At 64.6% G+C, this 56,403-nt stretch carries 51 protein-coding genes (1 of these 51 only partly in view); 25 read left to right on the forward strand and 26 right to left on the reverse strand.

The genetic code is table 11. The features are described 5' to 3' along the window. Window positions 1-984, reverse strand: partial view of a bifunctional diguanylate cyclase/phosphodiesterase gene (locus tag AB7Z56_RS38515; protein ID WP_441256771.1) — the beginning only. 3,132 nt of this gene lie to the left of the window's left edge; only the first 984 of its 4,116 coding nucleotides appear in the window; its start codon is at window positions 982-984; its stop codon lies beyond the left edge, outside the window. Between the two features lie 294 nt (window positions 985-1,278). On the opposite strand from AB7Z56_RS38515, the gene AB7Z56_RS38520 reads away from it, so the two are divergent. From AB7Z56_RS38520 to AB7Z56_RS38530, 3 genes are read left to right on the forward strand one after another with little or no spacing between them, the layout of a single operon-like run. Continuing rightward, complete coding sequence (locus tag AB7Z56_RS38520; protein ID WP_063985658.1) at window positions 1,279-2,331, forward strand: Ldh family oxidoreductase; 1,053 nt, start codon at window positions 1,279-1,281, stop codon at window positions 2,329-2,331. Window positions 2,332-2,350: 19 nt separating this feature from the next. After that, window positions 2,351-3,718 carry an LLM class flavin-dependent oxidoreductase gene (locus AB7Z56_RS38525; protein ID WP_028147946.1) on the forward strand — a complete coding sequence of 456 codons (1,368 nt, stop codon included), beginning with the start codon at window positions 2,351-2,353 and terminating at the stop codon, window positions 3,716-3,718. Between the two features lie 15 nt (window positions 3,719-3,733). After that, window positions 3,734-4,519, forward strand: coding sequence for a fumarylacetoacetate hydrolase family protein (locus tag AB7Z56_RS38530; RefSeq protein WP_231143644.1), 786 nt, complete (start codon window positions 3,734-3,736; stop codon window positions 4,517-4,519). Between the two features lie 252 nt (window positions 4,520-4,771). Here AB7Z56_RS38530 and AB7Z56_RS38535 read toward each other — a convergent pair whose 3' ends face one another. Next, window positions 4,772-5,227, reverse strand: a complete 456-nt coding sequence (locus AB7Z56_RS38535) for an Lrp/AsnC family transcriptional regulator (protein ID WP_014491864.1) — start codon at window positions 5,225-5,227, stop codon at window positions 4,772-4,774. 152 nt (window positions 5,228-5,379) lie between these two features. On the opposite strand from AB7Z56_RS38535, the gene AB7Z56_RS38540 reads away from it, so the two are divergent. Both AB7Z56_RS38540 and iaaH read left to right on the forward strand, forming a co-directional pair. Beyond that, window positions 5,380-8,829: an indolepyruvate ferredoxin oxidoreductase family protein gene (locus AB7Z56_RS38540; protein ID WP_283017737.1), complete on the forward strand. Its 3,450-nt coding sequence runs from the start codon at window positions 5,380-5,382 to the stop codon at window positions 8,827-8,829. 76 nt (window positions 8,830-8,905) lie between these two features. Further along, window positions 8,906-10,324, forward strand: a complete 1,419-nt coding sequence (gene iaaH, locus AB7Z56_RS38545; RefSeq protein WP_063985661.1) for an indoleacetamide hydrolase — start codon at window positions 8,906-8,908, stop codon at window positions 10,322-10,324. A 237-nt stretch (window positions 10,325-10,561) separates the two neighbouring features. Here iaaH and AB7Z56_RS38550 read toward each other — a convergent pair whose 3' ends face one another. Beyond that, complete coding sequence (locus AB7Z56_RS38550) at window positions 10,562-11,470, reverse strand: LysR family transcriptional regulator (RefSeq protein ID WP_063985662.1); 909 nt, start codon at window positions 11,468-11,470, stop codon at window positions 10,562-10,564. Between the two features lie 141 nt (window positions 11,471-11,611). Here AB7Z56_RS38550 and AB7Z56_RS38555 point away from each other — a divergent pair, with 141 nt between their 5' ends. The 3 genes from AB7Z56_RS38555 (at window position 11,612) to AB7Z56_RS38565 (ending at window position 14,998) form a co-directional block, all read left to right on the forward strand. Next, on the forward strand, window positions 11,612-12,763 hold the full coding sequence (locus AB7Z56_RS38555; protein WP_063985663.1) for an HlyD family secretion protein: 1,152 nt from the start codon (window positions 11,612-11,614) through the stop codon (window positions 12,761-12,763). Window positions 12,764-12,879: 116 nt separating this feature from the next. Then, window positions 12,880-14,496, forward strand: coding sequence for an MDR family MFS transporter (locus AB7Z56_RS38560; RefSeq protein WP_063985664.1), 1,617 nt, complete (start codon window positions 12,880-12,882; stop codon window positions 14,494-14,496). Between the two features lie 40 nt (window positions 14,497-14,536). After that, window positions 14,537-14,998 (forward strand): carboxymuconolactone decarboxylase family protein, encoded by a 462-nt coding sequence (locus AB7Z56_RS38565; RefSeq protein WP_007615070.1) that lies wholly within the window; start codon window positions 14,537-14,539, stop codon window positions 14,996-14,998. A gap of 140 nt (window positions 14,999-15,138) precedes the next feature. Here AB7Z56_RS38565 and AB7Z56_RS38570 read toward each other — a convergent pair whose 3' ends face one another. The 6 genes from AB7Z56_RS38570 to AB7Z56_RS38595 form a co-directional block, all read right to left on the reverse strand. Beyond that, a complete protein-coding gene (locus tag AB7Z56_RS38570; RefSeq protein ID WP_063985665.1) occupies window positions 15,139-15,999 on the reverse strand; it encodes a D-amino-acid transaminase in 861 nt (286 codons plus the stop codon). Window positions 16,000-16,204: 205 nt separating this feature from the next. Beyond that, window positions 16,205-16,936: an amino acid ABC transporter ATP-binding protein gene (locus AB7Z56_RS38575; protein WP_014491857.1), complete on the reverse strand. Its 732-nt coding sequence runs from the start codon at window positions 16,934-16,936 to the stop codon at window positions 16,205-16,207. 12 nt (window positions 16,937-16,948) lie between these two features. Then, window positions 16,949-17,641 carry an amino acid ABC transporter permease gene (locus AB7Z56_RS38580; protein WP_063985666.1) on the reverse strand — a complete coding sequence of 231 codons (693 nt, stop codon included), beginning with the start codon at window positions 17,639-17,641 and terminating at the stop codon, window positions 16,949-16,951. Between the two features lie 4 nt (window positions 17,642-17,645). Beyond that, the gene (locus AB7Z56_RS38585) at window positions 17,646-18,377 is read right to left on the reverse strand and encodes an amino acid ABC transporter permease (RefSeq protein WP_063985667.1); all 732 of its coding nucleotides are present in this window, start codon (window positions 18,375-18,377) and stop codon (window positions 17,646-17,648) included. Window positions 18,378-18,622: 245 nt separating this feature from the next. Continuing rightward, window positions 18,623-19,534 carry an amino acid ABC transporter substrate-binding protein gene (locus tag AB7Z56_RS38590; RefSeq protein ID WP_063985668.1) on the reverse strand — a complete coding sequence of 304 codons (912 nt, stop codon included), beginning with the start codon at window positions 19,532-19,534 and terminating at the stop codon, window positions 18,623-18,625. 100 nt (window positions 19,535-19,634) lie between these two features. Next, a complete protein-coding gene (locus AB7Z56_RS38595; RefSeq protein ID WP_063985669.1) occupies window positions 19,635-21,020 on the reverse strand; it encodes a M20 family metallopeptidase in 1,386 nt (461 codons plus the stop codon). Between the two features lie 296 nt (window positions 21,021-21,316). On the opposite strand from AB7Z56_RS38595, the gene AB7Z56_RS38600 reads away from it, so the two are divergent. Then, window positions 21,317-22,696: an LLM class flavin-dependent oxidoreductase gene (locus tag AB7Z56_RS38600; RefSeq protein ID WP_063985670.1), complete on the forward strand. Its 1,380-nt coding sequence runs from the start codon at window positions 21,317-21,319 to the stop codon at window positions 22,694-22,696. Between the two features lie 226 nt (window positions 22,697-22,922). Here the strand turns inward: AB7Z56_RS38600 and AB7Z56_RS38605 are convergent, their stop codons facing one another. Further along, a complete protein-coding gene (locus tag AB7Z56_RS38605) occupies window positions 22,923-24,584 on the reverse strand; it encodes a thiamine pyrophosphate-binding protein (protein WP_441256772.1) in 1,662 nt (553 codons plus the stop codon). 151 nt (window positions 24,585-24,735) lie between these two features. Between AB7Z56_RS38605 and AB7Z56_RS38610 the strand changes: the two genes are divergently transcribed. Then, a complete protein-coding gene (locus tag AB7Z56_RS38610; RefSeq protein WP_063985672.1) occupies window positions 24,736-25,167 on the forward strand; it encodes a TfoX/Sxy family protein in 432 nt (143 codons plus the stop codon). Here the strand turns inward: AB7Z56_RS38610 and AB7Z56_RS38615 are convergent. The 3 genes from AB7Z56_RS38615 to AB7Z56_RS38625 form a co-directional block, all read right to left on the reverse strand. Further along, on the reverse strand, window positions 25,121-25,627 hold the full coding sequence (locus AB7Z56_RS38615; RefSeq protein WP_231143646.1) for a GFA family protein: 507 nt from the start codon (window positions 25,625-25,627) through the stop codon (window positions 25,121-25,123). The two genes, AB7Z56_RS38610 and AB7Z56_RS38615, sit on opposite strands and share 47 nt — an antisense overlap. A 226-nt stretch (window positions 25,628-25,853) precedes the next feature. Continuing rightward, window positions 25,854-26,981, reverse strand: a complete 1,128-nt coding sequence (locus AB7Z56_RS38620; protein ID WP_063985673.1) for an alkene reductase — start codon at window positions 26,979-26,981, stop codon at window positions 25,854-25,856. 119 nt (window positions 26,982-27,100) lie between these two features. Then, window positions 27,101-28,597: an aldehyde dehydrogenase family protein gene (locus tag AB7Z56_RS38625; protein ID WP_063985674.1), complete on the reverse strand. Its 1,497-nt coding sequence runs from the start codon at window positions 28,595-28,597 to the stop codon at window positions 27,101-27,103. A 184-nt stretch (window positions 28,598-28,781) separates the two neighbouring features. On the opposite strand from AB7Z56_RS38625, the gene AB7Z56_RS38630 reads away from it, so the two are divergent. Next, on the forward strand, window positions 28,782-29,627 hold the full coding sequence (locus AB7Z56_RS38630; protein WP_231143649.1) for an SDR family NAD(P)-dependent oxidoreductase: 846 nt from the start codon (window positions 28,782-28,784) through the stop codon (window positions 29,625-29,627). 162 nt (window positions 29,628-29,789) lie between these two features. Here AB7Z56_RS38630 and AB7Z56_RS38635 read toward each other — a convergent pair whose 3' ends face one another. The 6 genes from AB7Z56_RS38635 to AB7Z56_RS38660 form a co-directional block, all read right to left on the reverse strand. Further along, window positions 29,790-29,996 (reverse strand): hypothetical protein, encoded by a 207-nt coding sequence (locus AB7Z56_RS38635; protein ID WP_014491844.1) that lies wholly within the window; start codon window positions 29,994-29,996, stop codon window positions 29,790-29,792. A gap of 73 nt (window positions 29,997-30,069) precedes the next feature. Continuing rightward, window positions 30,070-30,483, reverse strand: a complete 414-nt coding sequence (locus AB7Z56_RS38640; protein ID WP_014491843.1) for a Rieske (2Fe-2S) protein — start codon at window positions 30,481-30,483, stop codon at window positions 30,070-30,072. Between the two features lie 21 nt (window positions 30,484-30,504). After that, window positions 30,505-31,617: an amidohydrolase family protein gene (locus AB7Z56_RS38645; protein ID WP_063986714.1), complete on the reverse strand. Its 1,113-nt coding sequence runs from the start codon at window positions 31,615-31,617 to the stop codon at window positions 30,505-30,507. 71 nt (window positions 31,618-31,688) lie between these two features. Further along, entirely contained in the window at window positions 31,689-32,750 is a 1,062-nt protein-coding gene (locus AB7Z56_RS38650; protein WP_283017739.1) for an amidohydrolase family protein, read from the reverse strand. A 261-nt stretch (window positions 32,751-33,011) separates the two neighbouring features. Further along, window positions 33,012-33,287, reverse strand: a complete 276-nt coding sequence (locus AB7Z56_RS38655) for a YiaA/YiaB family inner membrane protein (protein WP_014491840.1) — start codon at window positions 33,285-33,287, stop codon at window positions 33,012-33,014. Between the two features lie 39 nt (window positions 33,288-33,326). Further along, window positions 33,327-34,022: a PspA/IM30 family protein gene (locus tag AB7Z56_RS38660; protein ID WP_063985677.1), complete on the reverse strand. Its 696-nt coding sequence runs from the start codon at window positions 34,020-34,022 to the stop codon at window positions 33,327-33,329. A gap of 103 nt (window positions 34,023-34,125) precedes the next feature. Between AB7Z56_RS38660 and AB7Z56_RS38665 the strand changes: the two genes are divergently transcribed. Next, on the forward strand, window positions 34,126-34,734 hold the full coding sequence (locus AB7Z56_RS38665; protein WP_084795310.1) for a TetR/AcrR family transcriptional regulator: 609 nt from the start codon (window positions 34,126-34,128) through the stop codon (window positions 34,732-34,734). A gap of 102 nt (window positions 34,735-34,836) precedes the next feature. Further along, window positions 34,837-36,291: a dihydropyrimidinase gene (hydA, locus tag AB7Z56_RS38670; RefSeq protein WP_063985678.1), complete on the forward strand. Its 1,455-nt coding sequence runs from the start codon at window positions 34,837-34,839 to the stop codon at window positions 36,289-36,291. Window positions 36,292-36,298: 7 nt separating this feature from the next. On the opposite strand, the gene AB7Z56_RS38675 is transcribed toward hydA, so the two are convergent. Beyond that, on the reverse strand, window positions 36,299-37,048 hold the full coding sequence (locus tag AB7Z56_RS38675) for an SDR family NAD(P)-dependent oxidoreductase (RefSeq protein WP_063985679.1): 750 nt from the start codon (window positions 37,046-37,048) through the stop codon (window positions 36,299-36,301). Between the two features lie 104 nt (window positions 37,049-37,152). Then, on the reverse strand, window positions 37,153-37,830 hold the full coding sequence (locus AB7Z56_RS38680; protein ID WP_063986716.1) for a peroxiredoxin-like family protein: 678 nt from the start codon (window positions 37,828-37,830) through the stop codon (window positions 37,153-37,155). A 97-nt stretch (window positions 37,831-37,927) separates the two neighbouring features. On the opposite strand from AB7Z56_RS38680, the gene AB7Z56_RS38685 reads away from it, so the two are divergent. Both AB7Z56_RS38685 and AB7Z56_RS38690 read left to right on the forward strand, forming a co-directional pair. Next, the gene (locus AB7Z56_RS38685) at window positions 37,928-38,809 is read left to right on the forward strand and encodes a LysR family transcriptional regulator (RefSeq protein ID WP_063985680.1); all 882 of its coding nucleotides are present in this window, start codon (window positions 37,928-37,930) and stop codon (window positions 38,807-38,809) included. Window positions 38,810-38,891: 82 nt separating this feature from the next. Further along, window positions 38,892-40,514 carry an ABC transporter substrate-binding protein gene (locus AB7Z56_RS38690; protein WP_441256773.1) on the forward strand — a complete coding sequence of 541 codons (1,623 nt, stop codon included), beginning with the start codon at window positions 38,892-38,894 and terminating at the stop codon, window positions 40,512-40,514. On the opposite strand, the gene AB7Z56_RS38695 is transcribed toward AB7Z56_RS38690, so the two are convergent. Then, window positions 40,511-41,854 carry a glycoside hydrolase family 3 N-terminal domain-containing protein gene (locus AB7Z56_RS38695; RefSeq protein ID WP_063985682.1) on the reverse strand — a complete coding sequence of 448 codons (1,344 nt, stop codon included), beginning with the start codon at window positions 41,852-41,854 and terminating at the stop codon, window positions 40,511-40,513. The two genes, AB7Z56_RS38690 and AB7Z56_RS38695, sit on opposite strands and share 4 nt — an antisense overlap. 189 nt (window positions 41,855-42,043) lie before the next feature. Here AB7Z56_RS38695 and AB7Z56_RS38700 point away from each other — a divergent pair, with 189 nt between their 5' ends. Genes AB7Z56_RS38700 through AB7Z56_RS38710 form a run of 3 tightly spaced genes read left to right on the forward strand, consistent with a single transcriptional unit; the run spans window position 42,044 to window position 45,844 of the window. Beyond that, window positions 42,044-43,540, forward strand: a complete 1,497-nt coding sequence (locus AB7Z56_RS38700; RefSeq protein WP_063985683.1) for a DUF4153 domain-containing protein — start codon at window positions 42,044-42,046, stop codon at window positions 43,538-43,540. A gap of 16 nt (window positions 43,541-43,556) precedes the next feature. Then, window positions 43,557-44,261: a response regulator gene (locus AB7Z56_RS38705; RefSeq protein ID WP_063985684.1), complete on the forward strand. Its 705-nt coding sequence runs from the start codon at window positions 43,557-43,559 to the stop codon at window positions 44,259-44,261. Further along, window positions 44,258-45,844 carry an ATP-binding protein gene (locus AB7Z56_RS38710; protein ID WP_231143651.1) on the forward strand — a complete coding sequence of 529 codons (1,587 nt, stop codon included), beginning with the start codon at window positions 44,258-44,260 and terminating at the stop codon, window positions 45,842-45,844. The genes AB7Z56_RS38705 and AB7Z56_RS38710 overlap by 4 nt, the downstream gene beginning before the upstream one ends. Here the strand turns inward: AB7Z56_RS38710 and AB7Z56_RS38715 are convergent. Continuing rightward, window positions 45,841-45,981: a hypothetical protein gene (locus AB7Z56_RS38715; RefSeq protein ID WP_007597071.1), complete on the reverse strand. Its 141-nt coding sequence runs from the start codon at window positions 45,979-45,981 to the stop codon at window positions 45,841-45,843. The genes AB7Z56_RS38710 and AB7Z56_RS38715 overlap by 4 nt on opposite strands. A 79-nt stretch (window positions 45,982-46,060) precedes the next feature. Between AB7Z56_RS38715 and AB7Z56_RS38720 the strand changes: the two genes are divergently transcribed. The 5 genes from AB7Z56_RS38720 (at window position 46,061) to AB7Z56_RS38740 (ending at window position 51,802) form a co-directional block, all read left to right on the forward strand. Beyond that, on the forward strand, window positions 46,061-46,630 hold the full coding sequence (locus AB7Z56_RS38720) for an alpha-ketoglutarate-dependent dioxygenase AlkB (RefSeq protein ID WP_063985686.1): 570 nt from the start codon (window positions 46,061-46,063) through the stop codon (window positions 46,628-46,630). 327 nt (window positions 46,631-46,957) lie between these two features. Beyond that, the gene (locus tag AB7Z56_RS38725) at window positions 46,958-48,580 is read left to right on the forward strand and encodes a flavin monoamine oxidase family protein (RefSeq protein WP_441256774.1); all 1,623 of its coding nucleotides are present in this window, start codon (window positions 46,958-46,960) and stop codon (window positions 48,578-48,580) included. Between the two features lie 20 nt (window positions 48,581-48,600). Then, window positions 48,601-49,116, forward strand: coding sequence for a hypothetical protein (locus AB7Z56_RS38730; protein WP_063986717.1), 516 nt, complete (start codon window positions 48,601-48,603; stop codon window positions 49,114-49,116). 143 nt (window positions 49,117-49,259) lie between these two features. Continuing rightward, a complete protein-coding gene (locus tag AB7Z56_RS38735) occupies window positions 49,260-50,192 on the forward strand; it encodes an alpha/beta hydrolase (RefSeq protein ID WP_063985688.1) in 933 nt (310 codons plus the stop codon). A gap of 386 nt (window positions 50,193-50,578) precedes the next feature. Further along, the gene (locus AB7Z56_RS38740; RefSeq protein WP_166083309.1) at window positions 50,579-51,802 is read left to right on the forward strand and encodes an ABC transporter substrate-binding protein; all 1,224 of its coding nucleotides are present in this window, start codon (window positions 50,579-50,581) and stop codon (window positions 51,800-51,802) included. 271 nt (window positions 51,803-52,073) lie between these two features. Here the strand turns inward: AB7Z56_RS38740 and AB7Z56_RS38745 are convergent, their stop codons facing one another. After that, window positions 52,074-53,636: an adenylate/guanylate cyclase domain-containing protein gene (locus AB7Z56_RS38745; RefSeq protein WP_063985689.1), complete on the reverse strand. Its 1,563-nt coding sequence runs from the start codon at window positions 53,634-53,636 to the stop codon at window positions 52,074-52,076. 195 nt (window positions 53,637-53,831) lie between these two features. Between AB7Z56_RS38745 and AB7Z56_RS38750 the strand changes: the two genes are divergently transcribed. Next, a complete protein-coding gene (locus tag AB7Z56_RS38750; protein WP_354124752.1) occupies window positions 53,832-54,920 on the forward strand; it encodes an enolase C-terminal domain-like protein in 1,089 nt (362 codons plus the stop codon). Between the two features lie 12 nt (window positions 54,921-54,932). On the opposite strand, the gene AB7Z56_RS38755 is transcribed toward AB7Z56_RS38750, so the two are convergent. Beyond that, entirely contained in the window at window positions 54,933-55,355 is a 423-nt protein-coding gene (locus tag AB7Z56_RS38755; protein WP_063985690.1) for a RidA family protein, read from the reverse strand. Between the two features lie 231 nt (window positions 55,356-55,586). Here AB7Z56_RS38755 and AB7Z56_RS38760 point away from each other — a divergent pair, with 231 nt between their 5' ends. Next, window positions 55,587-56,060, forward strand: a complete 474-nt coding sequence (locus tag AB7Z56_RS38760) for an NUDIX hydrolase (protein WP_063985691.1) — start codon at window positions 55,587-55,589, stop codon at window positions 56,058-56,060. A gap of 24 nt (window positions 56,061-56,084) precedes the next feature. On the opposite strand, the gene AB7Z56_RS38765 is transcribed toward AB7Z56_RS38760, so the two are convergent. Beyond that, window positions 56,085-56,327, reverse strand: a complete 243-nt coding sequence (locus AB7Z56_RS38765; RefSeq protein WP_063985692.1) for a hypothetical protein — start codon at window positions 56,325-56,327, stop codon at window positions 56,085-56,087. Window positions 56,328-56,403 lie beyond the last annotated feature (76 nt).

Consider the following 56,403-nt stretch of genomic DNA (forward strand, 5'->3'; position numbering starts at 1 on the left):
GGACTTGCTGAGGAAGGACAGGATGACGCCGATGCTCTCGCCGTTCCGGATCAGGGGGGCCGCGATGCAGGCGGCAACACCCGTGTTGAGATTGGCCTGCTCCCACGGCGTTCCCCTGGTGCGACGCGCGAGATCACGTTCGACATGGGGCTTCTGGGTTCGAAACACCTCGCCGGAAATGCCGCGACCATAGGGATTCTCGGGGTCGACGGAGTAGTGGGTCCGGGCCACGATCTCCAGATTCTCGCCGGTGCCGGCGACAGGCTTCAGCCAATGCGAGTCCTGCTCTTTCAGCAGAACGAAGGTCGCCAGCGACTTGCCGCCGTGCACCGAGGCGTCGCACACGAGCTGATACAATTCCCGCTCGGTCTTCGCACGCAGGATGGCTTCGTTGGTCGCGCTGAGCGCGCCGAACATGCGGTTGAGCCGCCGCGTCGCGAGCTCGCTGGTCTGCCGCGCGGTCTCGCGCGCGAAATTGTCCAGCGCATAGGAGATGTTGGCCGACATGCGCTCGAACAGCGACACCATCTGCTCGTTCAGTGAGCCGGCTTCCCTGCGGGTCACATACAGCACGCCGACGCTCTTGCCGTTGCAGAGCAGCGGCAGCGCAGCCGCCGCGCCGATGTGGGCCTTGGCTGCGCCCTCGCGCCACGCCAGCGAGCGAGGATCATTCAGGTAGTCGTTGCTGATGCTCAGCTTCTGATTGCGAAAGGCTTCGCCGCCGACACCCGCTCCCTCGGGCGTGCCGGAGTCGGTCGTGATCTCGAGCGAACGCAGCCGCGCAATGTCATCGCCGCAACCGGCCGCAAAGCACAGCCGCCGGCCATCCGGCCCCACCAGGAAAACCGCAACGGCCAAAAAGTCTCCGCTCGAAAACCCGGCGTCGCAGACCTTCTGGTACAGCTCGTCCGGCGATTTCGCGTAAAGGATCGCTTCGTTGATGGCGCTCAACGCTGCAAAGGTGCGCGCGAGGGTCGTCTGCACGGTCTCAGCTCCCGGGCATTTCTGCCTAATTCTCCCGGGTGCTTTATGAACGGCGACGGCCTAAGTGGTCGTTATTGCGCGCTGCAAACCCGCGATCAAAGTGAATGAGCTGCGAACGGCCGGCGCCAAACTGTCGGGAATGCCGCCGCACGGGAGGATTCTTCGACGAAGGCGCGCTCTCTTTACGATTTTGCAGCCCTGTATTGGTTTACGGGAGATTGATATCGCTCCCACGCTTTGAGACGATGGCTCCCAACAAGCAGCCCGTTAAGGGCAGAATGCCGAGGGAACGCCATGCCCGTCGTCAAGACCGACCGCCTCACGCTCATCAGCGCCGCGCTGCTCCGTGCCGCCGGAGCTTCCGACGAAGAGGCCGATGCGGTGGCCACAGGCTGCGTCAACGCCAACCTCGCCGGTCACGACTCCCACGGTGTGATCGCGGTTCCGACCTACATCGACCGCATCAAGGCCGGCCACATCGTGCCCGGCGCCAAATGGACCATCGTCCAGGAATCGCCGACCACGACGGTGATCGACGGCCAGTGGGGGTTCGGCTTCCACGTCAACGCCAAGGCGATGGCGCTGACGATCGAGAAGGCGAAGACGGCGAACGTTGCCGCCTGCACCGTATTCCGGCAAAGCCATGTCGGTCGCCTCGCCGCCTATCCGTTGATGGCGATGCGCGAAGGCATGATCGGGATTGCGACGGCGGATTCCGGCCGCTCGCCAAAGCACGTGGCGCCGTTCGGGGGCAAGGAGGCTAGGCTCGGCACCAACCCGATCTCGATCGCGGTGCCGTCCGATCTGGATGCGCCGTTCTATCTCGACATGGCAACCTCGGCGGTTGCGGCCGGCAAGATCCAGCTCGCGGTCGCCCGCGGCGAGGAGATTCCGACGGGGTGGATCATCGATGCCGAGGGACGGCACACCACCGACCCCACGCAATATCGCAAGGGCGGCGCGCTGCTGCCGCTCGGCGGCACCGAGGGCTACAAGGGCAGCGGCCTCGCCGCCATGGTCGAGGTGCTGTGCGGCCTGCTGACCGGTCTCGGCTTCGGCGTCGAACCGACCGGACGTCACAATGACGGATGCTTCATGGCGGTGTTCAACGTCGCCGCGTTCCGTCCGCTGAAGGAATTCAAGCGCGAGGTCGCCGAATTCGCGCACTATCTGAAATCGACGCCGCCCTCCGAAGGCAGCAAGGGCGTGTACTATCCCGGCGAGATCGAGGGGTTGCGCGAGCAGCAACGCCTGCGCGACGGCATCGAGATCGAGGATGCGACCTGGGAAAAGCTGCGCGCGCTGGCGCGCGAGTACCGGCTCGACACCGTCCTTGATCTGGCCTGACGGAATTTGGGAGAACAGCATGACGCGGCAGATGGTACTGGTCGGCTTCCTCCAGGCGCAGAACTGCACGAATTTGCCGAGCTCGTGGCGGCATCCGGACTCGCGCGACGATTCGATGTCGGCGGACTATTATCAGGAGATCGCCAAGATCCTCGAAGCCGGCAAGTTCCACATGGCGTTCTTCGACGATCGGCTGGCGATGCCGGACCGCTACGGCAACGATCATGCCCACACCGTCGAATACGGCATCCGCTGCGTGAAGATGGATCCGCTGATCGTGCTGACCACGATGGGCATGGTCACCGACAAGCTCGGCCTCGGCGCCACTTGCTCGACCACCTATTACGAGCCGTTCGACGTCGCCCGCCGCTTCGCGACCCTCGATTTGATGTCCGGCGGGCGCGCGGGCTGGAACGTCGTCACCTCGCTCAATGACGGCGAGGCGCTCAACATGGGTCGCGATTCCCATCCCGAACATGATTCGCGCTACGACCGCGCCGACGAATTCATGGAGGTCGTGCTCGGGCATTGGGACACCTGGGAAGACGGCGCGCTCATCATGGACAAGAAGAGCGGCCGTTTTGCCGATCCGGCCAAGGTGAAGCGGCTCGATCACAAGGGGGCGGCCTTCAAGTCCCGTGGTCCCTTCACGGTCCCGCGCTCGGACCAGGGCCATCCCGTCATCATCCAGGCCGGCGCATCCGGCCGCGGCCAACGCTTTGCCGGCCATTGGGGCGAGGTGATCTTCACGGCCGCGCGCAATCTCGCTGGTGCCAAGGAAGGTTATGCCGCCGTTCGAAACGAGGCAGCCAAGGCTGGCCGCGATCCCGATCAGATGCGCCTTTGCAATTTGACGACGCCGGTCTGCGCCGCGACCAGGGCCGAGGCTGAGGACAAGATGGCGCTGATCAACAAACTGCCGCTCGAGATCGACGCGCTGTCGCTACTTGCCGAAGCGCTCAATTACGACTTCGCCTCCAAGGACCTCGACGAGCCGTTGACGACGGACGATCTGAAGAGCATGCAGGGCATTCTGGGCCTCCGCGACGGCGTGCTGAAGAATTCCGGCAAGAGCAATCCGAGCGCGCGCGACTTCGTCACCTTTTCCGGCCGCGGCCAGGTCCACGACGCCATGGTCGGCGGTCCCAAGGAGATTGCGGACAGACTGGAAGAGATGTTCGTCGAGCGTGGCTGCGACGGCTTTGTCATCGCCGCGACCTATGTGCCCGGCTCCTATGCGGACTTCGTGCAACACGTCGTGCCGGAGCTGCAACGGCGCGGCTTGTTCCAGAAGGAGTATCGGGGCAAGACACTCCGCGAAAATCTCGGGCTGAAGCGGCCCGCGGCCGGCGCCTGGAAGGTGCAGCCGCGCGATGCCGCGGAATAACAACGAGGACAGAGCATGCGCTGGCTGAGATTCACTGTCTCGGACAAGACCTCCTGGGGAATTGTCGAGGGCGACCAGGTGATCGCGGTCGACGGCGATCCCTTTGGCGAATGGCAGCGCACCTCGCGCACGCATCCGCTGGCACAAGTTCGGATCGAGCTGCCGCTAATCCCGCGCACCTTCTATTGCGTCGGCTTGAACTATCTGAAGCACCTGAAGGAAGCCGCCGACAAGCGCGGCGAGGTGCCGGCCGTCCCTGATAGACCCGAGATCGGCTACCGCGCCCAGAACGCGCTGATCGCGCATGACGAGGACGTCGTGATCCCGTCCTTTGCGACGGACAAGATCCACTATGAAGGCGAGCTCGTCGTCGTGATCGGCAAGAAGGTGAAGCATCTCACCAAGCAGAATGCGATGGATTGCGTGTTCGGCTACACCATCGGCAACGACGTCAGCGAACGCAGCTGGCAGAAGGCCGACCGCAGCCTGTGGCGCTCGAAGAACGCCGACACGTTCAAGCCGATGGGCCCTTGGATCGAAACCGAGGCCAATCTGGCGAAAATGGAAACCGTCGTCCGGGTCAACGGCAAGGAGACCAACCGCTTCTACACCAACGACATGATCTTCGGCGTGGTGCCGTTCCTGGTCGAGCTGACCAAGTACTTCACGCTGTGGCCCGGCGACGTGATCTGGATGGGCACGGACGGCGCCTCGCCTGACATCGGGCACGGCGACGTGGTGGAGATCGACATCACGGGCGTAGGGACGTTGCGGAACAGGTTTGTGCGGGAGCAGCGGTAGTCCTCATCCTGAGGAGCTTGCGAAGCAAGCGTCTCGAAGGATGAAGGCCCGACTGTGGCCTCGCCCTTCGAGACGGCCGCTGCGCGGCCTCCTCAGGGTGAGGAGATAGAGTTGTATACGCCGCGAAATCAACAGTGCCGTAGGGTGGGCAAAGCGAAGCGTGCCCACCGCATTCGTAATGGAGGCGAGATGGTGGGCACGGCGCAAGCGCGCCTTTGCCCACCCTACGGCACCACGGCACTTCCCGCGCAATCAAAACGGCAGCGCCACACTCGTCTTGATCTCCTTCAGCACCACGTTGCTGCGGACGTAGCGGATGCCGGGAATGCGGAACATGAACTCGTCGAGGAATCTGTTGTAGGCCGCCATGTCCTGCACGACGACGCGCAAATGATAGTCGGCGTCGCCCGTGGTCGCGAAACACTCCAGCACTTCGCGCCGCGTGGTCACCCGCGCGACGAACTCGTCGACGAATTTGGCATCGTGCCGCTCCAGCGAGACATGCAGGATGGCCGACATCGCAAAGCCCGCCTGCTCGCGCGCGATCAGCGCGGCATAGCCCTGGATGACGCCGGCCTCCTCCAGCGCACGCACCCGGCGCCAGCACGCCGAGGTGGACATGCCGACCTCGTCGGCGAGCTGCTGGTTGGTGGCGCGGCCGTCCGTCTGGAGATGGGCGAGAATCCGCGCGTCCTGCTCTTCAATCATGGAAGCCCCCGATTCGGTAACTTCTACCGAATTATGCCATCCTCCGCAAAATTTTACCGAATTATCGATCAAGACAGGGTGAATAGGCAAGACCTACCAGCCTCCCCGGCATACCCTTCCGTCATCAGGCAGGATGCCGCACGAGGTCCGCCATGGACGCCGTTCCATCACTCGACAGCTACGAGCTCTCAGACCGCTACGACCGCGAAGAGGGGCGCGTCTTCCTCACGGGCACGCAGGCGATCGTCCGCATCGCGCTCGACCAGGCGCGGCGCGACCGCGCCGCCGGGCTGAACACCGCCGGCTTCATCTCCGGCTATCGCGGCTCGCCGCTCGGCGGCGTCGATCTCGAGCTCTGGCGCATCCAGGAGCGGCTGAAGCGGGATCGCATCGAATTTCTCCCCGCGGTGAACGAGGACCTCGCGGCAACAGCAGTGCTCGGCTCGCAGCAGGTAGAGACGCAGGCAGATCGCGAAGTCGATGGCGTGTTCGGACTTTGGTACGGCAAGGGCCCCGGCGTCGATCGCTCCGGCGACGCCCTCAAGCACGGCAACGCCTATGGCTCCTCGCCGCGTGGCGGCGTGCTGGTTGTCGCCGGCGACGACCATGGCTGCGTCTCCTCCTCGATGCCGCACCAGTCCGATGTCGCCTTCATGAGCTGGTTCATGCCGACGCTGCACCCCGCAAGCGTCAGCGAATATCTGGAGTTCGGCGAATACGGCTACGCGCTGAGCCGCTTCTCCGGCATGTGGGTCGGCTTCAAGGCGATTTCGGAAATCGTGGAGTCAGGTGCATCCGTCGCGCTGCGCCCGCCACGCGTCTTCAACACGCCCGATTTCACGCCGCCACCGGGCGGACTGCACTATCGCTGGCCCGACCTGCCGGGCCCCCAGATCGAGGAGCGGCTGGAGGCGAAGAAGCACGCGGTTTACGCCTTTGCAAAAGCCAATCCGATCGATCGCCACATCTACGATATTCCCAACGCCACTTACGGCATCGTCACGACGGGCAAGGCGCATCTCGACCTGATGGAGGCCCTGCGGCTGATGGGCCTGGATGAAGCGGCCTGCCGCAACATCGGGATCGACGTCTACAAGGTCGGCATGGTCTGGCCGCTGGCGCTGCATGACGCGATGGACTTCGTGAAGGGCAAGCGCGAGATCCTCGTCGTCGAGGAAAAGCGCGGCATCATCGAGAGCCAGTTCAAGGAATATTTTTACGACTATCCAGGCTCAAAGCCCGAGCGCATGGTCGGCAAGCACGACGAGCGAGGGGCGCGGCTGATCTCCTGGATCGGCGAATTGTCGCCGCGTGCGCTTGCTGGCGTGCTCGCACGCCGGCTCGACCCGATGTTCCCAGGCCTCAATCTCGCCGCGCGCGCGGCCGCCTTGATGCCCGAGGCCGCGCGCACGATCAACGTCAGCGGTGCGACGCGCACGCCGTATTTCTGCTCCGGATGTCCGCACAACACGTCGACGAAGGTGCCGGAAGGCTCCAAGGCGTTAGCCGGCATCGGCTGCCATTTCATGGCGAGCTGGATGGACCGCGAGACCTCCTCGCTGATCCAGATGGGCGGCGAAGGCGTCAACTGGGCGGCGTCGTCACGCTTCACCGGCCACAAGCACGTGTTCCAGAATCTCGGCGAAGGCACCTACTACCACTCCGGCTCGATGGCGATCCGGCAGGCGATCGCCGCCAGGGCCAACATCACCTACAAGATCCTGTTCAACGATGCCGTGGCGATGACCGGCGGCCAGCCGGTCGACGGTCCCATCAGCGTGCATGCCATCGCCCACAGCGTTCGCGCCGAAGGCGTGGGACGCATCGCGCTGGTGTCGGACGATCCCGCGCAGTTCTTGCCGGCAGACCTGCCGATCGGCGTGACCATCCATCCGCGCGAGGAGATGGACGCCGTGCAGCGCGAGCTGCGAGACATTTCCGGCGTCTCCGTCCTGATCTATCAGCAGACCTGCGCCACCGAGAAGCGTCGCCGGCGCAAACGCGGACAGATGGCCGACCCAAGGCGCTTTGCCTATATCAACGATCTCGTCTGCGAAGGCTGCGGCGACTGCTCGGTCGAATCCAACTGCCTCAGTGTCGAGCCAAAGGAGACGCCGTTCGGTCGCAAGCGCCAGATCAACCTCTCGTCCTGCAACAAGGATTTTTCCTGCCTCAACGGCTTTTGCCCAAGCTTCGTCACCGTCGAAGGCGCGACGCGCCGGAAAAAGACCGCGAGCGAGACCGACGCCGTCGGTCGCGCGGCTACGCTTCCCCTGCCCGCTCCCGCCACGCTCGATCGTCCCTACGATTTGCTCGTGACCGGCGTCGGCGGCACCGGCGTGATCACGGTCGGCGCGCTGATCGGCATGGCCGCGCATCTGGAGCGGCGTGGCGTCTCCGTGCTGGATTTCACCGGCTTTGCACAGAAATTTGGTCCCGTGCTGAGCTTCATCCGCCTTGCGTCAAGTCCGGACGCGTTGCACCAGGTCCGCATCGACCAGGGCGCGGCCGACGCGCTGATCGGCTGCGACCTCGTCGTCAGTTCCTCACCTAAGGCGTCCGGCACCTATCACCGCGGCACACGCGCCGCCATCAACACCGCGGAGATGCCGACCGGCGACGTCGTCCGCTTCCGCGACGCCGACCTTGCCTCGCCCGCCCGCCTGCGCGCGATCCGACAAGTCATTGGCAACGACAATCTCGACACCATCAACGTCAACGCGCTCGCCGAGCGGCTGCTCGGCGATGCCGTCTATGCCAACATCATCATGCTCGGCTTTGCCTGGCAGCACGGGCTTGTGCCGGTCGCGCTGCAAGCGCTGCTGCGCGCGATCGAGCTCAACGGCGTCGCGGTCGAACGCAACAAGCAGGCCTTTGCCTGGGGCCGGATCGCCGCGGCCGATCCGGAGTTTTTGCCGGGGAGTGACGAAGCGCTCGAAGCCGAGACGCTCGATCAGATCATCGATCGCCGCGCCGATTTCCTCGCCGCCTATCAAGACGCCGCCTATGCGATGCGCTTTCGGGCGACCGTCGCGAGGGTCCGCCGGGCCGAAGCCGCTCTGAGCAGTGAGGTGCTGACCGAGGCGGTCGCGCGCGCCCTGTTCAAGCTGATGGCCTACAAGGACGAATACGAGGTGGCGCGTCTGCACATGCAGAGCGGCTTCCTCGGCGAGCTGAAGCGCGAGTTCGAGGACGGTTTTCGCATCCAATATCATCTCGCGCCGCCGTTCCTGCCGTCAAAACCTGACGCACGCGGCCGTCCGCGCAAGCGCGCTTTCGGCCAGTGGATCCAGATGCCGCTCGCCATGCTGGCGCGGTTGAAGGGATTACGCGGAACGCCGTTCGATCCATTCGGCTACACGAATGAGCGGCGCACTGAACGGGAATTGATCGCCTGGTATGAAGGCCTGATCGAACGCATGCTCGGCCAGCTCGAGGCAGCACATCTTCCCGACCTCGTTGCCGTCGCAAAAGCGCCGATGGAGATCCGCGGCTACGGACCAGTGAAGGACACCGCGATCGCCAAGGTGAAGCCCGAGGTCGAGCGGCTGCTCACGAATTTGACGACGTCGGTAACGCAAAAGATGCACGCCCACGGTTGACGCGGCACCAGTGAGGCCTCAGCCTCCGGACTTTAGGCGGCACCCTGTTGGCGCCCCTGCAATCGGATGACGCATCATGGATTTGGACCAGTTGACCCTGAGTCAGGCCGTCGCCGACCTGCGCGCCGGGAAAGTCACGAGTACCGCACTCACGACGGAAGCACTGAGCCGCGCCAAAGCCCATGCCGAGCTCAATGCCTTCGTCACCCTGGACGAAGCGGGCGCCCTGAAAGCCGCCGCCGCATTCGACGCGACGGGCGACAGGACAAAGCCGCTCGGCGGCGTGCCCATCGTGATCAAGGACAATATCGAGGTCGCGGGACTGCCCTGCAGCGCCGGCACACCGGCACTGAAGGACTACATTCCGAATGCTGACGCACCGGTGGTTGCGAAGCTGCGGGCTGCAGGCGCCGTCATCATCGGCAAGACCAGCATGCATGAGCTCGCCTTCGGCATCTCCGGCTACAACACCGCGTTCAAGACCGGCGCGGAGTTCGGCGTGCGCAACGCTTATGACCGCACGCTGATCGCCGGCGGCTCCTCGTCCGGCACGGGCGCCGCGCTCGGCGCGCGAATCGTCACGGGCGGGCTCGGAACCGACACCGGCGGATCGGTCCGTGTCCCCGCCGCGCTGAACGGATGCGCCGCGTTGCGCCCGACGGTCGGGCGCTATCCGCAAGAGGGTATTGCGCCGATCTCGCACACCCGCGACACCGCGGGGCCCATGGCCGCGACGATGGCGGATGTCGCGCTGCTCGATCGCGTGATCGCCGGCGGCGACGAGGTTGCGCCGGCTGATCTGAAGCAGGTGCGGATCGGCATCGCGAACGCGATGCTGACCAATCTCGACGCCGATACGGAAGCCGCGTTCCACACGGCGATCGCAAAAGCGAAGGCGAAGGGCGTCACGGTCGTCGAGATCGAGATGCCTGAGCTCGCCGAACTCAACGGCCAGGTCAGCTTTCCCGTCGCGCTGTATGAGGCCTATGACGACATGGTCGCCTATCTCAAGCACACCGGGACCGGCCTCAGCATCGAGGCGCTGGCAGAGAAGATCTCCAGCGCCGACGTGAAAAGCATCTATGATGGCATGGTGATCCCGCGAAAACTGCCCGGCCCCGACAACGCGCTGTTCGACGCGAGGCCGATCTATGACGCCGCAATCAAGACCGCCCGCCCCGCGCTTCAGGCGCTCTACGGCAATACGTTTGCCAGCAACAAGCTCGACGCCGTCGCCTTCCCGACCACGCCGCGCGTTGCAATTGCCTCCAATCCGGACGCCAGCAGTCTCGAGAATTTCGGCCTGAGCATCCAGAACACCGATCCCGGCAGCAATGCCGGCATTCCCGGTGTCCAGATCCCGATCGCGCTTGGCGCGACAAGCAAATTGCCGATCGGACTTGAGTTGGATGGTCCTGCGGGAAGCGATCGCCGCTTGCTCGCGATCGGCGTGGCGCTCGACAGCGTGTTCGGACGACTGCCCGCACCGCGTTGACGCTCTCGTAGGGTGGGCAAAGCGAAGCGTGCCCACCACCTATCATTGATGGGTGGTGGGCACGGCGCTTCGCGCCTTTGCCCACCCTACGGCTCTGCCGCTTGAGGCGAACATATATCTATCTCCTCACCCTGAGGAGCTTGCGAAGCAAGCGTCTCGAAGGGCGAGGCCACCAGCAGGGCCTTCATCCTTCGAGACGCGCGCTCCGCGCTCCTCAGGATGAGGAACGACGACGTCTCACGCATACGGATTGATCAGCTTCTGCTGCTCGGCGCTGTGCTGGACGAGCATGTCGATGAAGGTCCTGACCTTCGCCGACAGATGATGCCGATGCGGATAGACCGCGTTCATCGACATCTCGACCGGCCGGTACTCCGGCAGGAGGCGCACCAGCCGGCCCGCATCAAGGTCATCCCCCACCAGAAAGCCGGCCGCAAGACTGATGCCGGCGCCCTGTAGCGCCGCCTCACGGAGCGCTTCGCCGCTGTTGGTGATCAGGTTGCCGGAGACGCGCACCGACGCCGGCGTGCCCTTACGATCGAAGAAGCGCCACTCGTCGAAGGGATAGTTGATGTGGCGCACGCAATTGTGCCCGGCAAGCTCTTCGAGCGTCTGCACGCGCCCATGCGCCTCGATATAGCCGTGCGAGCAGCACAGCACGTGCCGCCAGGTCGCCAGGCTCCGCACGATCAGGCTGGAGTCCGGCGGCGCGACCATGCGCAGCGCGAGATCAAAGCCCTCCTCGATCAGGTCGACATTGGTCTCGCCCATGCGCAGATCGACCTTCACCTCCGGATAGGTCGCGAGGAATTCGGCCATCACGGGCGCGACGAACGGCACCATGTGGGTTGCGGTGTGAATGCGCAGCGTGCCGCGCGGCGTCAATTGCAGCGCGCCGGCGATGTCATCGGCTTGTTCGAGATCGGCGAGGATCTGCGTCGAGCGGTCGTAATAGGCCTTGCCGATTTCGGTGAGGCTGACTTTTCGCGTGGTGCGGTTCAGCAGCCGAACCCCGAGCCGGTCCTCCAGCGCCTGGACGTGGTTGCTCACCATGGTCGTGGACATGTTGAGCCGGCGGGCGGCGGCGGAAAATCCGCCATTTTCGACCACCCGGACGAAGGCGGTGAGACTGGTGAAGCGGTCCATCGGTCTGGCTCCGGATTATCCGCTATGGGTGGATAATGCTTCCATTTCTTCCGGGATTATCACAAGCGGGAAGACAGCGCATCTTGCCGGCATCAACGGCGCACCGTTCGGACCGGGGCGGTTTGGAATTCCGAGGATGCCATGTCGAACGCTTCTTATGTCACTGAAACCAATCAGAAAATCAGCTTTCGCCCGTCCCGGCAGGCGATCAAGCGGGCGGCCATCGGCTTGGCACTGGCCCTCGGAATCGCCGCGGCCGGCGACTTCGGCTATAACTACCTGAGCACCGGCCGCTATCTCGAATCCACCGACGACGCCTATGTGAAGGCGGATTCCACCATCGTCGCCCCCAAGGTTTCCGGCTACATCGCGAAGGTGCTGGTTGGCGACAACGAGAAGGTCCGGGCCGGCCAGCTCCTCGCCAAGATCGACGACCGCGACTTCAAAGCCGCGCTCGACCAGGCCCGCGCCGACGTCGCCGCCGGCGAAGCCTCGGTGCGCAACATCGACGCCCAGCTCGAGCTGCAGCAGCCGATCATCGAGCAGAGCACGGCCGACGTGGCCGCGGCCGACGCCAATCTGAAATTCGCCCAGGAGGAACGCGCCCGATACGACGACCTGATGAAGTCGGGCTCCGGCACGATCCAGCGTGCGCAACAGACCGATGCGGCGCTGCGCGCCAGCAACGCCCAATTGCAGCACGCCAAGTCGGGCCTGGTGGCCGCACAGCGCAAGGTCGATGTGCTCACCACCCAGCGCGCCCAGGCCACGGCGCAGCTCGAACGGGCGCGCGCGGTCGCACAGCAGGCAGAGCTGAACCTGTCCTACACCGAGATCACCGCACCGGTGGACGGCACGGTCGGTGCACGCTCATTACGCGTCGGCCAGTATGTGCAGGCCGGCACGCAATTGATGGCGGTGGTGCCGCTCGATGCGGTCTATGTCGTCGCGAACTTCAAGGAGACGCAGCTCACGCATGTGCGTGCGGGCCAGCCGGTCGAGCTGCAGGTCGACAGTTTTCGCAACCGCACGCTGCGCGGTCACGTCGACAGCCTTTCGCCGGCCAGCGGACTTGAATTCGCGCTGCTGCCGCCCGATAACGCCACCGGAAATTTCACCAAGATCGTGCAACGCGTGCCGGTGAAGATCGTGCTCGACGACCACAGCCTGACCGGCCTGCTCAGGCCCGGCATGTCGGCGGTGCCGACCATCGACACCAAGGCGACTGTGCTGGCCGAGCGCGAGACGGCCAAGCGCCTCGCCGACAACACACCCCGCCCGAACGGCGGCTGAGGCGAGGAAGACCGGCAGGATTATCAAGTCCTGCCGGACGATCCTTCCCACGCTTCCTCGATTATCGAAACCAACCGCCTAATGCATCCTGTCTCCATGACCGAGACGAGGCTTCCATGAGCACGCTCCAACCGACCGCCGACGCCGCCTCCGCTGCCAGCATTCCCGCCCCTGCTGCGCCCGCGACGCCGGCCGTTTCCGCAAAGACCTGGATCGCGGTGATCGGCGCGACTCTCGGCGCCTTCATGGCGGTGCTGAACATCCAGATCGTCAACGCTTCGCTCGCCGACATTCAGGGCGCGATCGGCGCCGGTATCGACGATGGCGGCTGGATCTCGACCTCTTATCTGATCGCCGAGATCGTGGTGATCCCGCTCTCCGGCTGGCTCGCGCAGGTGTTCTCGATCCGCATCTATCTGCTCACCAATGCGGTCCTGTTCCTGGTTCTGTCCGCGGCCTGCGCGCTAGCGCAGGACCTGCCGCAAATGATCGTGCTGCGCGCGGTGCAGGGTTTCACCGGCGGCGTGCTGATCCCGATGGCCTTCACGCTCATCATCACGCTGTTGCCTCGGGCGAAGCAGCCCGTCGGCCTCGCGCTGTTCGCGCTGTCGGCGACGTTCGCACCGGCGATCGGCCCGACCATCGGCGGCTATCTCACCGAGAATTTCGGCTGGCAGTACATCTTCTACGTCAACCTCGTGCCCGGCGCGATCATGGTCGGCATGCTCTGGTACGCACTCGACGCCAAGCCCATGAAGCTTGCGCTGCTCCGCGAGGGCGACTGGGCCGGCATCATCACCATGGCGATCGGCCTGTCGGCGCTTCAGACCGTGCTGGAAGAGGGCAACAAGGACGACTGGTTCGGCTCGCCTTTCATCGTCAAGCTGTCGGTCATCGCGGCCGCTGCGCTGACCGCCTTCCTGATCATCGAGCTCACGGCGAAGAAGCCGCTGCTCAATTTGCGCCTGCTGGTGCGCCGCAATTTCGGCTTCGGCATGCTCGCGAACTTCCTGCTCGGTGTCGCGCTCTACGGTTCGGTGTTCATCCTCCCGCAATATCTGGCGCGCATCCAGGGCTACAATGCCGAGCAGATCGGCATGGTGCTGGCCTGGACCGGACTGCCGCAACTCGTGCTGATCCCGCTGGTGCCGCGCCTGATGCAGAAGTTCGACGCGCGGATCATCATCGGCGTCGGCTTCGTCCTGTTCGCGGCCTCGAACTTCCTGAACATTTATATGACCAACGATTACGCTGCCGACCAGCTGTTGTGGCCCAATGTCGTCCGTGCGATCGGCCAAGCGCTCGTGATGGCGCCGTTGTCGGCTGTGGCGACCGCCGGCATCGAAGCGGAGAATGCTGGCTCGGCCTCGGGCCTGTTCAACATGATGCGCAATCTCGGCGGCGCCGTCGGCATCGCGCTGCTTCAGACCTTGCTGACCAAGCGCGAGCAATATCACTCCAACGTGCTGATGCAGTCGGTCTCGGTGTTCGAGCAGGCGACGCGGACGCGGCTGGAGCAGCTCACGCAGTACTTCATCAATCACGGCGTGCTCGACCGCGCCGACGCCGCGCATCGCGCCTATGTCGCGATCGGCCACACCGTGCAGAAGCAGGCTTACATCTTCGCCTTCAGCGACACCTTCTATCTGCTCGGCATGGCGCTGATCGTGGCCCTGATCGCCGTATTCTTCCTGAAGAAACCCGGCCAGACCTCGGCTGGCGGAGCTCACTGAGATCAACCCAAGAGACTAACTCAAGCAAAGGAGAACGACCATGAAACCCCGCATGAACTTCTACCAGGCCGCCCCCGACACGATGAAGGCGCTGATGGCGCTGGAGGAGCAGATCCAGTCCACGGGACTCGAGAAATCGCTGATCGAGCTCGTCAAGATCCGGGCGTCGCAGATCAACGGCTGCGCCTTCTGCATCAACATGCACACCGAGGACGCCCGCAAGCGCGGCGAGACCGAACAGCGCATCTATCTGCTCAACGCCTGGCGGGAATCCCCGCTCTATACCGATCGCGAGCGTGCCGCGCTGGCCTGGACGGAATCAGTGACGCTGATCTCCGAGACCCACGCGCCGGACGACGTCTACGAGCAGGTCCGCGCGCAATTCTCCGATGCGGAGACGGTGAACCTGACGATGCTGATCGGGGCCATCAATGCCTGGAACCGAATCGCGATCGCGTTCCGCGCGGTCCATCCGGTGAAGGTGAAGGCGTCGGTGGCGTAGGCCGCAACGCCGCCTTGCGCGCAAATCTCGTAGGGTGGGCAAAGGCGCACTTGCGCCGTGCCCACGTCTTCTGACGCCTTCGCTGAAGGAGTGGTGGGCACGCTTCGCTTTGCCCACCCTACGATAGCGGAGTTTGCGGCCTAAACCGCCGTCGCCTTGGCGAACTCGATATAGATCTCCCGCAGACGCGTGGCCATCGGGCCGGGCTTGCCGTCGGCGACCTTCTTGCCGTCGATCGCAACCACCGGCTGGACGAACAGCGACGCCGAGGTGGCGAAGGCTTCCTTGGCGGCGAGCGCCTCGGCGACCGTGAAGGAACGTTCCTCGACGCGGAGCTGCCGCTCTTCGGCGAGCGCCACCACGGCCTTGCGGGTGCAGCCCGGCAGGATCGCGTTGGAGTTCTTGCGGGTCACGATGACGTCGTCCTTGGTCAGGATGAACGCCGAGGACGAGCCGCCCTCGGTGACGTAGCCGTCTTCCAGCATCCAGGCCTCGCCGGCGCCGGCTTCGGCCGCGGCCTGCTTCGCCAGAACCTGCGCGAGCAGTGCCACGCTCTTGATGTCGCGCCGCTCCCAGCGGATGTCAGGCACGGTGATCACGTTGATGCCGGTCTTGGCCGAGGCGGCGTTGATGATGTCCTTCTCGGAGGTGAACATCACCAGGCTCGACTTGACGTCGCCCTTGGGAAAGGCGAAGTCGCGGCCCTTGTCGGCGCCGCGCGTGACCTGCAGATAGACGAGGCCGTTCTCGACCTTGTTGCGCGCGATCAGCTCCTTCTGGAGCTCGGTGATGCGCTCGACCGTCTCCGGCAACTTCAGCTTGATCTCGCCGACCGAGCGCTCCAGGCGCGTCAGGTGCGAAGCATTGTCGACCAGCTTGCCGTCGAGCACGGCCGAGACCTCGTAGATGCCGTCGGCGAACAGGAAGCCGCGATCAAGCACCGAGATCTTGGCGTCCGAGAGCGGGACGAATGAGCCGTTGACGTAGGCGATCGAGTCCAAGGCAGGTCTCCTGGCGGGAGTGGGGAATTTGCCAGTTCGTATACGGGATTTGTTGGGGCCACGAAACCCTCAACCCGTCATTCCGGGGCGGCGCGAAGCGACGAGCTTTGATGCGCAATTGCGCATCAGAGAATCCATAACCCCGGCCGGTGGTTATGGATTCCGGACCCGCGCCACGAGGCGCGTCCCGGAACGACAGCAGAGGTTAATGCGACAAAATCTTCGACAGGAACTTCTGCGCGCGGTCGCTGCGCGGCTTGCCGAAGAAGTCCTCCTTCGCCGCGTCCTCGACGATCTCGCCGCGGTCCATGAAGATGACGCGGTTGGCGACCTTGCGGGCAAAGCCCATCTCGTGGGTGACGACCATCATGGTCATGCCTTCGCGGGCGAGATCGACCATGACGTCGAGCACCTCGCTCACCATCTCGGGGTCGAGCGCCGAGGTCGGCTCATCGAACAGCATGACGATCGGGTCCATGGCAAGCGCGCGGGCGATCGCGACGCGCTGCTGCTGGCCGCCGGAGAGCTGCGCCGGAAATTTCTGCGCCTGCTCCTTCAAGCCGACGCGGTCCAGGAGCTGCATACCCTTTGCCACAGCCGTGTCGGACGACCGTCCCAGCACCTTCTGCTGCGCGAGGCAGAGGTTGTCGATGATCTTCAGGTGCGGGAACAGCTCGAAGTGCTGGAACACCATGCCGACGCGCGAACGCAGTTTCGGCAAATTGGTCTTGGGGTCATTGACCTTGGTGCCGTCGACGCTGATGTCGCCCTCCTGGAACGGCTCCAGCGCATTGACGCATTTGATCAGCGTCGACTTGCCCGAGCCCGAGGGGCCGCAGACCACGACGACCTCGCCCTTGGTCACGCTGGTGGTGCAGTCGGTCAGCACCTGGAAGGTCGGGGTGTACCATTTGTTGACGTGGCTGATTTCGATCATGACCGATGCGCTCTATCGAATGATGGCGATGCGCGACTGGAGGCGGCGAACGCCGAAAGACGCGATGCAGGAAATGGTGAAGTAGACGACGGCGGCAAACAGATACATCTCGACCAGACGGCCATCGCGCTGCGCGACCTTGCTGGCCGCGCCGAGGAAGTCCGGGATCGACAGCACATAGACCAGCGAGGTGTCCTGGAACAGCACGATGGTCTGCGTCAGCAGCACCGGCAGCATGTTGCGGAACGCCTGCGGCAGCACGACGTAGCGCATGGTCTGCGCGTAAGTCAGGCCGAGCGCGTTGGCGGCGGCCGGCTGGCCGCGCGAGATCGACTGGATCCCGGCGCGCATGATCTCGGAGAAGTACGCCGCCTCGAACATGATGAAGGTGATGAGCGAGGATGCGAACGCGCCGACGCTGATCGGACGCGAGGCGCCGGTCACCCACTGCCCGATATAGGGCACCAGGAAATAGAACCAGAAGATCACCAGCACCAGCGGCAGCGAGCGCATGAAGTCGACATAGACACCCGCGATGCGCCCGAGTGTCTTGTAGCCGGACAGCCGCATCAGGGCGATCGCCGTGCCGAAGATCAGGCCGCCGAAGGCGGCGAGCGCCGTCAGCGTCACCGTGAAGGTCATGCCCTCGTAGAACAGATAGGGCAGCGAGCGGCGGATGACCTCGAAATCGAGATTGCTGAACATGGTGCTATTTCCCCGTAATGTAGCCGGGGATCGCGACCCAGCGCTCGAGGAAGCGCATCGCCGTCACGACAATGGCGTTGACAAGGAGATAGAGCAAGGTCGCGGCCGTGAAAGCCTCGAACACCTGGAACGAGAATTCCTGCATCGAGCGCGCCTGACCAGTCAACTCGATCAGGCCGATCGTGATGGCGACAGCGGTGTTCTTGATGGTGTTGAGGAACTCGGAGGTCAGCGGCGGCAGGATGATGCGGAACGCCATCGGCAGCAGCACGTAGCGATAGCCTTGCACGGTGGTCAGCCCGAGCGCGGTCGCCGCCATTTTTTGGCCGCGCGGCAGCGAGCCGATACCGGCCTGCAATTGTATCGCGACGCGGGCCGACATGAAGAAGCCGATGCCGATCGCGGCCGTCCAGAACGGCGCGTTCGGCAGCTGCTTCAGCCAGAGGCCGGCGGCCTTCGGCAGCAATTCCGGCAGCACGAAGAACCACAGGAACAGCTGCACCAGCAGCGGCATGTTGCGGAAGAACTCGACCCAGCAGAAGCCGAACCAGTAGGCGCCCTTGGACGGCAGCGTGCGCATGACGCCGACGAGCGAGCCGAAGATCAGCGCGATGATCCAGGCGAGCGCCGCCGTCTTGAGGGTCAACACCAGTCCCGACAGCAGCATATCGAGATAGGTGCCGGTCCCCATCGGGTTCGGCTCGAAGAAGATTCCCCAGTTCCAGTGGTAGTTCACGTGTCCCCCGCGCGAACGCGCCAGCTATGGATGTCCCGGCGCCTATGCAAATGTCCGGCCACTCTCCCTCCAGAATGGCCGGAGTATCTTCCCTCTCCCCGCTTGCGGGGAGAGGGTTCGGGTGAGGGGGGCTCTCCACCAGGGAGGTGATAGTTGGACTCGTGGAGAGTCCCCCTCACCCGGAATCCGCGCGTCCCGCGCGAATTCCGGCCTCTCCCCGCACGCGGGGAGAGGCAAACAGCATCTTACTTATAGTCGTCCGGGTTCGGCGAGTCCGAAGGTTTCGCGAACTCGTTCTTCAGCTCGGCCGAGATCGGGGTGTTGAGGTTGAGGCCCTTCGGCGGGATCTTGGCCGTGAACCACTTATCGTAGATTTTCAGGCCCTCGCCGGAGGTGTAGAGCGCAGCGGTTGCTGCATCGACCACCTTCTTGAACGGCGCGTCGTCCTTGCGCAGCATGATGCCGTAGGGCTCAGGCTTGGAGAACGCGTCCTTGGAGATGACATAGTCGTCCGGCGTCTTCGAGCCGGCAACGAGGCTCGCGAGCAGAACGTCGTCCATCACGAAGGCGACCGCGCGGTCGGTCTCGACCATCAGGAAGGCCTCGGCATGGTCTTTGGCCGGGATGATATTGGCACCCAGGCTCTTCGCGACATTGGCCTCGGTGAGCTGCTTGATGTTGGTGGTGCCGGCGGTGGAGACCACCGTCTTGCCCTTGAGATCGTCGATCGACTTCAGGCCGCTCGACTTCTTGAAGACGTAGCGGCTGGCAGTCAGATAGTGCGTGTTGGTGAAGGCCACCTGCTTTTGGCGGTCGGCATTGTTGGTGGTCGAGCCGCATTCGAGGTCGATCGTGCCGTTGGCCATCAGCGGAATACGGGTCGCCGAAGTCACCGGATTGAGCTTGACCTCGAGCTTGTCGAGCTTGAGCTCCTTCTTCACGGCGTCGACGATCTTGTAGCAGATGTCCATCGCGAACCCGACGGGCTTCTGGTTGTCGTCGAGATAGGAGAACGGGATCGAGGAATCGCGGAAGCCGAGCGTGATGGCGCCGGTGTCCTTGATGTTCTTCAGCGTGCCGGTCAGCTCCTGGGCCCCGGCCTGGCTGACGGCGAAGGTCGCGGCGAGCGCGAGGCCGATGCTACGGAAATGTCTCACTTTTTTATTCCCCTTTCAGGATGATGCGGCCCGGATGCAAGCACAGATTGGGCCGGATTAGAATGTGACTTTCGGCTGGATTGCGGCTCAGGTTAATGGCTCAGCCGAGTGGCTTGGGCAATTCCCCGAGATCCCAGAACAGCCCGGCCATCACCGTCAAGGCCTCTTCGGTCAATGGCAGCAGGATGTGCTCATTGGGCGCATGCTGGGAGCAGCCGGGATAGGAGTGCGGGACCCAGATCGTCGGCAGGCCCAGGATCTCGGAAAACACGTCGTTGGGCAGCGAGCCGCCGAAATTCGGCAAAACGGCCGGCGCCTTGCCGGTGGTCTCTTTCACCGAATCCGCCGCCCATGTGATCCAGGGGCTGTCGAAATCGGTGCGCGACGCCGCAAAGCTCTGGGCGGCCCGTACCTCGACCATCGGAAAACCCTTTTGCACCAGATGCGCGCGGACGGCATCGATCAGGCCGTCGACCTTGGTGCCGACCACGAAACGCAGTTGCAGCACGGCATTGGCGTGGCCGGGGATGGCATTCGCGGGCTTCTCGATATTACCGGACGACATCGCCAGCACTTCGAGCGTGTTCCAGGCATAGAGCCGCTCGGCGGCCGACAGCCCTTCCTCGCCCCAGTTCTCCGCGAGCGCCGGCTCGTCCTCGGTCGGCACCACCTGCACGTCGGCGAGATAGCTGCGGATCTGGTTGGTGAGCCGCGGCGGCTTCAGCGCGTCGAGCTGAAGCCGGCCATGGCCGTCGACCAGCGTCGAGATCGCGTTGACGAGAATGGTCGCGGGGTTGGCGAGCACGCCGCCCCAATTGCCGGAATGATGGCCGCCGTCGCGCAGATTGACGTCGAGATGAATGCGGATGCCGCCACGGCAGCCCAGGAACAAGGTCGGCCGGTCGGCCGACAGGCGCGGTCCGTCGGACGCCATGAACAGATCGGCCTTGAGCGCATCGCGATTGAGGTCGCAGACCTTGCCGAGATCGGGCGAGCCGATCTCCTCGCCCATTTCGACGATGAATTTTGCGTTGAAGCCGAGCTTGCCGCCGCGGGCCTCGCGCACCGCGCGGAGTGCCGCCATGTTGATGCTGTGCTGGCCCTTGTTGTCGGCGGTGCCACGGCCATAGAGCCGCGTGCCCGCAACCGTCGTGCGCCAGGGATCGCGGCCGTCGCGCCACTCCCCCTCCATGCCGTCGACGACGTCACCATGGCCGTAGATCAGCACGGTTGGCGCTGACGCGCTCTCATGATGCTCGGCGAACAGGAACGGCGCCTTGCCGCTCGGGGATTCGACGATGCGGCTGGTAAAGTCGAGCGCAGCAAAGGAGGGGATCATCTCCTGTTCCAGATAGGAACGCAGTTCGGCGCCGCGCGACGGATTCTGGCTTTCGGTCTTGAAGGCGACGCGGCGGTCGAGTTCAGCGAGGAACGCGCCGGATTTGAAATCCTCACGGGCGCGGGAGATGGCGTCGGCTCTGGTCATGGCTGGTTTTTCGAGGCGTTGGGACGAAGGACCTTACCTGAGACAGGTAGCCCTTCGAAAGTGGCGGGGACTTGGACAGTTCTTGGAGTTCTCTTGTAGTTCTCTTGCGATTTCGTTCTTGCTCTCTTGAGATTGGCTTGCCAAGAGCGGGAGCGCCGCTGATTTTGGCCTTGCCAAGCGCAAGCCTTTCTATTCTTGGCCCTTGCCAAGGGCCAAGAATATGCAAGAACTTCGCCAAGTTGAGGCGCACGTTTATCATTCGAAGAGCGCTCGGTACAGGGCGCCGGGGGATCATCATGGCCAAGCAGATCAGGCTCAACGCCTTTGCGATGAATTGCGTCGCGCATCAATCACCCGGGCTGTGGACCCACCCGCGCGATCGCACCGCCGAATATAACCGCCTGCCCTACTGGATCGATCTCGCCAGGACGCTGGAACGCGGCCGTTTCGACGGGTTGTTCCTGGCCGACGTGCTCGGCGTCTACGACGTCTATGGCAGCAGCCCTGACGCGGCCTTGCGCAATGCAGCGCAGACGCCGTCGAACGAGCCGCTGCTGCTGCTCTCGGCGATGGCGGCGGTGACGAAAAATCTCGGCTTCGGCGTTACCAGCAACCTGTCCTTCGAGCCGCCCTACCCGTTCGCGCGGCGGATGTCGACACTCGACCATCTCACCGAGGGACGGATCGGCTGGAACGTCGTCACCGGCTATCTCGACAGCGCCGCGCGCGGCGCCGGCAAGGACAAGCAGACCGGACACGACGACCGCTACGACATCGCCGACGAATATATGGAGGTGGTCTACAAGCTATGGGAAGGCAGCTGGGAGGACGACGCCGTGCTGCGCGACCGGGCGCGCGGCATCTTCACCGATCCGAGCAAGGTTCATCGCATCAATCATGAGAGCGCGAATTACCGCATCAACAACACCATCCACCTCAGCGAGCCGTCGCCGCAGCGGACGCCGGTGCTGTACCAGGCCGGCACCTCGCCGCGCGGGCGGCAGTTCGCGGCGAAGCATGCCGAATGCGTGTTCATGTCGGGACCGTCGGCCAAGATCATTGCGCCGCGCGTCTCCGCGATCCGCCAGGAAGCCGCCGCGCTCGGCCGAAACCCGGCGGAGATCCTGATGTTCAACATGATGACGATCATCCTCGGCAACACGGAAGCCGAAGCGGCGGCCAAGTATGCCGACTACCGGTCGCATATCAGTCCGGAAGGCGCGCTGGCCCTGATGTCGGGATGGACCGGCATCGACTTCTCCGGCTACGAGCTCGACCAGCAGGTGCGTCACGTCCAGAACGATGCCGGCCGCAGCGCACTCGACAACGTCACGCGCGGCGACCCCGACCGCGTCTGGACCGTCCGCGACGTCATCGAGCATGTCGGCATCGGTGGCGCCGGCCCGGTCGTGGTCGGCACGCCCGAGAGCGTCGCCGACAAGATCGAGGATTGGTTCGAGAAGACCGACGTCGACGGGCTGAATGTCGCGTTCGCGATCTCGCCCGGCGATTTCGAGGACATCGCCGACATGCTGGTGCCGGAGCTGACCAAGCGCGGCCGCTACAAGCCGGAATACGCAAAGGGCACATTGCGGGAGAAGCTGTTCGGCGACGGCCGCGCAAGGCTCGGTGCGCCGCATCCGGCTGCGGGGTATCGGGTGGGGAAGAAGGGTTAGCCGCGAGGTACGCTGTCATGCCCCGGCTTGCCGCCTTCGCCAAAAGGCTTCGGCGGCCGAGCACCCTTGTGGCCCCGGCGTAGCCTTGGCGGAGCCGGGACCGGGGCATCCAGTACGCCGCGGCCTATCGAGGAATCACAGCCGTCTCTGGAATACTGGATCGCCCGATCAAGTCGGGCGATGACAGCTGAGAACGTGGCGAGCACCGACGCGATGGCGCGCTGCGCTACAGCTTCCCGTCCACTATTACCTCGATCAGCTTCGTTCCGGGGCGGTTGAACGCCGACGACAGCGTCGCCTTCAGCTCACGGGGATCACTCACCTTGATCGCCTCGCAGCCGAGCGCCTTCGCGATCCCTGCGAAATCCACCGGCGGATCGACGAAATCCATGCCGACGTAATTGTCGTCACCATGGAAGGCGAGCAGGCGCTGCTTGATGATGCGGTAGCCGCCATTGTTGGCGATGACGACGTTGAGCGGCAGCTTGTGATGCGCCGCCGTCCACAGCGACTGGATCGAATACATCGCGCTGCCGTCGCCGGAGAAGCACACCACCGGGCGATCCGGATTGGCGATGCTGGCGCCGACGGAGGCCGGCAGGCCCCAGCCGATGCCGCCGGAGGCAAGCCCATGATAGCCGAAGCGGTCGCGATGCGGACGCAGCGCCGTGATCTGGCGGCTCGAGGTGAGCCCTTCGTCGACGAGGATCGCATGATCGGGCATGGCCTCGATCATTTGCAGCACCAGGAAATCCGGATCGATCGGGCTGCGGCCGGCGCTCTTGCCGATCTGCTCGACCAGCGCGGCACGCCGCGCGGTCCAGTTCTTGGGCGCGAGTTCGGCGAGGCGCTGCTTTGCACGGCTTGCCAGCGCAGCGCCGCCCATCTCCTTCAGCACCGGGATCAGCGCCCGCAGCGTTTCCTTCAGATCCGCCTTCAGCGCGATTTCAGCCCCGTAGTTCTTGGCGATCTCCCAATCGACCAGGCCGATCTGCACGATGCCGAGTCCGTCAGGCAGCGCATCGACCTCGCTATAGACCGACATCCGCAAGGGATCGCCACCGAGTGCGACCAGGAGGTCATACGGCGCAAGCATGTCGCGCGCGACCTTCTGCACGCGGGCCAGCGTGCCGAGGAAGCTCGGGCTTTCCGAGAGGAAATGCGAGCCGTAGGGCGTCGAGGACTGATAGGCGGCCGCACCAAGCAGCTCGGCGAGTTCGGCGGCCTCCTTCAGCGCATCGCTCTTGACCACCTCGTCCATGGTGACGATGACGGGACGTTCGGCCTTGAGCAGCCGCGCGGCAAACGCCTTCAGCGCCTCGTCCGACGACTTTACGCGGGCGTCGATCCGGGTGGAGCGGCCGAGATCGATGCCGGCCTCGCTGTTGAGGATGTCGCCCGGCAGCGAGATGAACACCGGCCCGGTCGGTGGCGTCATCGCGACCTTCGCGGCGCGGCGCACGATGCGCGGCAGATCTTCCAGCCGCGTCACCTCGACCGCCCATTTCACCAGCGGCTCGGCCATCCGCACCAGCGGGCCATAAAGCACCGGCTCCATCAGGCCGTGGCCCTGCTCCTGCTGGCCGGCGGTCAGGATCATCGGCGTGCCCGTGAACTGGGCGTTGTAGAGCGAGCCCATCGCGTTGCCGAGCCCCGGCGCGACATGGACGTTGCAGGCGACGAGCTTGCCGGAGGCGCGGCTGTAGCCATCCGCGATCGCCACCACCAGGCTCTCCTGCATTGCCATCACATAGGTGAGATCAGGATGGTCCTTCAGCGCATGCATGATCGGCAGCTCGGTGGTGCCGGGATTGCCGAACAGATGGGTGATGCCCTCGTCCTTGAGCAGCGCGAGAAAAGCGGAGCGGCCGGTAATCTTGTTCTTCATGTTTCCTCCAGGCCCCGCGGGCGCTGCCGCAAGGTGAGGCATGATGGCCGAACTTGGCCGAGGCACGCAAGGAAGCGCCGTCATGGCAGACTTGCGTCGGCGCGGGCAAGCTGGGAACATGCTCGGGCGTAAACCTGCACGGGGAGACGCGATGGCCTATGACGAGAACACCGCGGCGCGGGTGCGCAAATTGCTGGCGGGTCAGCGAGACGTCGCGGAAAAGAAGATGATGGGCGGCCTCTGCTTCATGGTGAACAACACCATGTGCTGCACCGTAAGCGGGCGCGGCGGCATGCTGATCCGTGTCGGCCCGGAAGCGCATGCACGCATGCTGCAGGAGCCGCACACAAGCCCGATGGAAATGCGCGGGCGCATCATGACCGGCTTTGTACGCGTCGCGCCGGACGGCTATCAGAGCGATGCCGATCTGAAAAAATGGGTCAAGCGCGGGCTCGACTTCGTGGCGGCGAATGCCACGGGACGCAAAGCGGCGCCGCGGAAGGCTGTTGCGGCGAAGACCAAGGTCGCCGCCAAGGCTAAAGCACCTCCTCGCGGCCGAGCTCGAAAGGGTCTTCGCCGCTAGCGCGCTTCTTCTTTTTCGAGCGCTGCCAGACCACACCGGGAAAGCCCTTCAGCGGCACCAGCGGCTCGCCGGTATAGGCCCATTCCTGGAGCTCTTCGATCGCGATGTGATAGAGCGGCTGGCGGCCGGTGCGCTCGTTGAACAGCGCCCGGGGGATGTTGACCATGTGCGGTCCGCGCGGCCGCTCGTACGCGATCGGCGTGCCACAATGGGCGCAGAAGCTGCGCGCGGTCCTGGTCGCCTTGTCCTCGTAGCGGGCGAGCGCGGTTTTCCCCGAGGTGATGCGAAAGCGCTTCTTCCAGCTTCCGACATAGGTCGCATAGGCCGCGCCGTGCGCGCGGCGGCTAGCGGCCGAATGATCATGCCAGGCCCAACGCGCGGGGACGTCGATCTCGAAGGTGACCTTGCCGCAGAGGCATTGGCCGGTGGCGGTTCCTGCGGCGACTGCGGCTTTGGCCATGGTAGGTCCTTCCGTCGTCATTGCGAGCGCAGCGAAGCAATCCAGACTGCCTCTGCGGAAAGACTCTGGATTGCTTCGCTACGCTCGCAATGACGGAGTTTGTGGGCTCGTCGGAGCTACGAATATAGACCTGTAGCCCGGATGGAGCGAAGCGCAATCCGGGTAAGTCTATCGGCGAGGTGAGAAACCCGGATTTCGCTGCGCTCCATCCGGGCTACGAAGGTCTCTACGCCGTCGCGAGCTCGTCATACACCGGGTAATCCGTATACCCCTTCTCCTCGCCGCCGTAGAACGTCGCGCGGTTATACGGCGTGATCGGATAGTCGTGCCGAAGGCGGCGCGGCAGATCGGGGTTGGAGATGAAGATGCGGCCGAAGGCGATGATGTCGGCGTGGCCGTCGGCGATCGCCGCATTCGCGGTCTCGCCGGTGAAGCCGCCGGCGGTCATCAGCACGCCGCTGTAGAGCGGGCGGAACAGCACCATTGCGGAGGGCACGTTCTCCCAGTGGACGTCGGCACGGCCGGCGCCGCTGGAGCGCGGCTCGATGAAGTGAAGATAGGCAAGGCCGAGCTTGTCGATCGCCTTCACGACGTGCGTGTAAAGCGGCATCGGATCGGGCTCACCGGAATCATTGGCGATGCCGTGGGGCGACAGCCGCACGCCGACGCGGTTCGCGCCCCAGACGTCGATGGCCGCTTGCGTGACTTCGAGCAGAAGCCGCGCGCGGTTCTCGATTCCGCCACCATATTGATCGGTGCGCTGGTTGCTGCGCGACTGCAGGAACTGCTCGAGCAGATAGCCGTTGGCGCCGTGGATCTCGACACCGTCGAAGCCGGCGGCGAGCGCGTTCTTGGCGCCCTGCCGGAAGGCCTCGACGATGCCCTTGACTTCATCAGTCTCCAGCGCGCGCGGCGATTCGTAGTCGGCGATCTTGCCGTCTGCGGTCATCGCCTTCATGCCTTCGGCCTTGATCGCAATCGCCGAAGCCGAGACCGGCGGCTCACCGCCGTGGAAGGACGAATGCGAGACGCGGCCGACATGCCAGAGCTGGAGGAAGATGATGCCGCCCTTGGCGTGCACGGCATCCGTCACCTTGCGCCAGCCGGCGATCTGCGCCTCCGAATAGATGCCGGGCGTCGCGGGGTTGCCGCGGCCGTGCGAGAGCACGGGGGACGCTTCAGCGATAATCAAGCCGCCTTGCGTGGCGCGCTGACCGTAATATTCGGCGTTGAGCGGCCGCGGCGAAAAACTCTCGCGCTCGGCGCGCATGCGCGTCAGCGGCGCCAACGCGACGCGATGCGCCAGCTTGTACGGACCGACCTGCAACGGTTTGAACAACGCCTCGAATTTCATGTGGGCCTCAGACGGCTATGGAAGGATGCGGATCATATAGCGAGGGGCGGCCCCTGGAAAAGGCGCCGCCCCATTAAAAGCAGATATTCCCTCTCGCGGAACGCCGGAGAGAGCAGGCCCTACGCTGTCTTGATCCAGACGGCCTTCACGTTGAGATATTCCTCGACGTGCTGCTTGCCGGACTCGCGGCCATAGCCGCTCATCTTGTAGCCGCCGAAGGGTACGGCCGGGTCCATCGCCTGGTAGCAATTCACCCACACCGAGCCGGCGCGCAGGCTCTTCGCGACCGCATGCGCCTTGGTGACGTCGCGCGTCCAGAGGCCCGAGCCGAGGCCGAAGGTGGTGTTGTTGGCGCGCTTGACCAGCTCGTCCATGTCCTTGAACGCGATCGCGGAGATGACGGGACCAAAAATCTCCTCCTGCGCGATGCGCATGTTGTCCTGGACGCCTGCGAACACCGTCGGCGAGACGAAGAAGCCCTTCGACAGCGCGCCTTCGGTGACGCGGCCGCCGCCGGCGAGAGCGCGCGCGCCTTCCTTCTGGCCGATATCGAGATAGCCGGTGACGCGCTTGAGTTGCTCCTCGGACACGAGCGGGCCGATCTGCACATTGGGATCGAGGCCGTTGCCGACCTGCAGCTTCTTGCCGAACTCGGCGACGCGGCCGACGAATTCCTCGTAGATCGACTGCTCGACGAACAGGCGCGTGCCGGCGCTGCAGATCTGGCCGGAATTGGCGAACACCGCCATCGCGGCGCCGGGGACGGCGGCATCGAGATCGGCATCGGCGAACACGATGTCCGGCGACTTGCCGCCGAGCTCGAGCGAGACACGCTTGAGGTTGCCGGCCGAGGCGCGGATGATCGATTGTCCCGTGACATGCGAGCCGGTGAAGGCGACCTTGTCGACATCATGATGCGAGGCAAGCGCAGCGCCCGCGGTCTCGCCATAGCCGGGCACGACGTTGATGACGCCCGACGGCACGCCGGCCTCCATCGCGAGCTCGGCGATGCGCAGCGAGGTGAGCGGCGCCTCTTCGGCGGGCTTCAGCACCACGGTGCAGCCGGTCGCGATCGCCGGGCCGATCTTCCAGATGGTCGCGGTCAGCGGGCCGTTCCAGGGAATGATGGCGCCGACGACGCCGATCGGCTCCTTCAGCGTGTAGGAGAAGATTTCGCCGGGCAGCGAGTTCTCGATGGTCTCGCCATGGATCGCCGTGGTCTGGCCAGCGTAATAGCGCAGCATGCCGACGGCGCGCAGGCGATAGGCGCGGGTGCGGCTGAGAGGCGCGCCCATGTCGAGCGTGTCGAGCTGCGACAATTCGTCGAAATTCTTCTCGACAAGGTCGGCGAGCTTGAGCAGCAGGTTCTGCCGCTCGAATGGTTTGACTTTGCTCCAGGGGCCTTCGAAGGCACGGCGAGCGGCGGCGACCGCACGGTCGATGTCCTCCTTGTCGCCCTCGGCGACCGTCGCCAGCAATTCGCCGGTGGCGGGGTTATGGGTCTCGAAGCGCTTGCCTGAGGCAGCATCAACCCACTTCCCGTCGATCAGCATCTGCTTGTAGGACCCGTTGGCGAACGGATGGCGCGTGATCGGAATAGCCTGCGACACAGCCATGGCTGCACTCCCTGTCAAATGATTGATTGGTTCGATCTGGGCGGGATCGTTAGGTCGAATAGAATACAGCGCCGCCGGAAAGGCGTAAAGGCGGCGTGGAACGAAGACCTCCCATGCCGACTTGTGCAGGGTCGCGCGAGTGCCATGTTATAGCTCGACCGAGCCCTTCCCCGGAGACCCAAACATGCCACATTCCGCCATCGTCAAAGACAATGTCGCCGTGATCACGGGCGGCGCATCCGGTATCGGATTGGCTGCCGCGCTGGCCTTCGCGCGCGCCGGCTTGAAGGTCTGCATCGCAGATGTGGATCAGGCGCGGCTGGCGGAAGCTGCAACAAAACTGTCATCCGTCACGCCTGCCACACATGTGATGACGTTCGCGGTCGATGTCAGCAAGGCCGAGAGCGTGACGGAACTGGAACGCGCCGTGCGCGAGCGCTTCGGCGGCACCGACATCCTCATGAACAATGCCGGCATCCAGCCCGGCAGCACGCTGTTCGGCGAGCCCGACAACTGGCAGCGGATCATCGGCGTCAACATGTGGGGCATCATCAACGGCTCGCGCATCTTCGCGCCCGGCATGATCGCGCGCGGCAGGCGCGGCCTCATCATCAACACCGGCTCGAAGCAGGGCATCACCACGCCGCCCGGCGATCCCGCCTACAACGTCTCCAAGGCCGGCGTGAAGGCCTTTACGGAAGCGCTCCAGCACGAGTTGCGCAACACGAAGGACTGCCGCATCACCACGCATCTGCTGATCCCCGGCTTCGTCTTCACCGGCCTGACCGCGAAGGGCCGCACCGAGAAGCCGGCCGGGGCCTGGACGGCTGAGCAGACCGTGGATTTCATGCTGGCGCGGCTGGAAGCCGGCGACTTCTACATCCTGTGCCCGGACAACGACGTGCCGCGCGCGCTCGACGAGAAGCGGATGCTGTGGGCGGCGGGAGACATCGTCGAGAACCGCCCGCCGCTGTCGCGCTGGCACCCGGACTATGCCGACGCGTTCGCGAAGTTCGTGAAGGGGGAGTGACTATCAGACCCTCATGGTAAGGAGCGCGGAACGCGCGTCTCGAACCATGAAGGCCCCGCTGCGACAGCTCGGCCTCGATCCTTCGAGACGCCCGCTTTCAGCGGGCTCCTCAGGATGAGGAGGAGCTAGAGCCTCGCGGCGCGGCAATACCGCGCAAGCGCCCTACAGCGTCTCCTGCTGATGCCCGCAATTCTTGCAGGCGAACTTGACCCGGCTCTGGCCCTTTTCCGCCTGCACCCGGTTCGGCGCACCGCACTTGCCGCAGACGGCCTCGATGCGGGTCGAGCCCTGCTTGACGACGATGGTCTTCTTTTCCATCGATTCGCGGATCAGGCGCTCGGCCTCCTCACGCAGGGATTGTTTCGACAAAGCTCATCTCCGCCTCTGGAAAGCGCGAGAGCCATAACGCACCTGCGTTGGAATCTCAATCGGCAATGCCGGCTCAGACCTCGACAATCACATAGCTGTCTTCGACATGCACTGGAAACGTCTCGGCGACATACGGGCCCTTCTGCAACTCTTCGCCACGTTCCACCGCGACCGGATAGGACCGGATCTTGACCCGTTTCGGATCGAACCAGGACTGGCCGTTGCGCATGTCGAATTCCCAGCCGTGCCAGGGACAGCGCAGCATCTCGCCGACGCGCGAGCGCTCATAGATTCCGGGCTCGGGCGAGGTCAGCCGCGCTACGCAGGCCGCCTTCTCCAGCGGCGCGCCCTCGTGCGGGCAGCGGTTCAACAGCGCGAAGAACTCGCCGTTGACGTGGAACACGACGATGTCGCGGCCCGCGATATCGACGACCTTGTTGCCGCCGGGCGGGATCTCCGAGGTGCGCGCGACGATGTGACGGGCCATATCCGTTCAGAACCTCTTTGCTCAGAACTTGTAGACCGCGCGGGCATTGGTGCTGAAGATCTTCTTCCGCTCGGCTTCAGAGAGCGGCGTCTTGAAGGCGAAGCGCGGATCGTCGAAATCCCAGTGCGGATAGTCCGACGAAAACAGAAGACGGTCGATGCCGACCCATTCGATCAGCGAACGCAGATGCCGCGCCTCGTCGGGCTCGTCGATCGGCTGCGTCGTGAACCAGAAGTTTTCGCGCACATATTCCGACGGCTTGCGCCTGAGATGAGGCACCTCGCTGCGGAACCGCTCGAAATGCTGGTCCATTCGCCACACCGCCGACGGGATCCAGCCGAAGCCGCCCTCGATGAAGACGATCTTCAGCTTTGGAAACCGCTCCGGCACGCCTTCGATGACGAGGCTCGCGAGCTGCGCCGCGATGGTGTGCGCGTTGGACTGGTGCTCCTCGACATAATAGGACGGCCAGCCACCACCGGTCGGCGCATGGCCGCCATAGCCGCCAACATGGATGCCGAGCGGCAGGTCCAGCGCCTCGGCACGCTCGTAGATCGGCCAGTAGCGGCGGCGGCCGAGCGGCTCGTTGGCGCGCGGCGAGACGTTGATCTGGATATACTCACCGACCTTCGCGCAGCGCTCGATCTCGGCGATCGCCAGGTCCGTGCCGTCCTGCCCGACCAGGATCGACGCCTTCAGGCGCGGATCACGATGCGACCAGAACGCCAGTTGCCAATCATTGATGGCGCGCTGGATCGCGGCGCCGAATTCCAGGTTCTGCTGCGAGAAGATGAAGAGGTCGAGCACCTGCAAAATCCCGAACTCGACGTCGAGCGGATCGAGATGCTGCTTCTGCATGAAAGCGAGATCGGAGCCCGGCGGCCCGCCGGTCGGCGGCCAGGCATCGCGCCGTGCGATCAGGGGGGACGAGCGCGGATAGGGCGTGGTGAAGAGATAGGGCGTGCGCAGATGGCTGCCATACTCCTTCAGATGCTGCTGCCAGCGTCTTGGCAGGAATTCGTTGAGGTCGTCGAACGAGTGCAGGCTCGGATGCACGTCGCAATCGACGATACGCAGCCGTGAGGCGGCAGGCTTCTCGTCGTCGAGCAGCGGGCGGTCGATGACGTCACTCATGCGATCCTCCAAACTTTTTGTTTGCGCATGATCTTATCGGAAAACCGGTACCCACTTTTCCGGATCATGCGTCAGTTGATCGACAACCGCGGAAACGTTTCCAGCGGATTGTCGACGCACATCTTCGCGATGATGCTCTTCGGCAGGTTCGGCGGGATCGGATCGTTGCCGTCGAACTGCCAGTGCGGATAGTCGGACGCGAACAGAAACATCTTTTCCGAGCCGATCTGGTCGATGATCTCCTCGACGCTTCTTGCATCAGTCGGCGCATCGAACGGCTGCATGGTAACGCGGAAATTGTCGCGGATGATCGCTGCCGGCTCGCGCTCGACCCAGGGAACCTCGACGCGCACGCCGCGCCAGGTCTTGTTGGCGCGCCACATGAAGGCCGGCAGCCAGCTCACGCCGGATTCCATCAGCACGACCTTCAGGTTGGGAAACTTGCCGAAAACGCCTTCATAAATGAGGCTCAGGATCTGCGCCTGAAACGCCTGCGCCTCGACGAAGTAATATTCGTAGCGGTGCGACGGCCAGCCGGCCGAGCTCGGCGCCTGGCGATATTGCGTGCCGGCATGGATCGCGAGCGGCAGCTTGTATTTCTCGGCGAGGCGGTACACCGGCCAGTAATGCCGCCGTCCCAGCAGCGTCTCGCCCTGCGCCAACACCAGGATGGAGACGAAACGATTGTCGCCGGCGCGGCGCTCGATCTCCTCGATCGCCAGATCCGGGTCCTGCATCGGCACCACGATGGAGGCACGCAGGCGGGGATCGCGCGACAGCCATTCGGCGGCGATCCAGTCATTGATCGCCTTGCAGAAGTCGGCCGCCATGTAGGCATCGAACACGGCCTGCGCGCCGTAGAGCACGTTGAGGATCGCGTGGCTCGCACCCAACTGCTCGAACGCGCCCTTCTGCACCATGGCGAGGTCGGAGCCGGGCTTGGCGCCATTGGCCGGCCGCCAGTCGGCGCGGCCGGTGAGCGGCATGCTTGGTGGATAGGACGTGAGATCGAGCCCGTCGATGGCGCGGCTCACGACCTGCTCTTTCCAGTGATCGCTGAGATAGGGAAGCAGCGTCGTGCGCGTACCACCAACCGCCGGGTGGATGTCGCAATCGATCCGCGTCACCGCCATGGAGCTTCCTCGCGCAATCTTATTGGCGGTGTTCTTGTGCGCCGCTTGCGCAGAGTGCCCCTGCCCGCGCTGGCGCGCAAGGTCGCCCGCCCGCGCGATCCGTCATGGCTCGGTTGCATTTCGCAGGCGCGATACGAAGATCCGCGATCGCCGAACGGGGCGACCGCTCGAGGGTGGATGGTCTCACGGCGCGAGCGGTGGATGCCGGGGCATCCTCCGCTCCATATTGCAGGTAGCTTTGCGCTTATATGCGCTCTCGCCTCAGGCCGCCTTGGACACTTCCATCAGCAGGCGCTCGGCCTTGGCATCCTCGATGCGGTTCACCAGCCGGCTGCTCTCGTGATTGTCGCGCACCGTCTTGGTCAGGGTGATGCAGGTCTGGATCAGCATCACGATGCCCATGGTGAGATAGCCCTTCATCCAGAGATCGATCGGCAGGAAGAAGATGCCGATGGCGACGAGGAACGCGGAGGCTGCGAAGGACGCGTAAGTGAAGGTCACCCAGGCGCTGCTGTGGGGCTGGCCGTTCTGGTTCATGATGGTCTCCTGTCGGTTCGAATGATGATGGGTTTGGGGTCAGGCAGTCGGCATGCGCTTGGACTTCAACCGCGCCAGCACGTCGTCCGTGGTCGTCTTGAGCCGGGGGCCAAAGCCCTGCTCGGCGAGCCGTTCGGCGGTGGCGAGCGGACCGCTGGCCGCATCGAGCTCGACCAGCGCGTCGTCAGCGGCCTGGGCTTCCATTTGCCGGTCGCGCAGGCGCCTCAAGGTGCTCTCCGCTTCCGGCAGCGTGGATTCGTAAGGGCGTGCCGCCTCGATGCCGCTGCGGCGAAGCGAGCGCACCGCTTCCGAGGCACGGGCGACACGACGGCCGCGATCGAGCTCGGTGATGCGGGCCTGCGCGCTTGCGACATGGCGCTTCAGCCGGATGATCTCGGTCGCGAACAATGCGCGTGCGGTCATCGCCGCATCGCGATCGGCCTCCAGGCCCGCGATGGCCCCGGCGGCATCCTTGGCGAGGTCCTCGCGGCCACCGTCGAGCGCCGCAACCGCGCGGGTCTCGAGATCGGCGATGCGGGCGACGGTCGCCTCGAGCTTGCGGCCTTCCTGCTGGTCCTGGGCGATCGCCAGCGCCAGCGTCCGCTTGCTGCGCTCGACGGCAGCGGCTGCATCGCGCATCTGCTGGTCGAGGATCAGAAGGGCCGTACGGTCTTCCAGTTCCTCGCCCGCGGCCGCCACGCTGCCGCGGAAAAGTGTCAATACGGTCTTGAACATTTGCTGCTCCCTGTTATGAGCGTTGCTCACAGATGGTTTGTAGCAGAGACCTTGAACATCGTTCAATAAATATTTGAGCGTCGCTCAAGAATTTGATTAATAGATGACTAAAGCCTTGGAACGTCGAGAGAAACTGCGGGTCGACCTGATTCAGGCGGCCGAGCGGATGATCGCTGAGCGAGGGTTGGCGGGTCTCAAAACCCGCGATCTCGCCCGCGAGATCGGCTGCGCCAACGGCGCGGTCTACAATCTCGTCGCCGACGTGGACGAGTTGGTCCTGCGCGTCGGCTCGCGCACGCTGCTCCGGCTCGACAAGGTGCTCAGCGCGGCGGTGAGCGCGGGCAATCCATCGCCGCAGGAGACGCTGGTCCGCATCGCGATCGCCTATTGCGATTTCGCCGCAGAAAATCTCGAGCTCTGGCGCGCAATGTTCGAGCATCGCATGGAGCCCGGCAAGGAAGTCCCCGACTGGTCCGTCGACGACCAGTTGCAGCTGTTCCGCCACATCTACGCGCCACTGGCATCGTTATTTCCAGACAGAGGGACAGAGGGGCTCGGCATCACCGCACGCAGCCTGTTCTCGGCCGTGCATGGCATGGTGGCGCTGGGGCTCGAGCAGAGGCTGGTCGCCGTGCCGCTGCCGGCGCTGCGGAAGGAAATCGCGGGCCTGGTGCGGGCGATGATCGACGGCTTGATCGCGCGGGCGGCGTAGAAGCCGAGAGAGCGCAGCGATGCCTGACTAAAATTTCGCCTGTCGCATCGCTGGCAGCACGCTTAGCTTTCGCCGCGTCTCGTCCTCTCTCCGGAGTCTCCCATGCCCCTCCTCATCCGCGGCGGCACCGTCGTCAATCATGATCATTCGCGCCGTGCGGACGTGCTGATCGACGGCGAGACCATCGTCGCGATCGGAACATCGCTCGATGCACCGACGGGCGCGGAGATCGTCGATGCCGGCGGCGCCTACATCATCCCGGGCGGGATCGATCCGCACACCCATCTCGAAATGCCGTTCATGGGCACGGTGACCGCCGACGATTTCGAATCCGGAACGAAGGCGGCGTTGACCGGCGGCACCACCATGGTGGTGGATTTCTGCTTGCCCGATCCCGGCCAGTCGATGCTCGCGGCCTATCAGGAGTGGCGGCACAAATCCGAGAAGGCGGCGACCGACTACGGCTTCCACATGGCGGTGACGTCGTGGTCGAAGCAGATCTATGACGAGATGGAGATTGTGGTCAAAACCTACGGCATCAACACCTTCAAGCATTTCATGGCCTACAAGGGCGCGCTGATGGTGAACGATGATGAGCTCTACAACTCGTTCGCGCGCTGCGCCCATCTCGGCGCCATGCCGGTGGTGCATGCGGAAAACGGCGACGTCGTCGCCTTGATGCAGGAAGCGCTGATCGCGCGCGGCGTCACCGGCCCCGAGGGCCACGCCTACTCACGGCCGCCGGAGGTCGAGGGCGAAGCCACCAACCGCGCCATCATGATCGCCGACATGACGGGCACGCCGGTCTACATCGTGCACACGAGCTGCCGCGAAGCGCATGAGGCGATTGCCCGCGCACGGGCTGCTGGGAAACGCGTCTATGGCGAGCCGCTGATCCAGCATCTGCTGCTGGATGCCGGCGAGTACCAGAACAGGGACTGGGACCATTCCGCGCAGCGCGTGATGTCGCCGCCCTTCCGCGACAGATCGCATCAGGACAGTCTTTGGGCCGGCCTGCAATCAGGCTCGCTCCAGGTGGTCGCAACCGACCATTGCGCCTTCACCACCGAGCAGAAGCGGTTCGGGCTCGGCGATTTCAGGAAGATCCCGAACGGCACCGGCGGCCTCGAAGATCGGCTCGCACTGTTGTGGACCGCGGGCGTCGCCACGGGACGGCTCACTAAGGAAGAATTCGTCGCCGTGACCTCGGCGAACATCGCGCGCATCCTCAACATCTACCCGCGCAAGGGCGCCGTCGCCGTCGGTTCGGATGCCGATGTCGTGGTGTGGGACCCCAAGGCGAGCAAGACCATCAGCGCGAAGCGGCAGATGAGCCGGATCGATTACAACGTGTTCGAAGGCTTTGCCTGCACCGGCGGACCGGCCGCGACGCTGTCGCGTGGCCGCGTCGTCTGGAAGGCTGGCGATCTCCGCGCCGAGGCCGGCGACGGTCACTACATCGAGCGGCCGGCGTTCTCGCCGGTACACGTCGCCAACTCGACATGGAAACAACTGACCGCCCCGCGCGCGGTCGCACGCGGCGCGGTCACGCCGTAGGGTTACCTCAAACCTGCGTAATACCGCCATCGGCCGCGAGATCGATGCCCGTGCTGTAGCTGCTGTCGTCCGAGGCCAGAAATAAAATGGCGGAGGCCATTTCCTCCGGGCGACCAATCCGGCCGAGCGGCGTGATCGAGGCGAAGAACGCGCGGGCACCTTCGGCCTCCCTTGGGGTCTTGAACTGGCCGTCGATGATCGGCGTATCGATGGCGCCCGGTGATAACGTGTTCACGCGGATGCCGCGATCCTTCAGCTCCATCGCCCAGGTCCGCGAGAACGAGCGCAGCGCGGCCTTGGTGGCGGCGTAGGTGCCGTGCTCGGGAAGGCCTTTCAGGTGCAGACCGGACGACACCAGCACGATCGAGCCACCCTTGCGCATCAGCGGCAGCGCCTTCTGTACCGTGAAATAGGCACCACGCGCATTGATACCGAATGTCGTGTCGAAATGCGCCGGAGTGACGTCCACCGTGAGCTTACGCTCGACGAACGCGGCACTGGCGACGATGATATCGAGCGCACCCTTTTCATCCTTCACCCGGGCGTAGAGCCGGTCGAGATCGTCGAGATTGGCGACGTCGGCCTGGATCGCGGAGACATTGCGCCCGATCTCGGCCTTGGCCTTGTCGAGCTCGCCCTGACGCCGTCCAACGATGAAAACATAAGCGCCTTCGGCCACAAAGGTCTTCGCCGCAGCAAGACCGATACCACTGGAGCCGCCGGTGATGACGCCAATCTTTCCTTCGAGCTTTGACATGACACAGTCCTTTGGTTTGGGCGCGCGCGGGCGTTCGGCACGCGCACGCCGTTGACCTTTTGAGGAAGAGAGAGTGACCGGCCCGTGAGCCGGCCGGTTCTTGATCAGGCCGCCTTGCCGGCCCGCAACCGGTCGAGCACCGGCAACAGCTCGGATGGATCGGGGCGATGCGTGTAATCCGGGTTCACCTCCGCATAGGCGATGATGCCGTCGCGGCCGATGACGTAGCGCGCGGGCATCGGTAGCACCCAGGCCGGATTGTCGTTGAACGTCGGCAGGTCGTTCTTGAAGGACTGGTAGAGCGAGACCAGGTCGGCTGGCAGCGCAAAGCGGATGCCGAAGGCATCGGCGAGGCCGCTCGCGACGTCGCTCAGGATCGGGAACGACAGCTTGTTCTCGCGCTCCGACTTGCGGCTGTTCGGCGCGGTCTGCGGCGAGATCGCAACGAGGCTCGCACCACGCGCGGCGATCTCCGGCAGCGCTTCCTGGAGCGCCTGGAGCTCGAGGTTACAATACGGGCACCAGACGCCGCGATAGAACGACACGACCAGCGGACCCTTCGCGAGCAGGTCGCGCGAGGCGACCTGCTTGCCGTCGGGATCCCTGAGGACGAATTCCGGCGCGGCGTCGCCGGCCTTCTTGGCGCGCTGCGCCTGGCCGCTCGCGATCAGTTCGGCGGTGGCGCGTTGCATGGTGTCGAGCGCCTCCTGGTTGGGCTTGAGCGGGAAGCGGCCGGCTTCGAAGTCGGCTTTGAAGGCATCGAGTTTGTCTTGAAGGGCCATGGGTAGCTCCATCTTTTGCTGTTGGCCCGTCCTATCTGGATCATTCGAAAATGAAGGGGTATATGGTCAATTAGGACAACATTTATCCGGATTTTGAATGAGTGACCGATTGCAGGAATTGACTGTGTTCGTCCGCGCAGCAGAGAGCGGCAGCTTTTCGAAGGCCGCGCGCGAGCTCGGCCTGTCGCAGCCCTCGGTGTCGCGCATCATCGGCGACTTGGAGACGCGGCTCGGCGTCAAGCTGTTGCTGCGGACCACGCGCAGCATCACGGTCACGGACGCCGGTGCGCTGTTCCTGACGCGTGCGCGCGAAGTGCTGGCTGATATCGAGGATGCCGAGGACGCCGCGCGCGGCGTCGATTCCTTGCGTGGAACGCTGCGCATCACGATGCCGATCGTCTACGGCACGCGAAACATCATTCCGCGCCTGCCGAAATTCCTTAAGGCCCATCCCCTCTTGCGCGTCGAGCTGTCCGTCGCCGACGAACGGCAGAACCTCGTTGTGGAAGGCACCGACGTCGCCATTCGCCTCGGCCCCCTCGACGATTCCGGCTTCGGCGCACGCAAGCTTGCGACCGTGTCGCGCTTTCTCGTCGCAGCGCCATCCTATCTTGCCGAGCGCGGCACACCGAAGACGCCGGCCGACCTCGCCTCGCACGACTGCATCTTCGGCCCCGGCCTGTTCGGCCGTACCACCTGGTCGTTCACCCGCAACGGCGCGGAGACCTCCGTCGATGTCCGCGGCCGCATCACCACCGATTCCGGTCCCGGCGTGTTCGCGAGCGTGCTGGCGGGGCTCGGCATCGCGATGACGTCGCCGGTGATGGCCGGCCCCGAGATCGAGGCGGGCGCATTGGTGCCGGTGTTGAAGAGCTACAAGCTCGCGCCGGTCGAGGTGTACGCCGTGTTCCCGGCGGGTCCGCGCCCCTCGACCAAGGTGCGCACACTGGTCGACTTCCTGGCGGAGGAATTGAGATAGGCCAGCGCGGATGCGACGTCATGAAGCGCCGCTGATGGCATGCGCCTTGCTTCTTTGCAGATCTCCGGCAAAAGAGGCACCGATGAGCGCATCACCTTTCGACATCAACCGCCGCGATTTGGTGCTCGGTGGCCTTGGCGCGGCCGGACTGACGGCGATCACACCCTCCTTCGCCAGGGCGCAGGGGCGTAGCGAGACGTTGCTGGTGGTGCAGGAGCTCGGGCCGAACTCGCTCGACATGCAGGGCGTCGGCTCCAACCAGACCGTGAACGGCCTGTCCTGGAACTGTTACGACCGCCTGCTGACCTACGCCTCCAGGACGCTGCCCGACGGGACCGTGTCCTATGATCGCGAGAAGCTCGAGCCCGAACTCGCCGAGAGCTGGGAGGTCGCCGCCGACGGCATGTCCTGCACCTTCAAGCTTCGCAAGGACGCGAAATTCCACGACGGCACGCCTGTTACCGCCAAGGACGTCAAATGGTCGTTCGACCGCGCCGTGAAGGTCGGCGGCTTTCCGACCTTCCAGATGTCGGCGGGTTCGCTGGAGAAGCCCGAGCAGTTCGTGGTGGTCGACGACCACACCCTCCGCATCGACTATGTCCGCAAGGACAAGATGCTGCTGTTCAACGTGGCCGTCGTCGTGCCCTTCATCATCAATTCCGAACTCGCCAAGAAGAACGCGACGGCGGAAGACCCATGGGCGCTCGCCTGGCTCAGGACCAACGAGGCCGGTGGCGGCGCCTACAGGATCGAAAGCTGGAAGCCAGGCAGCGAGACCGTGCTGGCCCGTTTCGACGACTGGAAGAGCGGACCGCTGCCGAAGATCAGGCGCGTGATCGCGCGCGACGTCCCCTCGGCCGGCACGCGCCGCGCGATGCTGGAGCGGGGCGATGCGGATATTTCCAGCGGCTTTGCCCCGCGCGATTTCGAGCAGATTATCAAGGAGGGCAAGGTCAAGGTATCAGGCGTGCCGATCCCGAATGCGCTCTGGTACGTCGCGCTGAACACGGCGAAGCCGCCGTTCGACAATGTGAAGCTGCGGCAGGCCATCGCCTGGGCGATGCCTTATGAGCAGATCCAGAGCAGCGCGTTCTTCGGCCGCGCCGTTCCCATGTACGGCGGCGCCGCCGATGTCTCAAAACCGGTGTGGCCACAGCCCTCTCCCTATGTCACCGATCTCGACAAGGCCAAGGCGCTGATGAAGGAAGCGGGCTTTGAGTCCGGCCTGGAGACGACCTTGTCGCTCGACACAGGCACTGCGACCGTCGGCGAGCCGACCGCCATCCTGATCCAGGAAAGTCTGGCCAAGATCGGTATCAAGGCGTCGATTGAAAAAATCCCAGGCGCGAACTGGCGCACGACACTGAACAAGAAGGAGCTGCCGCTCGCGCTCAACCGCTTCAGCGGATGGCTCGATTATCCCGAGTACTATTTCTACTGGAATTTCCACGGCAACAATTCGATCTTCAACATCTCCTCATACCAGAACAAGGCGATGGACGCGCTGATCGACAGGGCGCGCTTTACGGCGAATGCGGCGGAATACGAAAAAGCGGTGAAGGATTTCATCACGCTCTGCATGCGCGACGTCCCCGTCGTTCCGCTCAACCAGCCGATCCACGACGTCGCCATGCAGAAGGCCATCACCGGCTACGAGTTCTGGTTTCATCGCGAACCCGACTACCGCCAGTTCGCGAAGGGCTAATGCCGCTCGACAACGCGGACGACGTCCGAGGCGGCTCGCGCCTGCTCGGTCGGGAAGCCCCGCGCCAACCGTACCGCGCTCGTGCGCAGCATCGCGGCGTCGAGCTTGCCCTGCCGCGCCCCATCCAGCGCGCAGGCGAAGACCCGGTAGAATTGCGCGCCGTCATAGGCAACCAGCAGCACATCGACGCCGGCGTTAATCGCCTCAACCACGGCTTTGCAGACGTCGTGCTGGTAGATCGCACCCATCACGAGGTCGTCGGTCATCACCGTGCCCTGGTAACCCCACTTGTCGCGGATGATCCCCTCGACGACGCGTTTCGAATGCGAGGCCGCGCGATCGGGATCGACGGTCGTGAGCGTCACATGCCCAACCATGAGCGCGCTGCGCGAATGCGACAGCACCTCGCGGAACGGCAGCCAGTCGGTTGCCTCCAATTCCCTAACCGGCGTATCGAGCTTGGCGCTGAAATGATGCGTGTCGGTGCGGACGCGGCCGATGCCGGGAAAATGCTTCAGCGTAGCGCCGACGCCTGACTCTTCCAGCCCGCGCACATAGGCGCTCGCGATCGTGCTGACGACGGCAGGGTCGGTCGCAATCGCGCGCTGACCGATCAGCGTATGAAAATCAAGGCGATTGCGCCGGACCGGCGGCTTGAGGTCGAGCACCGGCGCGAGGTTGAGGTTGACGCCGAGCCCGGCGAGCTCGCGGCCGTGGATGCGGCCGAACTCTTCGGCCTTGGCCTGCTGTTCGTCGGGAGCGAGCCCGCTGAGCGTCGCCAGCGCCGGCAGCTTCGTCAGCGGCGGCGCGAGATGTCCGACGATGCCGCCCTCCTGGTCTGCCGCAACGACCAGCGGCGGCAGGCCGGCGGCGCGCCGCTTGTCCTGAAGCGCCGCAATCTCGGTGCGCAACGTCTCGACGGTCCGGCCGCGGATGTTGCGCCGGGTCACGTAGACGCCGCCGATCAAGCCCTGCTCGGCAAGGCGCGCAACCTCGGGAAAGGAGGAATAGCCCACCATGAAGTGAGGTCCGAGCTGACGCGTCTCGGTGGCGCTCGCGGCAAGCACCTCGTGCTTGCGCAGCTCGAACTTCAGATGCGCCGCCGACATCAGCACCGGCGGCAGGCACCAGAGCACGACGAGCAGCTTGCCCGCGACGGTACGCCAACGCCCTCTGCGGAGCAGGAGGATGACGATCGCGAGGCTTGCGACGACAAGCGCGAGGTTTCCCGCGCCACGCAGCGGGACCAGATAGGGATCGTTCTTGTTGGCGGCCGCGAATGCGACGAGCGGCGCGGCCAGCCAGAGCAGGATGAGACCAATACGACCGAGGAATTGCATGATGCGTCACACGCTATGAGTGGCGAATGCTTCGCACCTATCAAAGCGAATCACGCTGTGCGAGAGGCAAACGCGCGCCTGCACGAAAACTGCAAAAGACTCCTGAAACCGTGCAGACGATGGTCCCGCCTTCTGCACAAGCGCCGTTCAGACTTCGTGATGCCACCCATCACGAAAGGTCATTTGGACATGACGAGCCTGGCTTCGACGATAGCAGCGGAAATCCAGCCGATCAGACATTCCTCGATCCCGGCCAAGGTCGGCCTCGCGCTGGTGCTGGCCGCGCTCGCCGACTGGCTGTTCTACGGCCAGCGGATCGGGCTGTCGCTGACGCTCTTTGCGATCGCGATGGCCTGCGTGTCGGTGCTCTTCAATCATGCGGCCCTGGATCTGCGGCGCACCATGATCGGCACGGCCATTCTTGTCGCCGGCCTCGTCCCGGCCGTCGAGGAGCTCAACATGCTGTCCTTCCTGATCCTCGTCGCATCGCTGACGATCGCGCTGCTGCTCGCGACCAATCCGGAAACGACCGGGTTCGCTGAGCGAGCCCGCGCGCTGCGCAACTTTGTCCTGTTCGGGCCCTTCAGGTTTTTCCTTGAGGCGCTCCAGATCTTCAACATGTCGGCGTTCACCCGCGGCCTCACGCTCTGGCTGATGCCTGCCGTGCTGAGCACCGTCTTCATCGCGCTGTTCGCTGCGGCCAATCCGGTGATCGAGCAGTGGGTGTCCCTGCTCAATCCGAAGCTCATCCTCGAATATATCAGCATCCCGCGCCTGCTGTTCTGGGCCATGATGCTGGCGCTGGTTTGGCCGTTCATCCATGTGCGCTGGCGGCGCAGGACGATTGTCACCACCGCCGTTGCCGACGGCCCCGTGCCGCCCCCGCTCCCGCCCTTGGTCTCGGCCGAATTTCTGAACCCCTCCACCATTCTGCGCTCGCTGATCCTGTTCAACCTGCTGTTCGCCGCGCAGTCCATCCTCGACGGCATCTATCTCTGGGGCCATGTGGCGCTGCCCGACAATTTGACCTATGCGGCCTACGCCCATCGCGGCGCCTATCCGCTGATAGCGACCGCGCTGCTCGCCGCTGCCTTCGTGCTGGTCGCGATGCGCCCGGGCGGGGCGGCCGAGAAATCGAAGGTGATCCGGCCGCTGGTCTATCTCTGGGTCGGGCAGAACGTGCTGCTCGTCGCCTCCTCCATCCTCCGCCTCGATCTCTATGTCGACATCTACATGCTGACCTATTGGCGGATCGCGGCCTTCATCTGGATGGGTCTGGTGGCGCTCGGGCTGGTCCTGATCGTGGCGCGCATCGCGCTCAACCGGTCCAACCAGTGGCTCGTCGGTGCCAATCTGATCGCGCTGGCGATCGTGCTCTATGGCTGCTCGCTCGTGAACTTCGATGCGTTCATTGCCGACTACAATGTCGCCCACAGCCGGGAAGCATCGGGCAAGGGCGTGCAGATCGACATCAACTATCTCCTGACGCTCGGGCCGCAGGCGCTGCCTGCCATCGACAAGGCCATCTTGCTCCGGCCCGGCGCCCCCGAGAGCTGCCTTGTGTCGCGCCGCGACCGCCTTGTAGAACAGCAGCGCCAGGATCTGGCCTGGCGGAGCTGGGGCTTTCGGAGCTGGCGGCTCCAGCGCAGGCTGGACGCGCAGGCGAAGGTTCAGCAGGCAGGCTGAGGAAGCGGAGAGGTTCTTGGCGCATCGCATTCTCATCGTCGACGACGAGGGCCACATCCGCGAGGTCATCCGCGTCGCCCTGAAGAAGGCCGGCATGGACGTGATCGAGGCGCGCGACGGCAAGGAGGCGCTCGCCCGCTTTGCCGCCGACAGGCCCGACCTGATCGTGCTCGACATCGGCATGCCCGAGTTCGACGGGCTCGACGTCTGCCGCGAGGTGCGCAAGACGTCCGACGCGCCGATCCTGTTCCTGTCGGCGCGCGACGAGGAGATCGACCGCATCCTCGGCCTCGAGATCGGCGGCGACGATTACGTGACGAAGCCGTTCAGCCCGCGCGAATTGGTGGCGCGGGTCAACGTCATCCTGCGCCGCCTCAGCCCGCGCAGTGGCGAGGCCAAAGCAAGTCCGGCCGCGCTGTCGCAAGGCGGCCTGCTGATCGATCCCGAGCAGCATGTCGCGACCTTCGCCGGCACGCCGCTGAAGCTGACCGCGATCGAGTTCGGCATTTTGCGCGCGTTCCTGACCCGGCCGACCTCGGTGTTCAACCGCGAGCAGCTGATGCGGGCGGCCTATCAGCTCAACATCCAGGTCTCCGACCGCACCATCGACAGCCACATCCGCAACATCCGCGCCAAGCTCGCGGCGTTGAATTGCGAGAACGTGATCGAGACCATCCACGGCGTCGGCTTCAAGCTCGGCCGCTGCGAGAAAGAGGCATGAGCGCAGCGCCCGACAAATGGCGGCCGTCGCTCACCCTCGTGATTTTCACGGTGCTGGCGACCGTCGGCGTGCTGCCGCTGGTCGGCCTGTTCTTCTTCCGCCTCTACGACAACCAGCTGATCCGCCAGACCCAGGCCGAGCTGATCGCGCAGAGCCGCGTGCTTGCGACGATCTATGCGCAGGAGGTCACGGCGCGGCTCGACAGCGGCCTGACGCTCGGCGCCGAGGTGCCGCCCAACGTGCTGCCCGACCCCGGCGACCAGGTCACCCCGATCCGTCCCGCGCTCGACCTCACCGCCAACGATCTCTTGCGGCGGCGACCCGATGCGCAAGCCGCGCCGCAAGCAGCGCAGCCAGCCTATGTCGAGATCGGCGCAAGACTGACGCCGATCATCCGCGAGACCCAGAAGGTGACGCTGGCGGGCTTTCGCATCCTCGATCCGCAGGGCGTGGTGATCGCCGGGCGGCAGGAGGTCGGGCAGTCGCTCGCCCATATCGAGGAGGTCGCGGACGCGCTGCACGGGCAATACCGCGCCACCTTGCGCAACCGCGTGCCGGACAAGCCGCCGCCGCCAATCTATTCCTTCAGTCGCGGCCTCGGCGTGCACGTGTTCTCGGCGATGCCCGTCATCGTCAACAACCGCGTTGCCGGGGTGATCTACACCACGCGGACGCCAAGCAACATCTTTGACCATCTCTACCAGGAGCGGGCCAAGTTCGTGCTGGCGGGGCTCGCCGTGATCCTGGGCACCATCGCGATCGGCCTCGTATTCTCGCGCACCATCACGCTGCCGATGCGCGAGCTGATCGACCGCGCCGCGCGGATCGGCCGCGGCGACCGCGAGGCGTTTCGGCCGCTCCGGCACTACGGCACCCGCGAGTTCGCCCAGCTCTCGCACAGCTTTCTCGGCATGGCGGAACAGTTGGCGCGGCGCTCCGACTATATCGCGACGTTCTCGGCCCACCTCACCCACGAGCTGAAATCGCCGCTGACCTCGATCAAGGGCGCGGCCGAGCTGTTGCAGGATTCTTTTCAAGGAAAGCCGGAAGGCCTGACCCCTGCCGAGCAGAAGACGTTCATCGCCAACATCCTGTCGGACACGCAGCGGCTGGAGGCGATGGCGCAGCGGCTGCGCGAACTCGCCCGCGCCGAGAGCCTGCCGCAGAACGAGCGCACCGAGCTTGCGCCCGTGATCGCCGACCTCCGGAGCCGGTTTCCGGCCAGCTCAATCGAGGCCAGCGGCCGCCTCGACCGGGCGATCGGCATGTCCGGCGAGAAGGCATTGATCGTGCTGTCGCATCTCGCCGACAACGCGATGCGGCACAGAGCGAGGACCATCAGGCTGGAGGCGGAGGACGAGCGGACGACCCTGCTTGTGACGGTCAGCAATGACGGCGAGCCGATTTCGGCGCCGAACCGCGACAGGATATTTGATGCGTTCTTCACCACCCGCCGCGACCAGGGCGGCACCGGGATGGGGCTGGCGATCGCGCGCGCGGTGATGGCGAGCCATGGCGGCTCGATCAGGCTCAAGCCGACCGACGAGGGCGCGGCCTTCGAGCTCCAGTTTCCGATCGCCTAGATCGCGAACACCCAGGCGGCGACGATGGTGCCGATGGTGACCAGACCGGCGATGGTCCAGCCGGCGGCATATTCCAGCTCAGGATGACCAGTCGCCCGCATGATCTCTGCCGGATCGGCGGTATGCTTCTCTGCCATGACAGCCTCGCACGTTTTTTTCCGTGTCCTATGTAAGTCGCTTCAGCCGCCAATAGGTTCCATCACGGAAATGCGAGCAATGACGCAGCTAGGTCTATTCGCCGACCCGCAAGCCGGCCCTGCGGGGCTTCGCTATACCGATGACTTCGTCGAGGCCGCCGTCGAGCAGGACTTGATCGGCCGCATCGCAGCATTGCCGCTGCAGCGCTTCCAGTTTGGTGCCTTCGAGGGCAACCGCCGGGTGGCGTCGTTCGGCTATCGCTATGACTATTCGCTGCAACGGCTGGCCGAGGCGGAGCCGATCCCGGACTGGGTCCTGCCCGTCGCGCGGCAGGTCGAGGCCTGGGCGGGCCTCGCCGCCGGCAGCGTCCGGCAGGTGCTCTGCACCGAATATGACACCGGCGTCGGCATCGGCTGGCACCGCGACAAGCCGCATTTCAAGGAGATCCTCGGCCTGTCGCTGGGCTCGCCGTGCAAATTCCGCTTCCGCCGCCGCAGCGGCGACAAATGGGAGCGCCACGCGCTCGAAGCCCTGCCGCGCTCGCTCTACCTGATGGACGGCGAGGCGCGGTCGCGATGGGAGCACAGCATCCCACCGGTCGAGGCACGCCGCTATTCGATCACCTTCCGGACCATGAAGCGGGTGTAACGGCCGGTCCAAAACTAAAACTGCGAAAACAACCCCATGCACAGTAGAACGCGCGGCCGGCATGCGGCCGCGGTCGCGCGCCGCAACCGTTTGACACGTCGGACCAAAACAGCCGCACCGCGCAATCGCCGCGCGGTTCGCGGATTTTCCCCTCAGTTGCGGGCCAAGGGCAAGATGTCGGGCGGAAGAGAAGCCGCCACTCGACTCTCCGCAAGATTGTAAGTTAATCTCGCTTCTATCGGCCGGTCCATTTTTAGCCGATGTTGCAGCATTTCAGGGCGCCGCACGGCGCCTCCCGGCAGAAGACATTTTCAAGGGAAGCTCGCGATGCGTTCGCTGTTTGCGCGGCTGCACCGGCGTTACGGGCCCAGGATTTCGGGGGCGGAGCGCCAGCGGCGGGTCAAGGACAAGCTCGCCCTTCAGCCCACCCCGCCCACAATCCGCTCACCCACCGCGCTCCGCGCGCTGGCGGTGCGACGCCCGAAAGTCGCGATCATCGGCGGCGGCTTCGCCGGCCTGATCGCGGCCTCCGAGCTCGTCGCCCATTGCGAGGTGACGCTGTTCGAGGCCCGCGACCGCTTCGGCGGCCGGGTTCTCAGCAAGAAGAAGCCGAGCGGGATCGTCGAGGCCGGCGGCGAGCTGATCGGCTACAATCATCCGCTCTGGCTGAAATATGCCAAGCGGTTCGAGCTCGGCCTCTCCGTCATCACCTCGGACACCAATTTCGACGCGCTCGAGCTCGACATGCCGGTGTTTCTCGACGGCCACAAGCTCTCCGACGGCCAGATGAAGCGGGTCTATCACGAGATGGACGATGCTTTCGGCAAGCTCAGTCGGTGGGCCGGCAGGGTCAAGCCTGACAAGCCCTGGCGCGCCAAGGGCGCAAGGAAGCTCGACGCCAGGACGATTGCGGAGTGGATCGCCAGCCTCGACTGCTCGAAGCTCACCAAGCACGCCATGGAGGAGCAGTTCTCCAACGACGCCGGCCAGCCGACCACCAAGCAGAGCCTTCTTGCTAATCTGGCCGTCGTCGCGGGCGGACGGATGAAGGACCAGATCGACGCCTTCTTCACCCAGACCGAGACTTTGCGCTGCTCGGAAGGCAATCAGGAGCTCGCCATTCGTCTCGCGCAGGACATCGAGGACAAGGGCGCCAGCACCCACCTGTCGACGCCGGTGCGCGCCATCCGCATCGACAGCGAAGGCGTGACCCTGGAGTTCAGCCCCTGCGGCAACGGGACGGCACGCGCGTCCTTCGCCGCCGATTATGCCGTGCTCGCGATACCCCCGAGCCTGTGGCCGGACTCGCCCAACGCCAAGATCACGATCACGCCCCACCTGCCGCACGACTACTACGTCACGATGGGGACGGCGGTGAAATATCTCAGCCCGCTCAAGAAGCGCTTCTGGATCGGCGAGGGCCTCGCCCCGACGGCCATCTCGAACCAGTTCGGTGTCACCTGGGAAGGGACGGACAACCAGATCGCCCCGCCGGATCATCCGGTCGAGCTCAGCCTGTTCGCCGGCGCCGACGTCGCTGCGGAAGCTCTCAAGCATTACCAGCCCGGTGACCAGACGCAGGTCGACGCGTTCTACGCGCAGCAGATCGGCAGCGTCTACAAGGGCTATGTCGCCCATCTGGCCGATCAGCCGGAGTTCATGGCCTGGCCGCGCGACGAATGGACCGCCGCCGGCTACTCCTGTCCCGCCCCCGGCGAGGTGTGCCTCGCCGGGCCGCTGCTGGCCAAGGGCTTCGAGGACCGCCTGTTCTTTGCCGGCGAGCACACCTGCTTTGCGTATTTCGGTTACATGGAAGGCGCTCTCCAGTCCGGCCAGACGGCAGCGGCGGCGATCATCAAGGCCATCGACAAGCAGCCTGAAGCGAATGGCTCTGCCCGGACTAGCAATTCTGTCATAGGTTCGGGACGCCTTGCGGCGGCGAAGCCGTGACCGGAGAGGAAGCGACGCGAATGACATTCACGAGAAGGGCCCGATCCAGGATTTGGGCCCGCATCATCTCCGCGCTCGCTTTTGCCGGCGCCTTCAACGTCGCCGGAGCCTCGGGGGCAACGCCTGCAAAAGTCTCGGGCTCGACGGCGCTGGCGCTCGCGGGCGTGATCGCGCCGCTGTCGCCGGACCTGACCGGCGCCGAGAGGAAGGCGGTGGCGATGCTGTTCGCCGCCAATGCCGAGATTCCCTACAAGAAGCCGATCGTGGTGACCGTGGACAGAATCGTCTGCCGCACCGGCAATGTCGACATCACGCTACGCAATTGCGAGCTGACCTTCGGCAAGAAGAGCAGGACCGTGAACGGCTCGACGGCCAATGAAATTTTCGCGACAGAAGCGCTCGCTGGCATTCCGCCCGATGGTGCGGCGGGATCGAGCTTCGAGAGCCTGAGCAAGCTGAGCTGCACGATCGACCCCAATGCCATCCGTCGCAAGGATGGCAGCGGAGCCGACTGCACGTTCCAGCCGGGGAATTGAACCGCGCATGGGCAAGAACATGGGCAAGAAACCGGGTGCCGTGAAATCGCCTCAAGACGAACTAACTAATAAGGCGAATTGAAAAGACAGGTCAAACGCGCGAACCCATATCGGGCACGCAGGGCCGGCACCAACATACCAACATGAAGAATTATCTCGCTTTCTTCCTCATCCTGGGCATGACGGCAGCCTCCGCACACGGTCCGTCGCCCGCGCGGCTCACGGGGCCGTCCAATCTCGTCCGGGTGGGCCTCACCGACAACGACACGACCGCCGGCGGCACCGCGCGCCTGTGCGAGCAGATCTCCTTCTCGCGCGGGCTGCGCTACGGCGACAGCGAGGCCAATGTGCTCGACGTCGCCACCAGCAGCGAGACCAAGGCGGATACGCCCCGGCCCGTGCTGCTGTTCGTGGGGGGCGACACCTTTACCGGCGATCGCGGCGCGCCGGACCTGTCCCGCGAGATCCAGGACCAGGCGATGTGCTTTGCCGCGCGCAACGGCATGATCGGCGTGCGCGTCAACTATCGCTTTGCGCCTGCGGCGACCTGGCCGATGGGTGCAACCGACGTCGCGGCGGCGCTATCCTGGGTCCACGGCAATATCGACCTGTTCAATGGCGATGCCCGCGAGATCGTCGCGGTCGGCTACGGCGCCGGCGCCTTCCATGTCGCCACCTTGCTGGCGCATCCCGAATTCCAGACCGACCGCGCCGATGTCGCCGCCGTCGTGCTGGTGTCCGGGATCTACCGCGCGGGCAAGGACGCGAGCGACAGCGAGAAGGCCTATCTTGGCACTGACCCCACCCAATACGACAAGCGGTCGGTCTTCCCCGGCATCCTCAACGTCGACGCGCCGATCGTGCTGGCCTGGGCCGCGAACGATCCCGCGAACCTCGTGGCGCAGGGCGAGACCTTGAAGAAGACCCTCTGCGGCGCCGGCCACTGCCCGCGCAGCACGCTGCTGCGCAGCCGCGACGGCATCGCCGCCGCCTTCGGCCTCGACGGCTCCGGCGACAGCCTCGCCGAACCGACCCTGCTGCTGGTGCATCAGCTCGAGGCGCGGGAGCTGCCGTAGCAGTGCGTTACGGGCGGCGTGCCGATCCACTCGCACCTTTTGCTGAGCTACCCCTCTCCCCCGCCCTCCCCCGCAAGGGGGGGAGGGAGCGCAGCGGAGCACGTGGCCACGCTGTGCCCTCATCGCCGACGCGCTAATGAATGGAGTCACTCGCCAAACGAAAGGTGCGTTCCCTCCCCCCTTGCGGGGGAGGGTTAGGGAGAGGGGTGCCACATGGCAAGCTCTGTCGATTGATGGCCCGTCAACACGGCTGTCGTTTCGTTCGCGATGCGTCGCCTTGAAGCGGGCGATCAAGCCACAGCTTTGACAAACGCTTGACGTAGATCAAGCGGACTTGGTGCGGATTGAGCCGACCTCTTGGAGGGGCCAATATCAAGGTATCGAGCATGCGCGTCATCGGCAGGATGCTGTTCGTTTCGATGATCGCTATCGCGTCGCTTGGCGCGATGTCCCAGCAACACGCAGAACAACCCGCGAGCGGCGATGAAATCCGCATCGGCAATGTCATGCCGTATTCGGGACCGCTCTCGGAGTTCGGCGCCATCGGCCAGGCGGAGGCCGCCTATTTCGACATGATCAACGCGCGCGGCGGCATCAACGGCCGCAAGATCCGCTTCATCACGCGCGACGACAATTCCGATCCGGCCACCGCGCTGGAGCTGACGCGCAACCTGGTCGAGAAGGACGACGTGCACCTGATGTTCGGCTCGTTCGGCACGCCCGGCAATATCGCCACGCGCTGGTACCTGAACGAGAAGAGAATCCCGCAGCTGTTCGTCGCCTCCGGCGACGAGGAGCTGAGCCAGGCCAAGGCGTTTCCCTGGACCATGGGTTGGCAGCCCTCATTCCGGTCGGAGGGGCGCATCTATGCCAACTATATCCAGGCCTATTACCCCAAGAAGAAGATCGTGGTGCTCTGGCAGAACGACCAGTTCGGACGCATGCTCTACAGGGGCATCCAGGAAGGTCTTGGCGACCTGAACCGCCTCGTGCTCGTCGACATCGCCTTCGACATTGCCGATGAGCATCTCGAAGGGCATGTCTCGATCCTCAAGCGCGCGGGCGCGGATATTTTCGTCTTCCTCGGCGTGCCGTCGACGGCGTCCAAGGTGATCAAGCTGGCGGCGTCACTCAAATGGCGCCCGGTCATCATCGTCAACGACGCCTCCGCCTCGATCGCCAACGCGATGGCGCCCGCGGGCCTGGAGAATTCGTCCGGCGTGATCTCGGCGGCCTTCCTGAAGGATCCGAGCGACCCCGCATGGAAGAACGACCCCGCCATGAAGGACTGGTTCGCCTTCATGGACAAGTACCATCACGTCGAAAGCACCAACAACAGCGCCGCGGTCTACGGCTACGGCGCAGCCGAGGCGCTGACACAGGTGCTGAAGCAATGCGGCGACGACCTGTCGCGCGAGAACATCATGCGTCAGGCGGCTTCGCTGAGGGATCAGCAGCCCTCCGTTGCCTTGCCCAACATCAGGATGAGCACCTCGCCCAACAGCTACCTGCCGATCAAGCAGATGCGGCTTGTCCAGTTCGACGGCCGTTCCTGGCAGCCTTTTGGCGATGTGATCGAGACCGCGTTCACGGAAGGGGCGGCGCGGTAGGCTTCACGTGGACCTTTTGCTGGCCCACCTACCCGCTGACGCGGGACTTCACCTTTCGCGTTGTAAGAGGTCGGCGCTTACCCTCCCCTGGAGGGGTCCGGGACGAGCGTAGCTCGCCCGTGGGTCGGCTCATGTTGAGCGAAGCGAGACATGAGACGGGGTGGGGTGACGGTCTATCCTCATTGAACACTGCCCGCGTGGAGAGATCACCCCACCCCGCTCGCGCTGCGCGCGATCGACCCTCCCCCTCCAGGGGAGGGTAAGAGCACCCTCACGCCGGCTTGAGCGCGGCCAGCGCGTTTTCCAGCAGCGAGCGGACGCGCGCGGCATCGCCTGACTTCACCACGGCAGGGTCGAGATACAGCTCGAGGCCGGGCGCGCGCTCGGTGATGACACCGCTCTTCTCCGCCGCCGCGTCGTTGAGCGCGTCGACCGAATAGGGAATGATTTCGCGGCTGATGCCCTTCATCGTGATCGCGGGCAGCGCGTGCGCGCGGACGATGTCGCTGACCAACGCAAAGGTCTCGTAGCTCAGCACGATGCCGCCGGGCTCGGCGATCGATTGCAGGCGCGCGGCGAGGTTCGCTTCGGCGCCGATGATCGTATAATCCATGCGGTCGCTGCTGCCGAAATTGCCGACATTGCAATAGCCGGAATTGATGCCCATCCGCGAGCGGAACGGCTGCTCGATGCCGGAGGCGCGCCACTTCGCATTGAGCTCGGCAAGACGCTGCTGCATCCGCCAGGCCATCTGGAGGCAGGCCTCAGCGTCCGCACGGTCGCCCCTGGTCTCGGGGTCGCCGAAGAAGATCAGCATGGCATCGCCGATGAATTTGTCGATGGTGCCGCCATATTCATGGGCGATCGCCGACATCTCGGTGAAGTATTCGTTGAGGAGCTGGGTCAGCAGCTCCGGCTGCAGCCGCTCGGCGGTCGCCGTAAAATTCTGGATGTCGGAGAAGAAGATCGTCAGCTTCTTGCGCTCGGTGTGGATGGTGACGTCCTTCTGGCCGCTGAAGATGCTCTTGTAGACCTGCGGCGGGATGTAGCGCGAGATCTTCATCGACAGCGAAGCCAGGAAGTCGTTGGCGGATTCGAGCTCCTTGTTCATGCCCTTGATGCGGCCGGCCTGGCGGCGCTGGAGCGAGAGGAACGACAGGCCGCAGCCCGCGGCGATCAGGAAATAGGCCAGCAGGAACTTGAACGAGAAGATGTTGGCGGCGATCGGCTGCGCGATGATCACCTCCTGGATGCCTCTGATGTCGCCGACCTTCCAGTCCTTCTTCGGGCTCTCGGGGTGGCTGTTGTGGCAGCTGACGCAGGCCGGGCCCATCGTGACGGGCGCGACCAGCCGGACCTTGTCGGAGAACAGCGAGGTCTCGGTCTCGACGATCTTCTGCTCGGGGTCCTTCCGAAGCGCGTCGAGCGCGTCCTTCTCGAACTTGTCGAGCTGGTGCGCGGCGCGGTTCTGGAACGGGAAGTCCGAGACGAAGCGGTAGGTGATGTTCTCCTGCTGCGCGCCGATCACCCGTCCGAGCTCCAGCGACAGCGTCGCCGGGATCGGGATCGCACCGGGGACGGATTCGTAATTGTGCACGACCCTGGTGGTGCCGTTTGGGTTAGCCAGGATGCGGCCGACGACGTTGGACGCATAGTAGCTGCGCACGCTCGTGATCACCGAGTTGAGGTCGGCGGCCTGCCGGCGCAGCGCGGTCTTGCTGAGGTCGGTCAGGTCCAGCCACACCGCGACCGGCAAAGCGAGCAGGAGCAAGGCGATCACGGCCCCCGTGAGGATGCCGCTCTTGCGCTGTTCTTCGGAGATCTCTTGTTTCACCCTGTGGCTCCGTCGTGTGCGATCTTGTCGCAAACCCCGGGAATTCGCGGCAAGAGCTTGCGGCGGCACAGAGCCCGCAAATGCGAGACCGCGCAACCCCATTTCATGGTGGGTCGCAGCAAATGGCTTTTCGTTTCATGGCGAATGTTTAAGATCGGCATTAACCTGCATTCACTCCGCCCGGAGATCCTCCATATGACCGAGACCATCCGCATCACGCGCTTCAATGCGCGCCCCGTGATCGTGCCGATGAATTTGCCGCTCAAGACCTCGACCGGCACGGTCGCAAAGGCGCCGCTGGTGCTGATCGACTGCGAGACCGACCAGGGCGCGGTGGGGCATGCCTATCTGTTCTCGATCACGCCTTCGGCCTTGAAGCCGCTGACGACGATGGTCGCGGAAATGTCTGAGCTCGTCGCCGGCGACGAGCTGCTGCCGTTCGAGATCGAGCGCAAGCTGACCCAGCGCTTCACCCTGCTCGGCCTCGCCGGCCTGCAGCGGCTGGCGCAATCCGGCATCGACATGGCGGCATGGGACGCGCTGGCGCGTAGCAAGGGCTTGCCGCTGGCGCGCCTGCTCGGCGGTGCGCCGAAGCCGGTCAGGGCCTACAATTCGAAGGGGCTCGGCATCATGCCGGCGGGCGCCGCGGTGGACGAGGCCCACAAGCTGCTGGCCGAAGGTTTTCACGCCGCAAAGATCCGCGTCGGCCGGCCCGATGCGCGGGAGGATCTCGCCGTGGTACGCGCGGTGCGCAAGGCCGTCGGCGATCAGGTCACGCTGATGTGCGACTACAACCAGGCCCTGACGGTCACCGAAGCCATCCGCCGCGGCGAGATGCTCGACGACGAGGGGCTGACCTGGATCGAGGAGCCGATCCGCCACGACGATTACGAGGGCAACGCCCGCATCGCGGATGCGCTGCGCACGCCGGTCCAGATCGGAGAGAATTTTGACAGTGCCTTCTCGATGCAATCAGCGCTGTCCGCGGAAGCCTGCGACTACGTGATGCCGGATGTCCAGCGCATCGGCGGCGTCACCGGCTGGCTCCGCGCCGCCGCGCTCGCGCAGGCCGCCGGCATCGAGATGTCGACGCACCTGTTCTCGGAGGTCAGCGCGCACCTGCTCTGCGTGACACCGACCGCGCACTGGCTGGAATATGTCGACTGGGCCGACGCGGTGCTGGCGACACGATTGCAAATCAATGACGGCTTTGCCCTGCCGGGCGAGGAGCCCGGCAACGGGATCGCGTGGGACGAGGCGGCGGTGAAGAAGTATCTCGTCTGATAAGACCGCCTCTTACGACCGAACAGCGGCAATCATACTCAGCTCGACGGGAGCGCCCCGCGGCAACTCGGCGACGCCGACAGACGTGCGCGTGTGACGACCGCGATCGCCCAAGCGCTCGATCAGCCGGTCGGAGGCCCCATTCATGACTTGCGACTGCTGGGTAAATCCAGGCGCTGAAGCAATGTATCCAACGAGCTGCAGGACCTGGACGATCCTGTCCTCTCCGCCTGTTGCGTGGTTGATGGCCGAAATGCAGAGATCGGCGCAGAGAGCAGCGGCCTCCTGCGCGGCCGCGATATCGACATTTGCGCCGACCTTGCCCGCATACAGCAGGTCCTCACCGCGACGCGGCAGCTGACCACTGACATACGCAATTCCACCATGGATGATCACCGGCAAATAGTTGCCGCCGGGCTTGTTCACGCTGTTCATCTCGAAAACCTGCCTTCTCGTCACGTCCGGCGAAGCGACACGTTTTGCCGAACGCCGCAAATTGTATCTCACCAGGCTCGTCGCCCTAATGGAGGACCGGACAATGGCAGGCGGCGAGTCACGGATCAAGGCTGCGAAGCATTTGCATGCCGAAGGCAGTGCGCATCCGGCCCGACAAGGTCTCGCCACCGCGCATTGCGTAGCGGCGGCGGGCACGATAACGATGCCCCCATGTCCACATGGCGGCCCCACCCTCACATCCGCGTCGTCGCGCTCGGCCTGCACTGGCGGGACGGGCGGCTGCTGGCGGCCGAGGTGCGTGACGATGCGGGGCGGATCAAGGGCGTGCGCCCGCTCGGCGGCGAGATCGAGTTCGGCGAGAGCTGGCGAGCGGCGCTCGTGCGGGAATTTTGCGAAGAGCTCGGCGTGGACATCACCATCACGGGCGAGCCGCTGGTGATGGAGAACATTTTTATGCACGAGGGATCGACCGGGCATGAGGTGATGTTCATCGCGGAGGTCGCGCTTCCAGACGGCGCGTTCAGCGGCCAGGACCGCATCGATTTCCGCGAGGATAACGGGGAGCAGATCGTCGCGCGATGGTTCGACCTTGCCGATCTCGACGTGCAGGGCGGACCGAACCTCTATCCGAACGGGTTGAAGGATGTGCTGCTCCGGCGGAAGGTTTCTACTCCGTCACCCTGAGGACGTCGCTGTCTCCACATCGTGCTACCAAACCTCCGCGCCGGGGATTTTCTTGCGCACCGCCATGCGCTGGATCCAGATGCAGCGACGGACGGATCTGTTGGAGCGGCCGACGGCGGATATCCCCTCGCCGGCCTGAAGCAGCGGCGCGATGTTCGCGCGCAGCGCCCGGCAGCGCTGGAGCTCGGCCTGCCAGTCGATCACCGCTGCATCCGCGCATGACGCCATCAGCGCCAGCACAGCCATTGCAAGACAGGTCGCCCGCATCGTTCGCATTCCTTTCACTGTGATCCCCCCGCGTCGCGCCGGTAGCGGAAGTCGCAATGGCTCGCGCGCCTTGCAT

This window comes from Bradyrhizobium sp. 482_C4_N1_8 (assembly GCF_052075965.1).
Taxonomy (GTDB): domain Bacteria; phylum Pseudomonadota; class Alphaproteobacteria; order Rhizobiales; family Xanthobacteraceae; genus Bradyrhizobium; species Bradyrhizobium barranii.

Bases quoted from the DNA above. Each gene is read 5' to 3' on its own strand.
- AB7Z56_RS38520 (WP_063985658.1), top strand. From the start codon at position 1,279: ATGCCCGTCGTCAAGACCGACCGCCTCACGCTCATCAGCGCCGCGCTG.
- AB7Z56_RS38525 (WP_028147946.1), top strand. From the start codon at position 2,351: ATGACGCGGCAGATGGTACTGGTCGGCTTCCTCCAGGCGCAGAACTGC.
- AB7Z56_RS38530 (WP_231143644.1), top strand. From the start codon at position 3,734: ATGCGCTGGCTGAGATTCACTGTCTCGGACAAGACCTCCTGGGGAATT.
- AB7Z56_RS38535 (WP_014491864.1), bottom strand. From the start codon at position 5,227: ATGATTGAAGAGCAGGACGCGCGGATTCTCGCCCATCTCCAGACGGAC.
- AB7Z56_RS38540 (WP_283017737.1), top strand. From the start codon at position 5,380: ATGGACGCCGTTCCATCACTCGACAGCTACGAGCTCTCAGACCGCTAC.
- iaaH (WP_063985661.1), top strand. From the start codon at position 8,906: ATGGATTTGGACCAGTTGACCCTGAGTCAGGCCGTCGCCGACCTGCGC.
- AB7Z56_RS38550 (WP_063985662.1), bottom strand. From the start codon at position 11,470: ATGGACCGCTTCACCAGTCTCACCGCCTTCGTCCGGGTGGTCGAAAAT.
- AB7Z56_RS38555 (WP_063985663.1), top strand. From the start codon at position 11,612: ATGTCGAACGCTTCTTATGTCACTGAAACCAATCAGAAAATCAGCTTT.
- AB7Z56_RS38560 (WP_063985664.1), top strand. From the start codon at position 12,880: ATGAGCACGCTCCAACCGACCGCCGACGCCGCCTCCGCTGCCAGCATT.
- AB7Z56_RS38565 (WP_007615070.1), top strand. From the start codon at position 14,537: ATGAAACCCCGCATGAACTTCTACCAGGCCGCCCCCGACACGATGAAG.
- AB7Z56_RS38575 (WP_014491857.1), bottom strand. From the start codon at position 16,936: ATGATCGAAATCAGCCACGTCAACAAATGGTACACCCCGACCTTCCAG.
- AB7Z56_RS38580 (WP_063985666.1), bottom strand. From the start codon at position 17,641: ATGTTCAGCAATCTCGATTTCGAGGTCATCCGCCGCTCGCTGCCCTAT.
- AB7Z56_RS38595 (WP_063985669.1), bottom strand. From the start codon at position 21,020: ATGACCAGAGCCGACGCCATCTCCCGCGCCCGTGAGGATTTCAAATCC.
- AB7Z56_RS38600 (WP_063985670.1), top strand. From the start codon at position 21,317: ATGGCCAAGCAGATCAGGCTCAACGCCTTTGCGATGAATTGCGTCGCG.
- AB7Z56_RS38605 (WP_441256772.1), bottom strand. From the start codon at position 24,584: ATGAAGAACAAGATTACCGGCCGCTCCGCTTTTCTCGCGCTGCTCAAG.
- AB7Z56_RS38610 (WP_063985672.1), top strand. From the start codon at position 24,736: ATGGCCTATGACGAGAACACCGCGGCGCGGGTGCGCAAATTGCTGGCG.
- AB7Z56_RS38615 (WP_231143646.1), bottom strand. From the start codon at position 25,627: ATGGCCAAAGCCGCAGTCGCCGCAGGAACCGCCACCGGCCAATGCCTC.
- AB7Z56_RS38620 (WP_063985673.1), bottom strand. From the start codon at position 26,981: ATGAAATTCGAGGCGTTGTTCAAACCGTTGCAGGTCGGTCCGTACAAG.
- AB7Z56_RS38625 (WP_063985674.1), bottom strand. From the start codon at position 28,597: ATGGCTGTGTCGCAGGCTATTCCGATCACGCGCCATCCGTTCGCCAAC.
- AB7Z56_RS38630 (WP_231143649.1), top strand. From the start codon at position 28,782: ATGCCACATTCCGCCATCGTCAAAGACAATGTCGCCGTGATCACGGGC.
- AB7Z56_RS38640 (WP_014491843.1), bottom strand. From the start codon at position 30,483: ATGGCCCGTCACATCGTCGCGCGCACCTCGGAGATCCCGCCCGGCGGC.
- AB7Z56_RS38645 (WP_063986714.1), bottom strand. From the start codon at position 31,617: ATGAGTGACGTCATCGACCGCCCGCTGCTCGACGACGAGAAGCCTGCC.
- AB7Z56_RS38650 (WP_283017739.1), bottom strand. From the start codon at position 32,750: ATGGCGGTGACGCGGATCGATTGCGACATCCACCCGGCGGTTGGTGGT.
- AB7Z56_RS38655 (WP_014491840.1), bottom strand. From the start codon at position 33,287: ATGAACCAGAACGGCCAGCCCCACAGCAGCGCCTGGGTGACCTTCACT.
- AB7Z56_RS38660 (WP_063985677.1), bottom strand. From the start codon at position 34,022: ATGTTCAAGACCGTATTGACACTTTTCCGCGGCAGCGTGGCGGCCGCG.
- AB7Z56_RS38665 (WP_084795310.1), top strand. From the start codon at position 34,126: ATGACTAAAGCCTTGGAACGTCGAGAGAAACTGCGGGTCGACCTGATT.
- hydA (WP_063985678.1), top strand. From the start codon at position 34,837: ATGCCCCTCCTCATCCGCGGCGGCACCGTCGTCAATCATGATCATTCG.
- AB7Z56_RS38675 (WP_063985679.1), bottom strand. From the start codon at position 37,048: ATGTCAAAGCTCGAAGGAAAGATTGGCGTCATCACCGGCGGCTCCAGT.
- AB7Z56_RS38680 (WP_063986716.1), bottom strand. From the start codon at position 37,830: ATGGCCCTTCAAGACAAACTCGATGCCTTCAAAGCCGACTTCGAAGCC.
- AB7Z56_RS38685 (WP_063985680.1), top strand. From the start codon at position 37,928: ATGAGTGACCGATTGCAGGAATTGACTGTGTTCGTCCGCGCAGCAGAG.
- AB7Z56_RS38690 (WP_441256773.1), top strand. From the start codon at position 38,892: ATGAGCGCATCACCTTTCGACATCAACCGCCGCGATTTGGTGCTCGGT.
- AB7Z56_RS38695 (WP_063985682.1), bottom strand. From the start codon at position 41,854: ATGCAATTCCTCGGTCGTATTGGTCTCATCCTGCTCTGGCTGGCCGCG.
- AB7Z56_RS38700 (WP_063985683.1), top strand. From the start codon at position 42,044: ATGACGAGCCTGGCTTCGACGATAGCAGCGGAAATCCAGCCGATCAGA.
- AB7Z56_RS38710 (WP_231143651.1), top strand. From the start codon at position 44,258: ATGAGCGCAGCGCCCGACAAATGGCGGCCGTCGCTCACCCTCGTGATT.
- AB7Z56_RS38715 (WP_007597071.1), bottom strand. From the start codon at position 45,981: ATGGCAGAGAAGCATACCGCCGATCCGGCAGAGATCATGCGGGCGACT.
- AB7Z56_RS38720 (WP_063985686.1), top strand. From the start codon at position 46,061: ATGACGCAGCTAGGTCTATTCGCCGACCCGCAAGCCGGCCCTGCGGGG.
- AB7Z56_RS38725 (WP_441256774.1), top strand. From the start codon at position 46,958: ATGCGTTCGCTGTTTGCGCGGCTGCACCGGCGTTACGGGCCCAGGATT.
- AB7Z56_RS38730 (WP_063986717.1), top strand. From the start codon at position 48,601: ATGACATTCACGAGAAGGGCCCGATCCAGGATTTGGGCCCGCATCATC.
- AB7Z56_RS38735 (WP_063985688.1), top strand. From the start codon at position 49,260: ATGAAGAATTATCTCGCTTTCTTCCTCATCCTGGGCATGACGGCAGCC.
- AB7Z56_RS38740 (WP_166083309.1), top strand. From the start codon at position 50,579: ATGCGCGTCATCGGCAGGATGCTGTTCGTTTCGATGATCGCTATCGCG.
- AB7Z56_RS38750 (WP_354124752.1), top strand. From the start codon at position 53,832: ATGACCGAGACCATCCGCATCACGCGCTTCAATGCGCGCCCCGTGATC.
- AB7Z56_RS38755 (WP_063985690.1), bottom strand. From the start codon at position 55,355: ATGAACAGCGTGAACAAGCCCGGCGGCAACTATTTGCCGGTGATCATC.
- AB7Z56_RS38760 (WP_063985691.1), top strand. From the start codon at position 55,587: ATGTCCACATGGCGGCCCCACCCTCACATCCGCGTCGTCGCGCTCGGC.
- AB7Z56_RS38765 (WP_063985692.1), bottom strand. From the start codon at position 56,327: ATGCGGGCGACCTGTCTTGCAATGGCTGTGCTGGCGCTGATGGCGTCA.